Source organism: Leptolyngbya sp. GB1-A1, from assembly GCF_039962475.1.
Classification (GTDB): Bacteria; Cyanobacteriota; Cyanobacteriia; order Elainellales; family Elainellaceae; genus Leptolyngbya_A.
This window is the reverse complement of record NZ_JAMPLI010000010.1, coordinates 115,344-159,869: the sequence shown is the minus strand read 5'-3', so window position 1 is coordinate 159,869 and position 44,526 is coordinate 115,344. Positions and strand designations below refer to the sequence as shown.

42 protein-coding genes, 4 pseudogenes and 1 CRISPR repeat array (1 of these 47 cut by a window edge) are annotated in these 44,526 nt (G+C 51.6%); of the genes and pseudogenes, 21 read left to right on the top strand and 25 right to left on the bottom strand.

Going from position 1 to position 44,526, the window contains the following annotated elements:
* Positions 1-109: pseudogene (locus NDI45_RS13010) on the bottom strand (photosystem II q(b) protein); the annotation flags it as partial.
* Between the two features lie 146 nt (positions 110-255).
* Entirely contained in the window at positions 256-606 is a 351-nt protein-coding gene (locus tag NDI45_RS13005; protein WP_190791031.1) for a histidine triad nucleotide-binding protein, read from the bottom strand.
* A 953-nt stretch (positions 607-1,559) separates the two neighbouring features.
* Here NDI45_RS13005 and NDI45_RS13000 point away from each other — a divergent pair.
* From NDI45_RS13000 to NDI45_RS12990, 3 genes and pseudogenes are all read left to right on the top strand, one after another.
* Positions 1,560-1,895, top strand: a pseudogene (locus tag NDI45_RS13000) (magnesium chelatase domain-containing protein); the annotation flags it as partial.
* Positions 1,896-2,368: 473 nt separating this feature from the next.
* Positions 2,369-2,614 carry a hypothetical protein gene (locus tag NDI45_RS12995; RefSeq protein WP_348247589.1) on the top strand — a complete coding sequence of 82 codons (246 nt, stop codon included), beginning with the start codon at positions 2,369-2,371 and terminating at the stop codon, positions 2,612-2,614.
* An 81-nt stretch (positions 2,615-2,695) separates the two neighbouring features.
* Positions 2,696-2,986 (top strand): hypothetical protein, encoded by a 291-nt coding sequence (locus NDI45_RS12990; protein WP_348247588.1) that lies wholly within the window; start codon positions 2,696-2,698, stop codon positions 2,984-2,986.
* 490 nt (positions 2,987-3,476) lie between these two features.
* Here NDI45_RS12990 and NDI45_RS12985 read toward each other — a convergent pair whose 3' ends face one another.
* The 4 genes and pseudogenes from NDI45_RS12985 to NDI45_RS12970 form a co-directional block, all read right to left on the bottom strand.
* Positions 3,477-3,617: a hypothetical protein gene (locus tag NDI45_RS12985; protein WP_348247587.1), complete on the bottom strand. Its 141-nt coding sequence runs from the start codon at positions 3,615-3,617 to the stop codon at positions 3,477-3,479.
* 65 nt (positions 3,618-3,682) lie between these two features.
* On the bottom strand, positions 3,683-4,513 hold the full coding sequence (locus NDI45_RS12980) for a pentapeptide repeat-containing protein (protein ID WP_348247586.1): 831 nt from the start codon (positions 4,511-4,513) through the stop codon (positions 3,683-3,685).
* Positions 4,506-5,219 carry a hypothetical protein gene (locus NDI45_RS12975; protein WP_348247585.1) on the bottom strand — a complete coding sequence of 238 codons (714 nt, stop codon included), beginning with the start codon at positions 5,217-5,219 and terminating at the stop codon, positions 4,506-4,508. The genes NDI45_RS12980 and NDI45_RS12975 overlap by 8 nt, the downstream gene beginning before the upstream one ends.
* Positions 5,220-5,369: 150 nt before the next feature.
* Positions 5,370-5,471: pseudogene (locus tag NDI45_RS12970) on the bottom strand (integrase); the annotation flags it as partial.
* Between the two features lie 146 nt (positions 5,472-5,617).
* On the opposite strand from NDI45_RS12970, the gene NDI45_RS12965 reads away from it, so the two are divergent.
* Positions 5,618-6,310, top strand: a complete 693-nt coding sequence (locus NDI45_RS12965; RefSeq protein ID WP_348247584.1) for a thermonuclease family protein — start codon at positions 5,618-5,620, stop codon at positions 6,308-6,310.
* A gap of 770 nt (positions 6,311-7,080) precedes the next feature.
* On the opposite strand, the gene NDI45_RS12960 is transcribed toward NDI45_RS12965, so the two are convergent.
* Entirely contained in the window at positions 7,081-7,581 is a 501-nt protein-coding gene (locus tag NDI45_RS12960) for a hypothetical protein (protein ID WP_348247583.1), read from the bottom strand.
* Positions 7,578-8,114 (bottom strand): hypothetical protein, encoded by a 537-nt coding sequence (locus NDI45_RS12955; RefSeq protein ID WP_348247582.1) that lies wholly within the window; start codon positions 8,112-8,114, stop codon positions 7,578-7,580. The genes NDI45_RS12960 and NDI45_RS12955 overlap by 4 nt, the downstream gene beginning before the upstream one ends.
* A 168-nt stretch (positions 8,115-8,282) precedes the next feature.
* On the opposite strand from NDI45_RS12955, the gene NDI45_RS12950 reads away from it, so the two are divergent.
* On the top strand, positions 8,283-9,167 hold the full coding sequence (locus NDI45_RS12950; RefSeq protein WP_348247581.1) for a tyrosine-type recombinase/integrase: 885 nt from the start codon (positions 8,283-8,285) through the stop codon (positions 9,165-9,167).
* 289 nt (positions 9,168-9,456) lie between these two features.
* Here NDI45_RS12950 and NDI45_RS12945 read toward each other — a convergent pair whose 3' ends face one another.
* Genes NDI45_RS12945 through NDI45_RS12935 form a run of 3 tightly spaced genes read right to left on the bottom strand, consistent with a single transcriptional unit; the run spans position 9,457 to position 12,800 of the window.
* The gene (locus NDI45_RS12945) at positions 9,457-12,201 is read right to left on the bottom strand and encodes a tetratricopeptide repeat protein (RefSeq protein WP_348247580.1); all 2,745 of its coding nucleotides are present in this window, start codon (positions 12,199-12,201) and stop codon (positions 9,457-9,459) included.
* Between the two features lie 17 nt (positions 12,202-12,218).
* The gene (locus NDI45_RS12940; RefSeq protein ID WP_348247579.1) at positions 12,219-12,515 is read right to left on the bottom strand and encodes a trypco2 family protein; all 297 of its coding nucleotides are present in this window, start codon (positions 12,513-12,515) and stop codon (positions 12,219-12,221) included.
* Between the two features lie 39 nt (positions 12,516-12,554).
* Positions 12,555-12,800 (bottom strand): hypothetical protein, encoded by a 246-nt coding sequence (locus NDI45_RS12935; RefSeq protein WP_348247578.1) that lies wholly within the window; start codon positions 12,798-12,800, stop codon positions 12,555-12,557.
* Between the two features lie 432 nt (positions 12,801-13,232).
* Between NDI45_RS12935 and NDI45_RS12930 the strand changes: the two genes are divergently transcribed.
* The 9 genes from NDI45_RS12930 (at position 13,233) to cas2e (ending at position 22,876) form a co-directional block, all read left to right on the top strand.
* Positions 13,233-14,216 (top strand): transcriptional regulator, encoded by a 984-nt coding sequence (locus tag NDI45_RS12930; RefSeq protein ID WP_348247577.1) that lies wholly within the window; start codon positions 13,233-13,235, stop codon positions 14,214-14,216.
* Positions 14,217-17,036: a CRISPR-associated helicase Cas3' gene (gene cas3, locus NDI45_RS12925; protein ID WP_348247576.1), complete on the top strand. Its 2,820-nt coding sequence runs from the start codon at positions 14,217-14,219 to the stop codon at positions 17,034-17,036.
* Positions 17,037-17,068: 32 nt separating this feature from the next.
* Complete coding sequence (casA, locus tag NDI45_RS12920; protein ID WP_348247575.1) at positions 17,069-18,643, top strand: type I-E CRISPR-associated protein Cse1/CasA; 1,575 nt, start codon at positions 17,069-17,071, stop codon at positions 18,641-18,643.
* 11 nt (positions 18,644-18,654) lie between these two features.
* Positions 18,655-19,212 (top strand): type I-E CRISPR-associated protein Cse2/CasB, encoded by a 558-nt coding sequence (gene casB / locus NDI45_RS12915; RefSeq protein WP_348247574.1) that lies wholly within the window; start codon positions 18,655-18,657, stop codon positions 19,210-19,212.
* A 61-nt stretch (positions 19,213-19,273) separates the two neighbouring features.
* Positions 19,274-20,413, top strand: coding sequence for a type I-E CRISPR-associated protein Cas7/Cse4/CasC (gene cas7e, locus NDI45_RS12910; protein WP_348247573.1), 1,140 nt, complete (start codon positions 19,274-19,276; stop codon positions 20,411-20,413).
* 2 nt (positions 20,414-20,415) lie between these two features.
* A complete protein-coding gene (gene cas5e / locus NDI45_RS12905; protein WP_348247572.1) occupies positions 20,416-21,063 on the top strand; it encodes a type I-E CRISPR-associated protein Cas5/CasD in 648 nt (215 codons plus the stop codon).
* Positions 21,045-21,662: a type I-E CRISPR-associated protein Cas6/Cse3/CasE gene (gene cas6e / locus NDI45_RS12900; RefSeq protein WP_348247571.1), complete on the top strand. Its 618-nt coding sequence runs from the start codon at positions 21,045-21,047 to the stop codon at positions 21,660-21,662. Before cas5e ends, cas6e begins: the two co-directional genes overlap by 19 nt.
* Positions 21,663-21,694: 32 nt before the next feature.
* Complete coding sequence (cas1e, locus tag NDI45_RS12895; protein WP_348247570.1) at positions 21,695-22,606, top strand: type I-E CRISPR-associated endonuclease Cas1e; 912 nt, start codon at positions 21,695-21,697, stop codon at positions 22,604-22,606.
* Complete coding sequence (cas2e, locus tag NDI45_RS12890) at positions 22,607-22,876, top strand: type I-E CRISPR-associated endoribonuclease Cas2e (RefSeq protein ID WP_348247569.1); 270 nt, start codon at positions 22,607-22,609, stop codon at positions 22,874-22,876.
* A gap of 22 nt (positions 22,877-22,898) precedes the next feature.
* A CRISPR array of direct repeats spans positions 22,899-27,867; the repeat unit is 29 nt; unit sequence GTTGTCCCCACGCTTGTGGGGGTGAACCG.
* Between the two features lie 117 nt (positions 27,868-27,984).
* Here cas2e and NDI45_RS12885 read toward each other — a convergent pair.
* The gene (locus tag NDI45_RS12885) at positions 27,985-28,443 is read right to left on the bottom strand and encodes a hypothetical protein (RefSeq protein ID WP_348247568.1); all 459 of its coding nucleotides are present in this window, start codon (positions 28,441-28,443) and stop codon (positions 27,985-27,987) included.
* Between the two features lie 71 nt (positions 28,444-28,514).
* Positions 28,515-28,769 (bottom strand): hypothetical protein, encoded by a 255-nt coding sequence (locus tag NDI45_RS12880; protein WP_348247567.1) that lies wholly within the window; start codon positions 28,767-28,769, stop codon positions 28,515-28,517.
* A gap of 300 nt (positions 28,770-29,069) precedes the next feature.
* Between NDI45_RS12880 and NDI45_RS12875 the strand changes: the two genes are divergently transcribed.
* The gene (locus tag NDI45_RS12875) at positions 29,070-29,309 is read left to right on the top strand and encodes a hypothetical protein (RefSeq protein WP_348247566.1); all 240 of its coding nucleotides are present in this window, start codon (positions 29,070-29,072) and stop codon (positions 29,307-29,309) included.
* A gap of 216 nt (positions 29,310-29,525) precedes the next feature.
* Here NDI45_RS12875 and NDI45_RS12870 read toward each other — a convergent pair whose 3' ends face one another.
* The 10 genes from NDI45_RS12870 to NDI45_RS12825 are packed head-to-tail and all read right to left on the bottom strand — an operon-like array spanning position 29,526 to position 35,824.
* Positions 29,526-29,777 (bottom strand): hypothetical protein, encoded by a 252-nt coding sequence (locus tag NDI45_RS12870; protein WP_348247565.1) that lies wholly within the window; start codon positions 29,775-29,777, stop codon positions 29,526-29,528.
* Positions 29,774-31,756, bottom strand: a complete 1,983-nt coding sequence (locus NDI45_RS12865) for a trypsin-like peptidase domain-containing protein (RefSeq protein ID WP_348247564.1) — start codon at positions 31,754-31,756, stop codon at positions 29,774-29,776. Before NDI45_RS12865 ends, NDI45_RS12870 begins: the two co-directional genes overlap by 4 nt.
* The gene (locus tag NDI45_RS12860; RefSeq protein WP_348247563.1) at positions 31,753-31,941 is read right to left on the bottom strand and encodes a hypothetical protein; all 189 of its coding nucleotides are present in this window, start codon (positions 31,939-31,941) and stop codon (positions 31,753-31,755) included. The genes NDI45_RS12865 and NDI45_RS12860 overlap by 4 nt, the downstream gene beginning before the upstream one ends.
* Complete coding sequence (locus tag NDI45_RS12855) at positions 31,938-32,135, bottom strand: hypothetical protein (RefSeq protein WP_348247562.1); 198 nt, start codon at positions 32,133-32,135, stop codon at positions 31,938-31,940. The genes NDI45_RS12860 and NDI45_RS12855 overlap by 4 nt, the downstream gene beginning before the upstream one ends.
* A complete protein-coding gene (locus NDI45_RS12850; protein WP_348247561.1) occupies positions 32,132-33,466 on the bottom strand; it encodes a hypothetical protein in 1,335 nt (444 codons plus the stop codon). The genes NDI45_RS12855 and NDI45_RS12850 overlap by 4 nt, the downstream gene beginning before the upstream one ends.
* The gene (locus NDI45_RS12845) at positions 33,456-34,019 is read right to left on the bottom strand and encodes a hypothetical protein (protein ID WP_348247560.1); all 564 of its coding nucleotides are present in this window, start codon (positions 34,017-34,019) and stop codon (positions 33,456-33,458) included. The genes NDI45_RS12850 and NDI45_RS12845 overlap by 11 nt, the downstream gene beginning before the upstream one ends.
* Positions 34,016-34,336 (bottom strand): hypothetical protein, encoded by a 321-nt coding sequence (locus NDI45_RS12840; protein ID WP_348247559.1) that lies wholly within the window; start codon positions 34,334-34,336, stop codon positions 34,016-34,018. The genes NDI45_RS12845 and NDI45_RS12840 overlap by 4 nt, the downstream gene beginning before the upstream one ends.
* Position 34,337: 1 nt before the next feature.
* On the bottom strand, positions 34,338-34,610 hold the full coding sequence (locus NDI45_RS12835; protein WP_348247558.1) for a hypothetical protein: 273 nt from the start codon (positions 34,608-34,610) through the stop codon (positions 34,338-34,340).
* A gap of 3 nt (positions 34,611-34,613) precedes the next feature.
* Positions 34,614-34,838: a hypothetical protein gene (locus NDI45_RS12830; protein ID WP_348247557.1), complete on the bottom strand. Its 225-nt coding sequence runs from the start codon at positions 34,836-34,838 to the stop codon at positions 34,614-34,616.
* Positions 34,839-34,849: 11 nt separating this feature from the next.
* Entirely contained in the window at positions 34,850-35,824 is a 975-nt protein-coding gene (locus NDI45_RS12825) for a hypothetical protein (protein ID WP_348247556.1), read from the bottom strand.
* A gap of 227 nt (positions 35,825-36,051) precedes the next feature.
* On the opposite strand from NDI45_RS12825, the gene NDI45_RS12820 reads away from it, so the two are divergent.
* The 5 genes from NDI45_RS12820 to NDI45_RS12800 all read left to right on the top strand — a co-directional run bounded on the left by NDI45_RS12820 (position 36,052) and on the right by NDI45_RS12800 (position 41,432).
* Positions 36,052-36,228, top strand: coding sequence for a hypothetical protein (locus NDI45_RS12820; RefSeq protein ID WP_348247555.1), 177 nt, complete (start codon positions 36,052-36,054; stop codon positions 36,226-36,228).
* A 226-nt stretch (positions 36,229-36,454) separates the two neighbouring features.
* A complete protein-coding gene (locus NDI45_RS12815) occupies positions 36,455-36,772 on the top strand; it encodes a hypothetical protein (protein ID WP_348247554.1) in 318 nt (105 codons plus the stop codon).
* A gap of 260 nt (positions 36,773-37,032) precedes the next feature.
* The gene (locus tag NDI45_RS12810) at positions 37,033-37,812 is read left to right on the top strand and encodes a hypothetical protein (RefSeq protein WP_348247553.1); all 780 of its coding nucleotides are present in this window, start codon (positions 37,033-37,035) and stop codon (positions 37,810-37,812) included.
* Positions 37,813-38,382: 570 nt separating this feature from the next.
* On the top strand, positions 38,383-41,259 hold the full coding sequence (locus NDI45_RS12805) for a DUF5906 domain-containing protein (RefSeq protein WP_348247552.1): 2,877 nt from the start codon (positions 38,383-38,385) through the stop codon (positions 41,257-41,259).
* Positions 41,256-41,432, top strand: a complete 177-nt coding sequence (locus NDI45_RS12800; protein ID WP_348247551.1) for a hypothetical protein — start codon at positions 41,256-41,258, stop codon at positions 41,430-41,432. The genes NDI45_RS12805 and NDI45_RS12800 overlap by 4 nt, the downstream gene beginning before the upstream one ends.
* On the opposite strand, the gene xisF is transcribed toward NDI45_RS12800, so the two are convergent.
* Positions 41,383-42,882: a fdxN element excision recombinase XisF gene (gene xisF / locus NDI45_RS12795; protein ID WP_348247550.1), complete on the bottom strand. Its 1,500-nt coding sequence runs from the start codon at positions 42,880-42,882 to the stop codon at positions 41,383-41,385. The two genes, NDI45_RS12800 and xisF, sit on opposite strands and share 50 nt — an antisense overlap.
* A gap of 195 nt (positions 42,883-43,077) precedes the next feature.
* On the opposite strand from xisF, the pseudogene NDI45_RS12790 reads away from it, so the two are divergent.
* A pseudogene (locus tag NDI45_RS12790) lies at positions 43,078-44,280 on the top strand (YifB family Mg chelatase-like AAA ATPase); the annotation flags it as partial.
* A 17-nt stretch (positions 44,281-44,297) separates the two neighbouring features.
* Here the strand turns inward: NDI45_RS12790 and NDI45_RS12785 are convergent.
* Positions 44,298-44,526 carry the end of a hypothetical protein gene (locus NDI45_RS12785; protein WP_190791029.1) on the bottom strand. The gene runs 272 nt beyond the window's last position, so the window shows 229 of its 501 coding nt (coding positions 273-501); its start codon lies beyond the right edge, outside the window; the stop codon is at positions 44,298-44,300.

Genomic DNA, 44,526 nt, shown 5'->3' with positions numbered 1-44,526 from the left:
TGAGGACGCCGAACCAGCCGATGTAGAGGCGGTTGTCGGTGGAGGTGATCCAGGTGCAGAACTGCTCCCACAGGTTCGCGGAGTCGCGACGCTGTAAGGTAGTCGTCATATTTTCGATGAGTGCTATTGTTTATTCGCAATGAAGCAAGTTGAATTGCCTCTAATCAAATATTAAGGAAAATATTTCAATTTGTAAAGCGAGCGGTGAATTTTTCTCATCCCACTCCTAAAACCGACCTAGAGTATGACGCTGGCTCAACCGGGGGGCCAACCCAATGGACGACCCCCAAGCAGGTGCAGATGCAGATGGTAAACGGTTTGTCCGCCATCCTCTCCTGTATTAATCACCACGCGATAGCCGTTCGTTAACCCCATCTGGTCAGCGACTCGCTTTACCGTCAGCAGCAAATGACCCATTAGTGCGTGGTTTTGAGATTCTGCATCCGATAGTTTTGCGATCGGCTCCTTAGGAATTACCAGAACATGAACGGGGGCTTGAGGATTAACGTCTTTGAAAGCAAGGCAAAGATTATCTTCATAGACAATCTCCGCAGGGATTTCGCGACGAATAATCTTGCTAAAAATCGTGTCAGAAGTTTCCGTCATAGAGCTTTACAAAATTAAATCTCACATCATGGGATTTGCTGTCATTCTAAGGGGTAAGAGCAGTTTGCGGCATTGCTTTGACGCGATTACTTGAAGGGAAAGTGCTTTGCAACGGCTACTGCTCTTAAATCGTCTAAATGTTCGATGAGTGCTTGAAGCTTCCTGACTGTAAGGTTTGGGAGCTTTTTTATCAGGTTTAAACCGTTTAGTTTTAAAGGCGATCGCTCAAGGATGCTGTTAACAGCAATGGACTTTGAGAGGAAAGGCAAGCAAGCTGTATGGCGGCAGGCACAATAGCCATAGCGACAGCATTACTGAGGGCTCAGGGACTTGTATCCAGTCGTTCAGGCACTCGCCGTCCTTTGTGCAGGGCAACGCTCATCTCAACAAGTTACTCGAAGCTTGACGATCGCATTTCAATCCTCTTTGAGCCTATCCCGAGCCTATCCATAGTGAAATGGGCTTGCTGTTCTTCTATGATTAGGAGTTGAACGGATCAGGAGTTGAACGGTTTTTTGACACGTTGTGATAGTGCTTTTACAACTTTGTTAAACCGATCGATGTTCAAGTCATCGAATGCTCCTCCATAAACACAAGCTTGCATCGTTTGCCGTCACGAGTAACGTGCGTAGATCATCTGCTCAGATTAATTGTCAAGCAGTCTTTTACTATTTTCTCGAAGCCAGGTATTGATGTTTTGTAGCACGGGGGAAATTGCAAGCTCAAAATCTCCCTCAAGCATTTCCTTCCCTCAAACATTTCCTTAAGGTCAAGGATGAGAAGAACATCTGTGACCCGGCTCATCAGTCATTGCTCTTGCTGCACTGGTGCAATCTTTCGGATTTTGGGCATTCTACCTGAAATATTTTATTTCTCTAGGGTGGGAAACGGTTTTGCGTCTCCTGAGAAGTTGCGCTTGACAACCGCCACCGGAGCAGTCGCGGAAAAACATTATGCTGGCTAGAGTCTGGAGTGCATCGCTGGTTGGGATCGACGCAGTGAAGGTGGGCGTTGAGGTGGATGTGGCAGGGGGGCTGCCCGGAATCGTGGTGGTGGGACTGCCGGATACTGCCGTTCAGGAAAGCCGGGAACGGGTCAAAGCTGCTTTGAAAAATGCGGGCTATACCGTTCCCATGCGAAAGATTGTAATCAACCTGACTCCTGCCGATTTGCGAAAGGAAGGTCCGAGTTTCGACTTGCCGATCAGTGTGGGCATTTTAGCGGCTTCAGAGCAGGTGAGCCCGGCAGTTTTGTCTGACCATCTGTTTCTGGGGGAAGTGTCACTTGATACATATACATTACATGGACACAGCAAAAAAAAATAGCTATATTCCTACTTTTTTTTTTATTTCAATTTTTGATTAAAACTGCCTTACCTGCCTTACCTCATACTTGAAAGCCTTGTGTAGCAATGCCCTGAGCTGGTAAGGCACTTTTGAAACTGCCTTACAACTGCCTTACTTTGCCTTACCAGTTGCCTTACCTTTGCAAAACCAAGCTTGTTTGGTGGAGTTGTTTTCGCCTGTTCATGTAGCGAGGGTGGAGAGAGCAGTAGGGGTGAGTGGGCAAATACAGCCCCGTCGCCCACGCTACCCAGCAAGTGAGACAGCATACAATAGTCTCAGGAAAAGTCTTTTCTGTTCCAATATGAGAATAAGCATCTGAACAACGGCAATCTGAGTGCCAGGCTGCCGTTGATGGAACGTTGAGCAGTTCAGCAGTTAAGCGTCAGGTAGCCTCGATGAAAGCATGGAGTTGCAGAATGAGAAGTAAAACCTTCAAAAAAGCTGTCCGCACGATCATGGGTAGTACACTACAACTAAAAAGATTTAGGCAGGTAATTGATGCTGAAGCCGATCGCAGACCTAACCGTAATGGAGGCAGCGACAGCATGAACGAGCCAGAGTCCCTCAGGTTAGAGTGCATCAGTTTAATTAATCGAATTAGCCAGAAGCGTTACAACATCAAGCTTCTACTGTGCGGCGAGAGCAGATGCGCGATCGGCTGAACCCCTAGCGTTTTTCGCTTTATTTTCGTAGGGCGAAGAACAGGCGAAAAAACTCCCTTAAACGTTATCTCTCAAACTTCGATGCCACGCTGGACAACAGAAGCCCGTCAGAAGCAATCCGAACTGATTCAGCAGGTTAGACCCTGGAAACGATCGACGGGTCCGAGAACTCGACAAGGGAAGCGGCGATCGAGCCAGAATTCACTGAAAACTGGCGAGCATACTCAGTTAGCAAAACTGGAACGCAGTCTTGCCCGTTCGCTAGGCATCAGCCTGCATGGCTTGCGAGTGCCAGAGATAGACTACGCAACGATCGATTCGGAATGGGCAGATTTTTTCCGCACTGCCGATTTTGAGGAAGAAACGAACTAGATGAAAGTACCACACAAGTACCTTAATGATTGCTGGAACGGCCACCCTACGAGCCTTTGCGTTTTTCGCTTGGTGGTCTAAGGGTCGTTATACTTTGCAGATGTAACACTTTACAGATGCAACATAAAAAAGGTGTAAAGTGTTACATCGCAAAACGAACTGAACAAAAGGTAATCATTTGGTATCAGCCAGATCGCCAGAATCCCGACTCTACAAAGCTTTGCGTTTTGCACCTTTGGCATATTGCGATCGTTCAACAATGCAGAAAAAAGTGCAAGAAAGCAGAAAAAAGCGCAGATTCAAGGGGGCGTTAGGTGGAGCATTTCTGGAGTATGCTTGGGCGATTGTTAACTGCCGCCGCAGATGCTTGCTAAGAAGGCGATCGCAGCTTGAAGCTCAACGTGCTAAGTATTTATTCCTGCGGGACTGTACCCAAAAAAATGGGGAGCTTTCCGACTAGCCCTACAACCCAGAAGGCAGGATGATTAGTTCATACGAAAAACGCCAGCCGCACGATATTTAGGCTGGCATATAGAAAAAAGCCCTGACCGATTTGGTTGGGGCTAATTGTTTTATAGGACGATCGCCTGGTAGTTGCTGGCTGGAGTGCCCCAAACTGCTTGAACCACAAGGATCGGTGCGCCTCTGTTCGTCGAGCGGCATGCGTGGCTAAGCCGCAGCTAATCTAAAAAAGGCTCATCTAGGAATTGGTTCGTGAACCTCTGATCGATCGCCCTCCCGGCGATCGAAAATAGCCCCTCTCCTCTTTAAATCAGCAATTTCGGAGTCCGATAAACCTGTACAGCCAATCATAACTGCTCCCTCAACATTGGCTCCGTTAAGCATTACTCCAGAGAGATTTGCTTTGTAGAAGTTTGCTCCACCTCCGATAGTACGGATGAGGTCATAGACATGGGTGCGGGCGAAGGCACGGTCGCGGGCGAAGGCGATGTCGAAGGCGAGGTCGAAGGCGCGGTCGCGGGCGAAGGCGATGTCGAAGGCGAGGGTGAAGGCGCGGTCGAAGGCGCGGTCGCGGGCGAAGGCGATGTCGAGGTCGCGGTCAAGGTCGCGGGCGATGTCAAAGGCGATGTCGCGGGCAAGGGTGAAGGCGCTGGCGCTGGCGCTGGCGCTGGCGCTGGCAAGGTCGCGGGTGGTGGCGATGTCACGGGCGAGGGTGAAGGCGAGATCGCGGGCGCGGGTGGTGGCGATCTCGCTGGTAATTAGGTGATTGAGTTCTTTAGTACGTGCTAGATAGCTGGAGGGTAAAATACCTAAATCAGCATTCGTAAGGTTTGCTTCTTTCAAATTGGCATAAGCAAAGTTAGCACCACACAGGTTGGTCTCAACAAAACTGGCACCCGCCAAATCGCCCCTAAGGAAATCAGCTCCAGACAGATCGGCTCCAGCAAAATCTTGCTTAGGGTCTAGCCCCAACATCTCAGCCAACTCGAAAAAGTCAGTTGTTTTAGCATCAAGAACACTACCGATAGCCTGCTCAAGTTCTTCAAAGGAAGCAGGTTCAGCCATGTCTCCACCTCCCTTGACAGATAGGAGTAGATTCAACCATTGATTTAATACATCGAAGAGCGATCGCTCGTTCAATCACAGCAAGCTTATTGCGATGAATATCATTAACTAGTCCCAGTTTCCCCCAAGTGATACGAATGTCCTCACCGCGTACTGTAAAGGTAGCGGTCATCTCGCAGGGGTGCTCTGCTATATGGAGAACGCCTAGTAACCTTTCTTGAAGTGTTCCTTCTAAGATGTTATCGCTGTAGGTTTCAAAGACCCAGGCAGGTGTACCATCATCACCTTTTTTCTTAATTTGGAAGACTCTTGTAGTAGTCTTCTCAGATAATCCCTCACTCGCCTTAGCTCCAATTTTTCGGCTGTCTAAACCTGCTTCTGCTTGAATTTCATTCCCTTTAGTCTTTTGCCGTTCTACATCGATCGATTCTGGCAATGGATTTTGGGAGGGAGTCTTCTCGATTGGCAATTTGCAATTGTTGAGAATAAGCCGAAGCTGCCCCTTCCTTACTCCAAATGCGACCTGCCCTCCTAGCCTTTTTAGTCCTGAGGGCTCTATTTCTTGCTCGCCAAAAGTGATCGTGAGGCTAAGATTCATTTCTTTTAAGGAAGCCTTTGCCTGTGTCTTTCCCAATATCCTTCCCAACATGCTCAGTAGAGATGGTGCTTGAGAAGCCTCCGCTCCTGCATTCAGATGAAGCTTCATTACTACACAATCAGGGAAGTTGTTCTCTACACGGGGCTGGGAAATTAGATCCATCAGGGTAGGTTTCGAGGCTGTGAGGCTAATTAATCCTCAATTGTCATCATTTCATCTGGATTTGTCGAGATGTTTGAACGCTATTCAATTGATGAACTATCCCAAATATCTACCAGATCCATCGCCAGGACGCGCATGGAGGTAACGTCCGGTAGTTGCTGGATTGCTGTGCCCTAGTGAAGCCTGAACCACATGGAGTCGTAGTGCGACTGAATCGCAATTGCTCTTTGCCTGGTGCTGCTTCAGGTTTCTCGCATAGATTATTTTCGCTCTGGTTACCCTGATGATCGTCCGGTTTTGCTGTTGGGTATTTTGAAGTAAGCTGCATACTCTGTTTCAATCTAATGCTTCGATCGCCCTTTCCTGCTCTCCTTTCTGTCACTGCCCTCACCCTTAACCTGGTTGCGCCTGGTGCGATCGCTCAACCTGTTTCCGGCACGATCGTCTCAACCGGGGACGGAGACACTCTGCGCGTCAATCAGAACGGGCAAACTATAACTATCCGTCTCGCCTGCATTGACTCACCTGAAGCCTCCCAGCCTGGAGGGGAAGCGGCAGCCAATCGCTTGCGCCAGCTCCTACCACAAGGGCAAGCTGTCCAAGTGATTCCGGTTGATGCTGATCGTTACGGTCGCACGGTCGGCGTGGTATTCGCGAATGGGCGATCGGTGAATTTGCAGCTGGTGCAGGAGGGGTATGCCGTGGTGTATCAGCAATTCCTGAGCAACTGCCCCAACTCCCGCAACGAGCTGATAGCAGCAGAGAATCAGGCGAAGGCTGCACGTCGAAATTTTTGGGCGCAAGCGAATCCTGTAATGCCCTGGGACTGGCGACAAGGGCAGCGACCGGCTCCCTCAAGTTCTGGGCGATCGGCTCCGGCGCAACCGGCTGCAAACTTCCCTCCCTGCGTTAATTTGGACTGCGATTGTGGTGATTTTGCATCGCAAGCAGAGGCACAGCGGGTTTTCAATTTTTTCCCTGGAGATCCCTTCCGGCTCGATCGGGACGGAGATGGGCGCGTGTGTGAGGGACGGTAGCCTTGGGGTATTGGCACAAGTTTTGTAAGTGCACCCGGCTTAGAGATTCGACTTTTGCTAGATGCTGCTCCTGGCATTGCGCGAGACCCTTAAACAACGTTCACGACAGCCCCCTTCCCCTTGCTACAAGGGTCAGCGTCTATGTTGAATAAAGCGTTTTTCCCTAATTTCCCTCAGTCCTCGTTCTTCGCCTCGTCTGCTCCATCGCTATCAAAATCCTTACGAGCTAGCGATAATTCATTCGGTACTGCCAAGTTTCTAGGCAGAATAAGAGCCAATGCTTCTTCAGCTAGAGTTGGCTTTAGGGGCACACTCGATCGTAACGATCAAGTAGATTTTTTCAGAGTCGATGTTGCGCCAGGTGCCTTATTCTCGACTGCAAGTGCCAGTGGTACAGTCAAAGGGGGCAGGATCAGAATTAATTCCTTCTATTCGCTCCCTAGGCAGTCCCCCACGAAATATCTATCGGTTGTCTTTCGTCCTGGTTCCTACTCCCAGGAAGCAAGCGTTCCCTTGTTCAATAATTTTGGCTCCACAATTCGAGTTTATGCTGAGGTTCGGAGTTTGAGTAGGGATAAAACTATCAGGTACAGTGCTCAGTCACTCTTTAGGTAAGTACCGGAATTTATTGTCAGAAGCTGGCAATCGCCCTCCGACTGCTGCCTGAGCGGGTCGTGCTGATTGAACATCCCTATTGAACAGCAGGGCAGCGAAGAATCGAGGCTGAGAGCGGTGTTCAGCCCATCTTCTCTGCTTGCATTGAGCATTAATCAGCTTTGCTCAGTGCGCGGTTGATACCGTTCACGTAGTTTCTGGGCGAACGCCTGCGGATCAAAGCCTGGAATTGCAAGAATCACATCGATCGCCTCATCGATCGTCATGGGGTGATAGCGGCGATACAACTCCAGCAATTTCGCCAATGCCGTTGCTGCGCTTTCCCTCGATTTGCTGGGCAGCTCAGTTACGTCCTGCGCGAGGGCGTCGATCGAAGCAATCAGCAAATCGTCAAACCGTAGCAGGGCTCCATTTAATACAACCTCGCTTAGAGTCGGGCGAGCGGCTGTTGCCTGCTCCACTGCTGCTTTGACAACAGATCCCTTTCCCTCTCGAATTGCGTCCCAGTTGCCCGACGCGGCATACCTGCGGATTGTGGAAATGCTGATATCAAATTCGGCAGCAAGACGCTGGACGATCACCTTTTGCGTCGTTTCGGGTGCTGCCAGGTACGCTCTTTCAAGCCGCTGGCGGGTTATGTCATCTAGCTTTCTCATTTCGTCTGCTTATCCAGGTAAATCAGGGAGACTGGTTGGTCGGGTCTGTCTGCGTGGGGCTGCAATTTTGCCTGTAGAACTGGGAGCCACTTCTCCTGAAGGTCGTAATCCTTGTTCGTCGGAACTCGCAATACTTCCCGGCGATCGTGACTCTCAAGCGGAAAGTCATCAAAAAGCCTGCTGTTGAGCCGGATCCGGCACATTTTTGGCATATCGATCATGCTATCGAGGCGATCGATCAGCTCATCCAGCAGTGCCAAGCCTGCGGGTGTTGCCTGGTGTACCTCAATGCGATCGAGAATGGCTTGCTCCATCTGCCATAACCGCTCCATAACGGCGGCTAATCCGGGGTCTGGTGCGGCACTGCTGCGGCTGTCCAGTTCGGCGTGTGGGGTACCAACAGGTTCGGCGGGTACGTCCTGGGTAAGACGATCGATTAGATCTTGGAGGGCACCAGCGATCGGCTTGCCTTCCCTTGCCAGTCGGTTTAGCTGCGGAACCAGTTCAATAATTTCATTGCTGACCCTGATCATTTTGGATGACTGACTAATTTTCGACATTTCCCCCCGTTGGTCAATATAAACGTACTACTATCAATTCTCCTTATCAGTTGGGCGATTCGGCTAGTTTTTTGGTGTTTTTGGAATGGCTGATTGATATCAGCTGCTTATCAAGCATTGGAGTTGATATCAACCTGAAGCTTGACAACGGCAGAATGGGCATTTCAGCGATTTCAGAGGATAATAGTAGAGCCCTACTATTACATTCAATCCGTGAATACGCTGCAAGACTGGGGCGATCGATTCCTCGACAATTACACCGGCAAAACGGCTCTGTCCTACTCGAACACGCTGCATCAATTTTTTGAGGCGATCGACGATCGGGAACTGGGGGCGATCGGGTTGCGTGATATCAGGTCATGGTTGGATGAGCTTGACTGCGCTCATACCACGCGAGTAAAACATCTGAATATCTTGAAGGCGTTTCTTGGCTGGGTGACAGAACAAGATGATTCCCCCATCCGTCGATCGCCCATCGGCAAGCGGTTCACGTTAGCGGCTCCGCCGGATACTTTGCAGGAAAGGATTTTGAGTGAGGAACAGGTGGTGGCGTTGCTCGATGCGGCTGCACCTGGGCGCGATCGATTGATGCTGAGGCTGATGTATGAGGCAGGGCTGCGCGTGAGTGAATTGTGCGGGCTGCGCTGGAAGCATTTGAAGGCGGGTGAAATTTCGGTCTATGGCAAGGGTGGAAAGTCGCGCCGGGTTGGGGCGTCGCCTGCGCTCTGGGATCTGCTCAATGCCGATCGGGGGGCTGCGGGTGAGCCGGTGTTTGCTTCGCGTACTGGGAAAGCTTTGAGTCCTGTAGACGTTCACCGGGTTATTAAAGCGGCTACCGTTGCGGCGGGTCTGCCCGATGAGGTGAGCTGCCATTGGCTGAGGCATTCGATCGCCAGTCATGCCCTGAACAATGGCGCGGCTCCGCAATTGGTGCAGCAGTCTTTGGGGCATAGCTCGCTTGCTACGACAACGAAATACGCTCATATCCTGCCAGGGCAACGGTTGGGGGATTTTGTGAAGGTGTAGGAGCCGATCGCCAGTTGCTCTTTCTCCCGATCGCAGATGAATGCCTCGTCCTCGTGACCGTCCTCTACGTTTATCGGTTTGTTGCTGGGGAACTAATGTTGTTGGTCTACCTCTACACGATAATCACTTCGGCACCGACTTTACAGCCGTCCTGCTAATGCGAAACTTGCTGAAGTTTGACCGCATGATTGACCGAGAATGAACAGATTGATCGCTTGCAGACGGGATCTAATATAACGCTACAAACAGGGGACTTCCTCGGTTTCCCTTTCTCCTGAAGAATATCAACTTATGACTGGGATTCTCCCAGTGATTGAATCGTTGCCTGAGTCATCGGATGGCTCGATAGTTCCTCGACTCGTCCCTCATCTATCACCCACCTTACAAAAGTCAGGAAATTCTCTCTTACTTGCTGGGTATTAGGATGGGATTCTCCTAAAGCTTCTACTAAAATTGCGATCGCTCTAATGTAAAACAGCTCTGCTTCCCCGTACCGTCCCATCGAATAGTACAACCCTGCCAGATTGTTTAGAGCCGAAGCAGTGTCAGGATGACTGGGCCCTAACTCCCGCTCCCGAATGGCCAAGGACCGCTCATACAAAGGCTCTGCTTCCCCGTACCGTCCCATCGCCTTGTACAACCCTGCCAGATTGTTTAGAGCCGAAGCAGTGTCAGGATGACTGGGCCCTAACTTCCGCTCCCGAATGGCCAAGGACCGCTCATACAAAGGCTCTGCTTCCCCGTACCGTCCCATCGCCTTGTACAACCCTGCCAGGTTGTTTAGAGCCGAAGCAGTGTGTGGATAACTGGGCCCTAACTCCCGCTCATAAATGGCCAAGGACCGCTCATACAAAGGCTCTGCTTCCTCGTACCGTCCCATCGCCTCGTACAACAATGCCAGATTGTTTAGAGCTGTGGCAGTGTCGGGATGACTGGGCCCTAACTCCCGCTCCCGAATGGCCAAGGACCGCTCATACAAAGGCTCTGCTTCCTCGTACCGTCCCATCGACTTGTACAACAATGCCAGATTGTTTAGAGCTGTGGCAGTGTCGGGATGACTTGCCCCAAATTGCTGCTCACTTACCGCCACACACTCTTTGTACCACCGCTCTGCTTCCTGCCAGCGGTTTTGTCCCGCCGCGACTCGTCCTAATGCAATAAATGACCACAGCACGTCTATCCCTTCTAGCAAGGCAGTTAGCCCTGTTGCCACCACCTGCCAATGGGGAATCGCACTCTGCACCCTTGCTAACGCTGCTAACGTCACCGTCGGCTCTACTGTCTTTGCCTCTTCCACCAGTGCGAATGCCATGCCACGTTGGAGTCCCTCGGCTTCTACTGCCAATTCGTCCTTTAGCTTCTGAGCCAAAAATTCCCGAATCAGCGTGTGGAGCAAATACTGTCCTTCTTCTACAGAGACCAGTGACCATCGCAGCAGTACCTCTGCCGCTGATTCTATGTTCTCGTCGTCCCATTCAGGCAAACTTGCCACCGTCCACGCTGGCTTGATGGGTGCAAGGGCAAAGACACTCAACAAGCAGCCGAATTGCTGAGTCTGCTTATCTAATAATTTCCAGCTCAACTTGAACGCGGCCTCCAGGTTGTCACGGTACGGCATTTCTTCAGCCACTTGACACACTGCCTTTGCCTGTAATCGCTGCGTTTCGAGTCGGCTGAGTAAGTTCGAGAGGCTTAGAGTGGGGCAACCGGCTAGATGTCGCCCTACCAATTCAATTCCTAAGGGCAAATATCCGAGCCACTCACATAAGGACTGAGCCGCTTCTTGTTCTGCCGCAAGCCGATCGTCATCCCCGACTAATCGCCGCAGCAGTTCAAGGGCGGCTTCAGGCTGCAAAACCCCTAGCTCTAGCCGCTGTACAGGGGAACCGAGCTTTGCCCGTGTTGTGAGTAAGACCCGAGACTGCCCATCCTGCGGCAGGAGCGATCGCACTTGCCTATAGTCACTGACATCATCCCAAACGAGCAGGCGTTTACCCTGCGGAACCGCTTCTAGCCAGCGATCGTAGTACCACTGCACCCGTGCGGCATCCGTCTCCAAATGATCTGGCGCTGGGGGCAATTGCATCCGTGTCCCGTAGGTCAGCACCTCTCCCACCAGTGTGGCAGCAGACATCCACCAAATACCAGCAGGATAGTGCGACTGATATTGGTGGACATATTGCCAGGCCAACTGGGTTTTCCCAATCCCGCCCATGCCGGTTGCTGCGACAATCCCAACTTGTGAAGTCGTCTCCAATCGTTCATGTAATTCCTCTAGCTCCGCTTCCCGCCCCACAAAGGTACTGGAACCCAGATCACGGGGATAAAAGTAAGGAGCAGGAATTTTTGGGGAAAGGCGATTGTCAAGTTGGACAAGCTGTAGTTCTGGCCGGATACCATGCTGTTGCAGCACTTTACGCCATTGCTCGTCGTCCTCGACTCGGACTAAGGAAGCGGCTTCTAAGGAAGCAGGTCGCTGGGGATTCTGGTGTTGACTCTGGACTGCAACAACGCACCCCGCACATACAACCGCTCCACCCGATGCCCCTGACCAATCAGAACTGGAACTCGATACGCCTTCTGGAGGCAACCGTTGGGCTTCTAAGACGAGCAAGCCATCGGGGGAGGTGTCCGCCAAATAAATCACGCCTTCAATCTGCCGTCCCCCTGCCGCTGTTTTATCCCCCTCTCGCTGTGTCCTTGCCCATCTGGGATAGCCGTACATCTGAAAGCCGATCGTCTCTCCCGCACTCGATTGAGGCAATCGCCCCAATACAACCGCTTCACAAGGGTCAATGTCCTCCGGCAACTCAATCAGAGCAATATCCCATCCCTGGGCTTTCCAGGCAACTTTGGCTTGGACTTCACTAAAGGACTGCAAGGGCTGCTTCGATCGCACCCGACAAGCAGCCCCCACCTCTGCAACCAGGTGAGCTGCCGTCAGCACTAATCGTCCCCCAATCCGATATCCACTTCCGTAGGCAGGAGACATGATCTCGATCGACCGCCCTGGCTCAAACTGCTGAATTGCCATGAGAAATAAGGGGTGCTTTATTCTGGGGTATCGTCACTGCCCGTTAAAACAGGTTTGCCATCTGCGCGCACCGGCTTGAGCGGCACGGTTACTTTATGAATCGCCTTATCTTTACTCGCTGCGCCTGCACCCATCTCGACCACCCAGAACCGGATGCCGCCTTTGCCATCCACGCTTTGTTCCACTTCAACCTGGAACTCCATCGTCACTTCACCCACCTCAAAGCGCAACTTCTCTCCCTGCGCGGCCATAATCGACTCAATCAACTCTGCTCGCAGTGCCGCGATCGAATCTTTCAACGCAATCCGCTCCATTCCTCCACTCCTCACTTGACTTTTTCGACTACCCCTATCTTAAGAGCGACGCTTTTCGATGTCTTGCAAGGCAGCAGCTAGGATGACATACGCTCGCGCCTGGAAAAAAGCCTTCTCCATCGCCTTGCGATAAGTCTCCGTTCCCCGCTTTGCCGTACCCTTACCGGATGTATCGCTACCCTGCTTTACCTCAATCCGGATATGACCTTCTTTGTAGAAGTCGGCAAACTTTGTAGTAACGTCGCGATCGCTATGAAAAAACTGGATGATAGTTGGCTCGCTCATTTCCCTGCGAGCCTTTCCATGGAGCGAGAAAATGTTGAATCGTATCAAGGGTACATTCCCCGCCCCTTGGGGCGTAAGTCACCCGTAAGGCTTGATGTCCGGATACCCCGCTGCTTGCGGCGGGGAGCGTCATTAAATACTCTAACGAGTCCGACCATGTTTATAGACTTTGGCATAGTCGTAGAAGGGACAGCGCATAGCGGGCACACCATCATGGCATCGCTCTTATTCCACTTGCCCACACTTGTTCAGCACATAACCCGATCGTGAACCGTAGTTTAGTCGATAGTAGCCGAGGCATTAGTATACCTTTGATAGGGTTTACGTAAGTTCTGCCCCTATTTCTACAAAGATTTTCTAATGACTGGAACCCGGAAGCGTTTTTTCCGGGGTGGGTGTTTAAGCTGTGTTCTAGTGTGATGGGTCTACAGCGTGACAACTTCAGGACGGCACCTAGAGCGGCTACTGCAAATAGATACATTTCTGCGCTCAAGACAACGCCATACAGCAACCACTATGGCAGAAGTCTTAGGAGTAACAGAACGAACTGTTCGCAAAGACATTGATTTTATGCGAGATCGCTTCAACGCACCGATCTCCAGCACTAAGGTCAAAGGTTACTACTACACGGAGCCAGATTGGCGATTGCCGACTATTCCCTTAAGCCAAGGGGAATTGTTTGCGCTAGCGTTGGGTGCACGGATGCTGAGTGCTTATGCCGGGTCAGCCTACCAAGTACAGTTGGAGGGAGCGATCGCTCGATTAGCACAACGATTGCCAGAGCAAACCTGGGTAGATCTCCAAGAATTAGCTCAACAGAGTGTGTTAGTGCGGGTGGGAGCAGAGTTAGATCTAAACCCTGAAATTTGGCAGCAGTTGGAGCAGGCTTGCAAGGATCGGCAACAGGTGAAAATTCAATACTTCACTGCTGGACGAAACACAGAATCAGAGCGAGTTCTAGATCCATATTTGCTGCACTTTACTCGCAATAATCCTTGTGTAACGGGGTTTTGTCATATTCGACAAACGGTTAGAGATTTTCGGGTAGATCGCATTCGTAAACTGGTTATTCTACCATCGCAGTTTGAAACAGACCCGGAGTTCGATCCTAAAGCTTATTTTGCTGGAGCCTTCCAGCATGAGTTAAGCGGCAATTTGCAAGACATAGGCATCTGGTTCGATGCACCTACTGCACCCTATATCTGCGAACGCCGTTGGCATCCTAGCCAAACAATTGACAAGCATCCTGACGGTTCGATCACCCTGAGATTTGTTGCTAGAGGGTTAAACGAAGTTAAGCGGTGGGTTCTCTACTACGGGAAAAACGCCAAGGTGGTGAGTCCGCCCCAACTGATAGCAATGGTGCAGGAAGAAATTGAGGGGATGCAGCAACAGTACTCCAAGGAAGTGAATTAGATGAATGAGAGGTTTTGGGCAAAAACAGGCAGGGGAGAGTTCACAGCCAATGGACAGCCTGAGTATCATCCAGTGATTTGCCATCTCGCTGATACGGCTGCTGTGGCAAGGCAGATTGTGCAGGAGTATTTGAGCCCGGCGGCGATCGCTACCCTGGAACGCGGACTGGGGTTGGCGGGTGAGCCCTTGGTGAAGTGCTGTAGCTTTTTGGCAGGGTGCCATGACTTAGGCAAAGTTAGTCCTGCATTTCAGTTTCAGGTGAGCGAGGTGGGAAAAGCCCTGCTAGGAGAGCATTTTTATGATTTATGGACACGGCTTCCGGATACTAAAACGCCCCATGGACTGGTTACAGCAAAGACAATGCCACAGTTTTTGTGTGATATCGGGTTGGGGAACCACCTGACTCAGCGAAAGGCACATCAACTCGCTAGGCGATTAGCAATGATTGTGGGAGGACATCATGGTTTTTTCCCATCTCAAGCTGACATTGATGCTTTGGATGACGGGTTGTGTGGCACCAATCCAGGGAGTGATTGGCAGCATCGTCGATTTAGCCAAACGATTTTTGAGCAGTTGCAAGGGTTTGTCGATTTAACCGCAGCAGACTTACCCTGCCACTGTGACAATGCCGCTGCAATGATTTTGGCAGGGCTAACGACAGTTTCAGATTGGGTTGCGTCAAACCCAGATAAAAAAAGCGGCTTTCCCTATGCAAATGACACATCTTTTGAGGACTATACAAAGGAATTAAATGTTAAAGCTGAAAACGCATTGCGGGCGATCGGCTGGACGAAAATAACAAAGGACAAACCGCTGGATTTCACAGAGTTATTCCCTAAGATCAGTACGCCACGACCGTTGCAGAATGAGGCGATTGCCCTTGCCCCTAGGCTGATTCCTCCATGTCTAATTTTGGTGGAAGCATTGATGGGAGAGGGAAAAACTGAGACGGCATTGTATTTAGCGGATTATCTACAGCATCAGACTTCGGCCGGTGGGTTTTATATTGGGCTGCCGACACAGGCAACGAGTAATGCTATGTGGCAGCGGGTAAAAAGCTTCTTAAGCCAGCGTTATTCCGAAGAAACTGTAAATCTGACCTTGAGCCATGCGGCGGCAGCATTGAAGGAGGAGTATCAGCAGACGGTTTGTCGATTAGATCAGGTCTACGACGAAGACAGCCAAAACTCAGCGGGTCGAGTGGGTGCAGGAGAATGGCATACGGCGCGAAAGCGATCGTTGCTTAGTCCTTATGGTGTTGGAACTGTAGATCAGGGATTGATGGGGGTGGTGCGATCGAAACATCAGTTTGTCCGCTTGTTTGGTTTGGCGGGTCGCACAGTGATTTTGGATGAGATCCATGCCTATGACCTGTATACCAGTACCCTACTAGAGCGACTTCTGGAATGGTTGGCAGTATTGGGTTCGCCAGTGATTGCACTATCAGCAACGTTGCCCACGAGTACGCGTCATCTATTAATAAACGCTTATGCCAGGGGCTGTGGTCAGACTGATGTAGAACTACCTCAAGCGGACTATCCACGTATTACTACCTTTTCCGGTGGAAAAGTTGAGGTCAGATCATTTGCGGCCTCCAAAGATGTGACGCGATCGCTGAATTTGCGCTGGGTTAGTGATGGGGAATGGGTGACAGTTCTGGGAGACAAACTGTCAGAGGGCGGCTGTGCAGCGGTGATTTGCTCAACAGTAGGACGGGCACAGGAAATCTTCGAGCGATTGCAGGTGGAGTTTGCTGAGGATGAACTGGGGTTATTTCATGGGCGATTTCTGTTCACTAATCGCGAACGGATTGAGAATAGTTGCCTCAAGATGTTTGGGAAGAAAAGTGTTCAGTTTTTCGATTTTGTGAAGTACCTAATTACATCACAAACTTTTCCTAGATCACGGGCTTTCATCACTCATCTATTAGACATTTGCGCTAGAACTCGTCCATATCGCTATGTGTTGGTAGCAACGCAGGTAATTGAGCAGAGTTTGGATGTGGATTTTGATTTGATGATTAGCGACTTGGCTCCGATCGATCTGCTCTTACAGCGATCAGGTCGGCTCCATCGACACATCAGAGACAACCGCCCTGTGAAGCTGGAAGTGCCTACGATGTGGGTGGTTGAGCCAACTATCAACAAAGAAGGTAAGGCGCAGTTTGCTGACGCAGGAATCATTTACAACCGCCACATTCTGCTGCGCTCGTGGCTGACTCTGCGAAACAAAAACACGGTGCACTTGCCTGCAGAAACTGATGACTTAATCGAGTCGGTATATTACCTGGATGCGCCCATTCCCCACGGTTTAGAACTTAGCCATCAACAAGACTGGGAAAGTTCTTTGGCTGACTACCAAGCCGGTGAAACCAGTAAGAAAATTGCCCAGGCGAATGCAGTCAAGCTACCACCAGCCTTAATAGAGAACCACCCGGCTGACTTTACACGCCAAGGGGAAGAGGACGATGACAATACAATCGCTAAAGTCACCCGGCTAGGCGAACCTACTGTGACGACAATCTTTTTACAACAAACCGCTAATGGGTTGCTACTACCTGGGACGAACCAGGCGGTTGATCTGGAACAATCGCCTAATTTAGCCACAATCCGAGGATTACTAGAGCATAGTACTCGGATTGGTAAACGGGGATTAGTGCAGGCATTGATGGCACAGTCCAATCCCACAACCTGGACTTCGGCACTGCTGCGCTACTGCCGTTATGTGGTGCTGAATACAGAAGGTAAAACTCAAGTGGGTAAGTGGGAATTGGAGTTAGATCCACTGCGGGGAGTGGTGATCGAAAAAGTGGGTAGATGAGCGATCAAAGAATTTAAGAGGAAATTCGAGCCATGATGACATTTAATTTGGTCGATCAACCCTGGTTGCTTGTGGTGAGTCAAGACTGGCAGCGGCGAGATGTGTCGCTAATAGAGTTATTCACCACATGGGAAACGTTAAAAGAAATTCAAGCAGATAATCCCCCCACAACGTTGGCAATCTATCGCTTTTTGTTGGCGGTTTTGCATCGAGCCTATCAGGGACCGAAGGACGTCGATCATTGGGAAGAGATTCAGCAAGATAACGGCAAGAAGGCAATCGCCTATCTCAATCAATGGCGCGATCGGTTTGACTTATTTCATCCTGACTATCCGTTTATGCAGGACACAGCATTAACCAAAGATAAAGCTGTACCAATCTACGCGATTCATACGATGAGTACCTCTAAAGTGTTCTCGCATGAGCATGAGTGGAGCGGCTATCGTGTTTCACCGCCAGAGGCAGCCCGTCTGATGGTGAGACTACAATCGGTTGATATTACCAGCCTAAGAGCGTTCTATCCACCGCAAAGTTCAGGGAACCGTTCGGCTGTCAATACACCTACCATCAACAATTCAAATGTTCTTGTTGTCGGGACGACCCTTAAAGGTACGTTATTGCTGAACTTGATGCAATATTACCCTGAAGGAGAAATCCCTAGCGTTGTGTCGGGTGAAGACTTACCAACATGGGAAATGAGCTACGCAGGGAAACCAGCAAAGACAGTTCCCAATGGTTATATCCACTATCTAACCTACCCCTGGCGACGATTGAATCTAGTGCCTGATAGCGATGGCATGAGTCAATTGGCAATCACGATGGGTAACTCCTTTCCAGATGAAATTTCTCCACAGCAGTGGGAGTGTGGCATTGCTTTTCATGAAGATAAGCCTGTGCGGTTTTCTCCAACACGCCAGTTGTGGAGAAATGCTCATAGTTTTTTGCAATCTGCGGAAAAGAATCATCGTCCTCGAATTATCGATTGGCTAGCTACACTGCATGCAGAAGGTTTGGTAGAAGATGTAGTGCATCTCCAGGTTTTTGGTATGTGTGCTGATAAAGCTAAGCCATTAGCTTGTAGTGTTGAGAGGTTTTCAGCTCCCGCTATCTACATTACAGATAAGCAATTAGGAGCGTCGCTCAAGACTATGATCGCCATTACTGAAGACAATCAGCATATTTTTCGCTTCTTCCAAAGCAGCCCCTATTACGAATTAGCTAAAGGGTTGAATCCACCCACCACCAACAGCAAGGCAATTGGTGAGCAGGCTCGCCAACTGGCAGAAATCTTGGATGGCGAATCTCGCTATTGGGCTACCCTCGATCGCGCATTTCAAACGCTTTTAAGAGAATTACCTGCCGACAAAACCGTAGACGGCAACGGCATCACCTACGGCAATACGAAGCTACCAGAGTGGACAAAGACGGTGCAAAGCGCTGCAAGGGATGCCTTCACGGCGTCAATTTCTCCCATTCGTAACTATGAAGCCAGAGCCAAAGCCCTACGTGCTCTGGAATGGAAGCTCTCAGATTTGCGGGCTACCCCAGAGGAGAAGGAGGCGAAGAAAGCCAAGGCAGCGAAGAAGAAAGACAAAGTTTCCCAATAAGAGAACCATCAATGACAACAACTCAAAGTACACCCCGCAATCGATTAGAGTACGAAAGCCGATTTCTCAAATCGGTTAGCGACCGAATCAAAAACGATAACGGCGCAAAGGCAGATTTCAAACGCGCTCTATCTTGTGAGCCAGAACATATTCGCAAGGTTTACCCCGTTGTGTTGCCCTATGTCGGTAATACATCGGAGTGGGAACAGACGAAGATTTGGATTCCCGTTGCGTGCCTTTCAGTCTACTATCCATCCACTCAACAGAAGGGGAATTTCGGGCATAGCTGCCGTGGCTTAGCAACCGCAACAAATTCCGAAGGAGCCGATCGCCGCTTTCGAACCTTGCTAGATCTGACATTAACCGATATCCAATCGCCTCTAACCGCATTGGTGCGGCAAATGAAAAGTAAGGGAATTGCCATCAACTACCCCCAACTCTTGGCCGATCTGCGCCAGTGGGAGCACCCTAATCAATATATTCAAGACCGCTGGGCAAGAGCATTTTGGGGTGCGCCACCTAGTTCATTAGACGAATCGGAACCAGCCGCCGATGACATCGCCGAATAACGGCAACTCACTTTCAACCAATTCAAACCAATTCAAACCAATTCAAACGGAGTCATAAACCATGCAACTCGAAATTCATGTTCTACAAAGCTTTCCACCCGCCAATTTGAACCGTGATGAGAATGGAATGCCAAAGTCTACTGTGTTTGGTGGCTATCCTCGGGCGCGAATTTCTAGCCAATGCCAGAAACGGGCTGTGCGCTTGTTTTATCAAGCACATTCTGAGATAGAAGCAGAACAATTTGCTCAGCGATCGCGCTCCTGGATGCCAGAACTCAAAGCATTGTTGGTAAAAGCAGGAATCCCTGAAGCACAAGCGGAGACAGCAACCAAATTAGCACTAGAAGTGTTAGGAGCAAAATTTGAAGCCGACAAGATTGAATCAAAAACAATTCTGTTCTTAGGACGGACAGAGATCGCCGCGGTCGCCGACATTCTAATCAAGAACTGGGCAAAAATTGAGCCTGAACTGAAGGGCAAAGAACCAAAACTACCTGCCAAAGATCCCAACATGCCCAAGCTGATTGAGAAGGTATTGGTAGACAGCGGCAAGCCTGGTGACGTGGCATTGTTTGGGCGCATGATGGCATCTCTGCCGACGGTGAATGTGGATGCTGCAGTACAAATGGCGCACGCCATTAGCGTCAACAAGCTCCAGCAAGAATTCGACTTCTTCACCGCTGTGGATGACCTGGGCAGCAGTGACGATGCTGGGGCAGACCACATGGGCGAAACGGGCTACAACAGTTCCACCTACTATCGCTTCACTACTTTGGATACGGTACAACTCCAAACTAATTTAGGCAGCGATGTCCAGGCAGATACTATTGCCCAAGCCTTTGCTGAAGCCTTTATCAAAGCGATTCCTACTGGACATCAAAATGGCTTTGCTGCCCATAGCCTCCCAGCAGCAGTCATGGTGGTCGTTCGTAAAGGTCAGCCAATTTCACTGGTAGATGCATTTGAAAATCCTATGGCTCCTAAAAGTAGCAAAAGCCTGCTGGAGAATGCTATCTCCAAGCTGGATAGCCACTGGGCAGATTTGAGCAAGATGTATGGTGAAAAATCCGTAGTGTTCAAAGGCATCGTCACCCGCGAACAGCTTGCCCAACAGTTGGTAAACCTGAAGGACTGTGAAAAGCCAGCTGTAGATGAGTTGATTAAAGATGCGATTGCCGCTGCCTTTCCCGGAGGCAACTAATCATGCCTACACTTTTATTGAGAATGCGTGCCCCCATGATGAGTTGGGGCGACCATAGCCGATTCACGATTCGAGATAGCCGTCGGGAGCCTACCAAATCGGCTGTAATTGGTTTGCTCTGTGCAGCGTTGGGTCGTCCTCGCTGGGAACCGGTTGATGATCTAGCTACCCTCAAGATGGGGGTTCGGATCAACCAGGAAGGTGTGGTGCAGTGTGACTATCACACCATTATGGACAGCATCAAATCCAGCGGCAGCAAGGGCGATACCGTCATTAGCCAACGCTATTACGTGGCAGATGCCGACTATTTGGTAGGGCTAGAGGGCGATCGCCCAATTTTAGAAACCCTGGATGCTGCGCTCCAGTCTCCCTGCTGGCAGCTTTACTTTGGGCGCAAGAGCTTCGTACCGAGTTGTCCGATTCATGTGGGAATTGTTGATGAACCCCTGCTGAAAGCTCTGGAACACCGTATATATCTCAAAAGCACTTCTATTCGCACTTTACCGAGTCAGTTGCGCGGTCTTGTCGAAGTGCCCGACAGTCTGGATGTCCGGCAAGATGTGCCGATTGATTGGCAAAAACGGCTGTTTGGTAGTCGTTGTGTTCACCCTCATTCTTTTGAAAAGAACCTATGTATCTTTCCCAATTAGTTCTAAACGGGGGCGATAGCACAGCCCAACGAGATTTTAGTAATGCTCATGATCTACATCGACGTATCATGCAAGCGTTTCCGGACGAACAGCGCGATCAGCCTCGTGCTGACTGGAACGTGCTGTTTCGTCATGAGCCGGATAGCGATGTAATCCTTGTCCAATCTGCTATCGAGCCTGACTGGAGCCGACTGCACCAGGGATACTTGGCAAAAGCCCCCATCACTAAACCGTTTGACCTAGATGATAGCCAACTTCGTGCAGGGCGAGTCGTTCAATTTCGATTGAAGGCGAATCCTAGCAAGCGCAGCAAGGAAACTGGTAAGACGCTCGGGCTGTTTCACCAGCCTGAGCACCTGGCTTGGCTAGAGCGACGAGCAGCCCAGCATGGCTTCACGCTTCTGAACGTTGATACCGTTCCAACCCCAAATGTCTTTGGAATGAAAGGGAAGGGAACTTCTCCGATTCGGATTATCAGCGTACTGTATCAAGGCGTGATTCGGATTGATGATCCAGCCTTATTTAGCACTGCTATTCGACAGGGAATTGGACGGGGGCGTTCCTACGGCTGTGGCTTACTCTCGATCGCTCGATTGTAATCCTAAATTTTCTAAGTTTGAGGTGAGTACTCATGTCCAGGTTACGGACATTGCCGAAGGCGCGCGATCGCATCAGTTTCTTGTACTTTGAACACTGCCGCATTGAACAAGATGACCGAGCGATCGCGGTTTTTAAGGAGAAGAGTAAGTTCTTTGTGCCCTGTGCGGCAATTGCAACGCTGTTGCTTGGTCCTGGAACTTCGATTACCCACGCTGCCATAAAAACGCTGGCAGATAATGCGTGTGAAGTGCAGTGGGTAGGAGAGGATCTCATGCGATTTTATGCCAGTGGGCGCAGTGGTGCAGGCAATTCTAAGCGGCTGCTTCACCAAGCAACGCTGTGGGCAGATGCAATTCAAAGACTGGCAGTGGTGCGGCGGATGTATATCTTTCGATTTGAGGATACGCCCAGCGAAGATTTGACGCTTCAACAAATTCGAGGGTTGGAGGGAGTGCGGGTACGGACGATGTATCAGCAGTGGAGTAAAAAAACTGGGGTGGAGTGGACGGGTCGAAATTATAAGCAGGAAGACTGGGATCAAGCCAATCCAATTAATCAGGCACTATCGATCGCAAACACTTGTTTGTATGCTGTGTGTCAAGCAGCGTTGAATTCTGTTGGTTATTCGACCGCGCTGGGGTTTATTCACACGGGTAAACCATTGTCATTTGTCTATGACATTGCAGATTTATATAAAGCGGAAACAACAGTTCCGGCTGCATTTGAAGCAGTGTCAGAAACGTATTTCGATTTGGATACGTTGGTACGACGCAAGTGCCGGCAGAAGTTTAATGACTATCGTTTGATGCATCGCCTAGTACAGGATGTTGATAAGGTGCTGGGCTTTGGAGATGAGGATGAGACAGAGCCAATTTGTTTCCTGTGGGACGACGTGCTGGAGACAGTTGAGGGAGGAAAGGACTGGTCGGAGAAGGAAGGTTAAATGGTCGTGTTTATTTTGGAGAAAGCCAAGCCAGTGCTGCGGGGAGAGTTAAGCCGTTGGTTGTTTGAGATCAAGCCAGGGGTTTTTACGGGACGGGTTTCAGCACTAGTGAGGGACGAGTTATGGACTTTGATTGAGCAGAAACACGGAAGCGGATCTGCCGTGATGATTTATCCACAACGCAATGAACAGGGGTTTGATGCCCGAATCCTCGGAACTCCATCGCGGTCTCTAATAGACATAGAGGGGGTGTTACTAGTAAAGATCTAATCAGATCAAGTACTGTGGAAGAGTTGTCCCCACGCTTGTGGGGGTGAACCGCCATCAATCGCGAATCCGCAGGCGATCGGCTCAGTTGTCCCCACGCTTGTGGGGGTGAACCGAACTACAGGAAAACAAAGATCGCGCACTCGCAACCGTTGTCCCCACGCTTGTGGGGGTGAACCGTCCTCGCCGCGCCAGATGCCGACCCGCCCCGGAAGTTGTCCCCACGCTTGTGGGGGTGAACCGGTTTCAGCAGGTTTATCCAAGGAGAAGGCAAAAAGTTGTCCCCACGCTTGTGGGGGTGAACCGCCATTTGATTGCGTAGGGTCCGAACTCGAACATTCGTTGTCCCCACGCTTGTGGGGGTGAACCGTTGCGCTTTCTGTTTCTAGGCTTGATCGTGTTGCGTTGTCCCCACGCTTGTGGGGGTGAACCGCTTTCCCTTGCCTTGTCTTCGTGCGGTTCCCACGTTGTCCCCACGCTTGTGGGGGTGAACCAGTGCTGGGAGGCTGGATTAATCAGATTCCCGACAGTTGTCCCCACGCTTGTGGGGGTGAACCTTAGTTGATCAACGCGGCGAATGGACTGTTCTAAGTTGTCCCCACGCTTGTGGGGGTGAACCGCGACTCTTCACACAGAATCCGCCCACACCATACGTTGTCCCCACGCTTGTGGGGGTGAACCGCCATCACACCGGAAGCAGTGCGAGATGCGATTCCGTTGTCCCCACGCTTGTGGGGGTGAACCGATGGTTCGCTCATGGCTAGTCGGGCGTGTCTGCGTTGTCCCCACGCTTGTGGGGGTGAACCGCTTGATTAAGCAACAAAAGCCATTGATTGCTACGTTGTCCCCACGCTTGTGGGGGTGAACCGTAACGGAGTCGGGGTCGATCACGCTGCCGGCCAGTTGTCCCCACGCTTGTGGGGGTGAACCGTAAAAAAACTTTGCACTTTGCTCGCCTGCTCTCTGTTGTCCCCACGCTTGTGGGGGTGAACCGGCAAGTATTTTGAGGCCGAACCCATGCAGGCGCAGTTGTCCCCACGCTTGTGGGGGTGAACCGTTAAAGAAGATTCTGCTCAGGTTGATATTTCAGCGTTGTCCCCACGCTTGTGGGGGTGAACCGTGATTCGCACGCTCAAAGGCAAGCCGGAGCGACGTTGTCCCCACGCTTGTGGGGGTGAACCGAAATAGGTTGTCCAGGTTGGGCAGGTTGTCCAGGTTGTCCCCACGCTTGTGGGGGTGAACCGCGGTAATTCGTAAAGTTTTGGAAATACAAAATAAGTTGTCCCCACGCTTGTGGGGGTGAACCGTACAAGCAAGAGCTTGGATTTGTAAACTCTGCCGTTGTCCCCACGCTTGTGGGGGTGAACCGTTGAAATTGTTCCTGTCGGCAATGAAGAAACTGGGTTGTCCCCACGCTTGTGGGGGTGAACCGTCCGTGAGCAGTCGGTGAGTGCTGAACACGCCAGTTGTCCCCACGCTTGTGGGGGTGAACCGGATCGTCGTTACCAGTCGGGTTAAAAAGTAGTTGTTGTCCCCACGCTTGTGGGGGTGAACCGAACTAAGAAGGTAAGAGCGAATCGTAAAAAAGGGTTGTCCCCACGCTTGTGGGGGTGAACCGTGGCTTCTCCCCGGTGCAAATCCGGCATTTGCCGTTGTCCCCACGCTTGTGGGGGTGAACCGCATTTTTCCCCCGAATATCGGCAGTACATCCGAGTTGTCCCCACGCTTGTGGGGGTGAACCGCTGTCAAGTTCCTGGAATCGTGGCCTTCGAGGGAGTTGTCCCCACGCTTGTGGGGGTGAACCGGCGTGAGTAACTATACAGCGGCAGGCAATCAGCAGTTGTCCCCACGCTTGTGGGGGTGAACCGCAGTGTAGTTGCAGCAGCGAGGACAGTGATCGATCGTTGTCCCCACGCTTGTGGGGGTGAACCGCTGTTTATGTTGCTGGTTAGCGCGATCGTTCCAGTTGTCCCCACGCTTGTGGGGGTGAACCGTACTTCCGGCTTAAACTGCGATTTTAGGGAAAGTTGTCCCCACGCTTGTGGGGGTGAACCGTCCATCTCTGCCAACGCCTCAAGCTCAAGCTTCAGTTGTCCCCACGCTTGTGGGGGTGAACCGCACAAAAGCACGACCAAGCCTGCCAACAAACCCGGTTGTCCCCACGCTTGTGAGGGTGAACCGTAGGTTCACGATCGGGTGTAGCTGCGGGTCTTGGTTGTCCCCACGCTTGTGGGGGTGAACCGTGCTGCAAGAGCAGAAGATATCGATCGAGCAGCGTTGTCCCCACGCTTGTGGGGGTGAACCGTTAAAGAAAAAGCTCAGGAAAAACTGAGAGAAGGTTGTCCCCACGCTTGTGGGGGTGAACCGCGTTTAGCTTCAAAAATTTTATTTTCTGCTACTGGTTGTCCCCACGCTTGTGGGGGTGAACCGAGTATCGTGTCGTAGGAGATAAGCAAGAATATATGTTGTCCCCACGCTTGTGGGGGTGAACCGCGGGATGTCATCAACTTGATCAGCAATGGTTTGTTGTCCCCACGCTTGTGGGGGTGAACCGAAATTAAAAACACCTAGTCGGTCTATCTGGCAGTTGTCCCCACGCTTGTGGGGGTGAACCGTGACTTGTCTGTGGTGATCACTCGATCGACTGACGTTGTCCCCACGCTTGTGGGGGTGAACCGCGGTTCAGTGGTTTCAGTCTTCAACTGGAAACGCGTTGTCCCCACGCTTGTGGGGGTGAACCGACTTGTACGAGGGCGATCGGCAGTTTCAGCACGTAGTTGTCCCCACGCTTGTGGGGGTGAACCGTCGGCAATATAGGCGGTCATATCCACAGTCGATCGTTGTCCCCACGCTTGTGGGGGTGAACCGTGACTTGTCTGTGGTGATCACTCGATCGACTGACGTTGTCCCCACGCTTGTGGGGGTGAACCGCTGTGCGGGATTGACCCTGATTGGGTGTCTCTGCGTTGTCCCCACGCTTGTGGGGGTGAACCGATACAGTCCCCATTAACAGTCGTCGCGTCAGTTAGTTGTCCCCACGCTTGTGGGGGTGAACCGCAAGCTGAAATAATTGCTTGCAAGCTATATTCAGTTGTCCCCACGCTTGTGGGGGTGAACCGATATCAGCCGCGACCCTCACGCCTTCGCAATCCGTTGTCCCCACGCTTGTGGGGGTGAACCGGGGTCGATAACTGTCCTGGGTGTCAAGAATTTGCGTTGTCCCCACGCTTGTGGGGGTGAACCGGATCAACCGTCCGCCTGACTTGGGATTGCTCCGGTTGTCCCCACGCTTGTGGGGGTGAACCGAAGATCCTCCAGTAATGTCAATTGCGACAATCTAAGTTGTCCCCACGCTTGTGGGGGTGAACCGTGTTAAAACTCTTAAGATCGTAAGTATCAACCGGTTGTCCCCACGCTTGTGGGGGTGAACCGTTACTAGACACCAGTGCAGAAGTAAAAGGTTGGCGTTGTCCCCACGCTTGTGGGGGTGAACCGGGCGATCGTCTTTTACAACAGTCACATTAAACTGTTGTCCCCACGCTTGTGGGGGTGAACCGTTTTCGATTGGGATTACTGGCGGCACAAGTTCAGTTGTCCCCACGCTTGTGGGGGTGAACCGCCGACCCGATCGGCTTTATACAAGAGGTCCTGGGCGTTGTCCCCACGCTTGTGGGGGTGAACCGTGTGATCTTGAACGAGAATACCAATCGGAGCTTCGTTGTCCCCACGCTTGTGGGGGTGAACCGGTCATCCATTACAGCCCGCCGCAGTTCTCCGATCGTTGTCCCCACGCTTGTGGGGGTGAACCGCTTTATTTGTGGGTCACGAGGGCAATCGTTTTAGTTGTCCCCACGCTTGTGGGGGTGAACCGCAGAAGCCGCCGACTAACGTGCCATAGAACCGGGTTGTCCCCACGCTTGTGGGGGTGAACCGCTTGTTTCAAGTGTTCCTGAGACTAAGCACTATGTTGTCCCCACGCTTGTGGGGGTGAACCGTAATAAAAGGGCTTTGAAACATTTCGATGCTGGTTGTCCCCACGCTTGTGGGGGTGAACCGCAAGTGCATCCCCCCAGTCAGGACTAAGAACCCGTTGTCCCCACGCTTGTGGGGTGAACCGCGACTCTGCAAGCAAAACTCATGCCGTATAGCCAGTTGTCCCCACGCTTGTGGGGGTGAACCGTATGCCGCGACTGCTCATTCCTAAACCCTGACAGTTGTCCCCACGCTTGTGGGGGTGAACCGTCCAATTGAAACTTAGAACACGGACGCTTAAGTTAGTTGTCCCCACGCTTGTGGGGGTGAACCGGGCGATCGCACATAGCCCAGTGCAGCACCTAGCGTTGTCCCCACGCTTGTGGGGGTGAACCGTATGGACTGGTTCTCCCGCTTCTCTGGACTGAACGTTGTCCCCACGCTTGTGGGGGTGAACCGATTAATCCGGTTCAGCTCGTCCGCTAGCTTCCTCGTTGTCCCCACGCTTGTGGGGGTGAACCCGGTTCGGTAGACGCGTCAGGCGCGGCAGGCTCGGTTGTCCCCACGCTTGTGGGGGTGAACCGCGCAACCCCAAGCGCATAGGCGGCTTGCGTAGTGTTGTCCCCACGCTTGTGGGGGTGAACCGGAATTACGGAAGGTTGATCGCAAGCTCAACAACGGTTGTCCCCACGCTTGTGGGGGTGAACCGCTTTCAGGCTTGGAAAATTGTTCTTCCTCAATGAGTTGTCCCCACGCTTGTGGGGGTGAACCGGAGCAATGGGCGATCGGTCTTACAACCCCTAATCGTTGTCCCCACGCTTGTGGGGGTGAACCGGCTTCCTCGTGGTTTTTCAGGGGGTCATCAATAGTTGTCCCCACGCTTGTGGGGGTGAACCGGGCTGTGTCTTGGGCAAGCCGCCACGATATTCTGTTGTCCCCACGCTTGTGGGGGTGAACCGCAGAATGATGGCCGCCCTGGCGTTGGAAGGATTCGTTGTCCCCACGCTTGTGTGGGTGAACCGCTCCACGATCGCGGAATCAAAATAACATTATTTGCCTCTACTTGCTGCCTGCGTGAAAAGTCAAAAAATTGGTAATCCGCCAAGTAGGTAGGGGCAGCAATGCCCCTGTGCCGTGATCTAGAGGTTAAATTTCCGTTGCGCGGTAATGAACAGAGAGGCAGTTGAGGTGCGAATCGTTTCTTCCTCCACATCACCCAGCTTTTGCTGCGCCACGTTCCGGCAGTAGGCAAGCAGATCGCCCATCTGGGAAACGTAAGCGGCAACGTCCCGCTTCTGGTCGTCGCCCATGCGGTACGGGTCTGTCTGGTGCGCTGGCGCGATCGGCGGAGTCGTCGCCTGAGCCTGTGGTGTGGACTGCCCTGGGGCAACGAGTTTGATTTCATCGCCCACCTTCACCAGTTGGTAGGTCTGCCCCTTACGAAGCTGCGCTAATTCCGGGGCATCCGGTTTGTAAGACTTCCAGATCTCTGAACCATCAGCCAGCTTGAACAACACAGGCTTGTATGGTCCGTACTGCCCGTTTTTCTCACGTCCGATAACTTCGATCGTTCCTTCAATCAATGTTGCGGTTGCCATGATTCAATTCCTCGCGTGAAGTGATTGCGGAAAAAGAAAGGAGGGATCTAAGTCCCTCCCGTATGCGGTGATTAGAATTCGTCGTTCAGCAGTTCATCGCCCCAACCACGCTCTAGCCACTGTTCCTCGGTTTTCACTCCGAAACGGACTCGGCGCGTCATGCCCTCGTTGTATCCAGCCATGTAGGAGACGGACTCAAAAAGCGATCTGCGAAGCATCGATCGCATACCGTCCTGCAAACCTTGCTGGTACTTGGCTTCCTCAGCATCGAGGTGTTCTTCCAGCCGGGCTGCATCATTCCGGGCTTCTTGAATTTGTGCAATCATTATGAGCATCCTTTTAATTTTTCAAGCCACCTTGCCGGGTGGTTTTTTTTGTTTGCCGTGTGAGGCAGGGGATCTAGGGGTGGCAGCTATGCCCTTCCTTTCTCTGCCCCCTCTCTTTCGCCTTTGGGGTGGTTGGCTATTTGGTTTGCCCTCACAATTAATAATATAACCCAGTATACTGGGAAATATAATAGGGCAGGCGATTAGATTTATCCCGATATACTGGGAAATGCTATAAGCGATCGTGATGCGTTATTTCCCGGTATACTGTTTATCCTTGAAATAGAGTGAGGTAAAACTATGGTCAAGAAAAAAGGGGATAAAGGTGGCAATCCTGCACCCGTGCAAACGCCTGAATTCAGGTCAAAGCAGTTTCCTCCTGCGGTTGATCTTCCGGCGGGTGTGGAGTTGGCAAAGAAACCCTTTTGCGTAAAGCTACCTGTCGAAATTGATGCGGCAATTCGTGAACATCCTCAATCCGCCGCGTGGGTGCGCCAGGTGCTAATTGCTGCCGTGGAAAAGGATTTGATTCAGCAGTAGTCCGAGCGCCCTGCATCTGCTGACCTAACTATTGGGGGAATTCCCCTAATCCGATCGTCAGAGTACCTCCGGCATTTTTCCCATCGGTAGCAGGATGGAAATGTAAAGCAGACTTGCAATACTAATCACATAACAAACAAGAGAGGATTTAATAAATCGCCCCAGCTTATTAGGGGCATTTTTTTTGAGTCGTTCTCCAGGAAAAGCAGCCCTTGATCAATGCGATCGGGGGCTTTGCTGTTCAAACAGTGATAACTGCGTCATTCTGGCTTTGCCTACCCGCTGCTGCGCTGGCTCCGGCTCGTCTAGGTAATCCAGTTCATAAGTCGATCGCACTTCACACCGATCGCTGAATTCGACCCAATAAGCACAAGTGCCGCGATGCACGATGATTCCTTCCTCTCCGGTTCGTTGCAGAATGACTCGCTGACCGTTTCGATCGATTAAGGGGAATTTGTGGTTTTTCATGGCATCTTGAACTGCTGGTGGAAGATTTCGATCGGAATGCTCACCCCCTCACCCGTGCTTTCCTGAATCGCTCGATTGATGCCAATCACCTCACCCCGATCGTTCAGGAGCGGACCTCCAGAATTACCGGGATAAAGGAAACCGGATGGCGTTCTGATACAGTTGCCGTCTAAAGCTTGCAGCCCGCAATCGCTGTTTACAACAATCACTGAGGCTTCAGTCTGCTTCCAGTGGCTTCCCATCGGATGCCCGATCGCTCTTACCGTGTCCCCTGCTTTGACATTGGCTGACTGTGCCAGCGGTGCGGTGGGCAGGTTAGCGGCTCCATCCAGTTGAACGAGTGCCAGGTCTAAGCTGCTGTCGCTCGCGATCGTGCGTCCGCTGAACTGCTTGCCGTCTTTCGTTTTGACGTGCAGCAGTCCATTAGCAATGACATGATGATTGGTCAGAATTAGCCCGTCCGATCGAATGATGATGCCGCTGGCTGGGGCTATGCCGCTGTCGGTGTTGATCCACACTTCGACGGTGAAGCGATCAGGGTCTGCTACTTTAGGGGATTGCTGCAAGAACTGCTCTGCCCGCTCGCGTTCTTCCTTGGCTGATGGCGGTTGAACTGGCGGCGGCACATCTGCACCAGCTGCGCCATCAATTTTGCTCATCACAGAATCAACGTAGTCGCCTACGGACGGTTCACCAGGGAAAGGCAGCGCAGAGTAATCATTCTCTCTGGCTGGATTGCCGCTATACCAAAGGGCTGCAACTCGGCGTAAGGCAGTGCGATCGTCCCCGTTGGCTTCCTTGAGCTGCTGCGCCACATTGGTTGCCATCCGATAAAGGCTGATGGACTTTTGCAGGTCGGGACTGGCTAAAAACTCATCCACAGAGACAGCGTTGCCCAGTGCTTCCTTGCTCCAGCTTGGGATGTTATCGGGCATGATTTGAGTCAATCCGGTTGCTGCGGTGCGAGTGTTTTGAGCAGTATGTTCTCCTCCTGATTCTTGATGAACTGTTGCTTGGTAATACTTAGCGGTTAGCTCTCGAACCTTCATGTAGTCCACGCCCACAATCACACCCAATGCCACATCGATTGTTGGTTGAACCGGCTTTCCACCCTTAAGCAGTTCTAGATGCAGGTGTGGCTCTGTACTGGCTCCCGTGTTACCCGATGTGGCAATTTGCTTTCCCGGCTGCGCGGGTCCTGCAAAACACTCGCTCAAATGCCCCAACAGAATACTGTCACCATTCGGCAAACCCATTTCTGCATAGGTTCCGTACCCTGGTGGGTCTTCTTTGCATTCCACAATTCCAGCAGCAGGGGCATGGAGGGCCGTTCCGCTATCCATTCCCAGGTCCGCGCCCTCGTGCATCTTCTCCACTCCGGTAATGGGGTGAACTCTCATGCCGAAATTGCTGGTCACTGGAATTCCTGCAACCTCGCCGCCGTCATAAATGCCAGGGAAGTCCATGTTCACCACTTGAGCCGAAGTGGAGTTGCTCTCCCCGCTAAACGGGTTTATGCCACCGATCGCGTCAGTGATGGCGTTCTTCAGCACGATTGCCGTGCAGACAATGACGAACAATCCCGCGCTAGTAAGGGCAATTGCCAAAACTGCGACCTCTCCGATCTCACGAACATCGCTACCAATGCGTTTAACGGTGCGAATTTCTTTGGCGAGTGCCTGGGTGGTTTGAACAGAGCGATAAATGTTTGCTGCGGTGCGCTTCTGTTCGGCTGAATTCCTTTCAATCTGCTGAATGGCTTCCAGCATCAATTTCTGCATCTGAGCCGCGTTTGCGTCGGTCAGCTCTGTCTCTGTTTCTGGTGCGTCCTGCTCTGTCCCTGCTGCATTTGAAGTGGCTGGCTTCTTGCGTTTCCGATTCTTGACCGTTTGCAGCAGGGCTTGCTTGACCTCCGGATTCTCCTGAATCAGTTTGATGAGTTCTTGCGGGTCAATCTGTTGCCCTGCTGTCTGCGTCATCGTTCCTCCTCAAAACCTTGCTGGAAGGACTCTTTCACCTTTTCCCAGGTGGGTAATTTTTGACCACTCCAGGATGCGATCGGGGGGGTGACTTCGGTATCAACGAACTGGTTGAACTCAGGATTGAGCAGGTACACAATCCCGGTGATACTGGCAATCGTGGCGATGGCACAAACAAAGTTCATTGCTGCTCTCCTTCGTTGCGGTCAGGGAAGGGAGGATTATCACTGGAAGCTCGATCCACTGCCGAAAAAATGATCGCTGTGAATCGTCCAGTAGCAACGATCGCTTTATCGATGCTGACTGCTCCAGAAGCAATCAGCAGCACGATTAGTGCGAGAAAGTAGGGGGCTGCGAGTAGGTTGAAAAAGAATTTCATGGGTTCACCTCGACAGGTTCAGCGTGTCCGTTAGTTTGTGCGTTCTTCTGGGCTTCCAGGTAGCGATCGAGGATGGCGCGATGCTCGGTTCTATCGCCGCGATAGGGAATGTCCCAAATCAGGCGAAACAGATATTTCTTCGGCTCCTCCTTCTCGCTGGGGTCTTTCAGCAATCCAGACAGGTACAGTTCGATCGCTTCCTGTACTTCGGGCAGTTCAAGCCTCTGGGCGAATTCGATCTCAAGTTGGGTCTGTCCGTCCTCTGTCACCCAATCCCTTAGCAGTTCGTCTAAGCCTTCGAGCGGTGGCACTGGGAGATAGCCATTCTCGATTGGAATGGAGGTTACAAAGCCTGCTGGGTTGCCGCCTCTGAGTCGATACTGCTGCTGCCCAAAGCTGATCGCGCCTGGCGGAATGGTACGGGGCAGGTTGCTGAGCTGCGATTTGTCCTGTGCTGCTTCCACACCCATGACGGCGGCACAATGCCGGATGGTCTGACGAGGCAAGCCCATTTCTTCTTTCGTCGTGGTGTGCAGAATGCCCCAAAAGAAAATGCCGTACTTGGGAGCCTGCCCTGCTAACGCCTGAATCATTTGAGCGATCGGCTCAATCTCCTTCTCGCTCAATTCGTTCAGTTTGTTTGAGAGTTCATCGACCACCATGGCAACGGGGGGATAATTAACCTCCTCTCGTTCCCGTCCCTGAAACAGCAAGTAGGCAGGTTCTAGGAAATCTCTCAGCTGTTTGGCTGATCCTTTGAACACACCCGTTTGCACATCTTTCGGGCAAGTGGTGAGGCGGGGAATGCCTAACCAGTTCGATCGGAATCGGGGGCTGTCATTCACGCCCAAAGCAGGGTCAAAGACATACAGAATCAGATCTGGATCTTCATCAACCCACGCGCTAAGAGCATAATGCGCGGCAACGCTCTTTCCCTCTCTGGGGTTGCCCACAAAGATGAGGGATTGGCGGGCAAGTTTGGCATATTTGGCGATCGGGTTGCTGGGTGCTTTCAGCAGTTCCCGGTAGCCGTCCAGACAGATCTTCTGAATGCGATTTTTCGGCTTGCCCTCCAGTTCCGGGAAGTGTCCCTTTAGCCAATTTGCAAACCCGTTTAGCTCGCTGCTGACGGCGTTTCCTGCGACCGCTACAGCCGTTTGATAGTCTCTCACTAACAGTTCTTGCTTTTGCGCGTGTCGCTGAGCGGCAAGGGTGAGAGTTCCGACGATCGCCATCTTCAAGACGGGTCGCATTGGCGCGACGATCAGTACCAGAGCAGCCGTTACCAGGGCGAGGTTAACCTGCGCGTGTAAGGTGCGCTCAATTTTCATCGGGATACCTCTTCTCAACCACTTGGGAGTCATAGATGCTGCGGAGATTATTCGTCTCTCTGACCAGCGGGAACAGGTCTGTCGAGTTTTGAATCTCTGACTCTTTTCCCTGAGCCACGGCATTCATCAACAGTCCAATCGCCTCACTTCTCAACTTCAGAGTGTGGAGATATTCCAACTCTTTCTCAGAGCGAATCAGGCGCGTGTTGTACTGCTGAGAGATGTCAAAGCTGATATCGTTGGCTTTTTTGCGAATCCAGAGAATCGGCTTATCGGTTGCGTTTGCTTGCTGGAGATATTGCCAAGCCAGACCTGCAACAATCTGTTTATCTAGCTTGCTACTGCTGGCGTTGAGCGTGTCGAGTCCCTTTTGCATCAGGGGGACGGGATATTTCCTCTGTTCTGCTTGCTGCTGTTGCCGTTGCTGAGTCGCCATCTCCTGCCCTTTACGAACTCCGGCAACAATGCCAGAACCGATCGCAACGATGAACCCAGCGGTCAGGACGATGGCGATTGGTTTCACGGGCTGATTGGGGCGAAAGACTGCTTTCATGCGTCATCCTCCGGCAGGGTAGCGGCGATCGTTGTCCAAGCAGTCACTTCGTCGGAAGTGAGGCTAGGATTTTCGAGTTTGCGGGCTGCCAATCTGCGGAGCTGGGCTGATTCGCTCTGCTTTCTGACCAGCTTTTCTGCAACAAACAGCCCCGCCATAGAGCCAATTAGCGAGATGGGCAGAATTTGGGTCATGTAGATCCCATACAGTCGCTCATAATGCTCTCGCCTGGGGTACTCATTCTTGAGTGACCCAAACCCCAGCGTGACGGTCAGCAGAAAGTTGAAAATCGTCACTGAAACAATGCGAATAATCACGTCATGTTTCCTCCAATTCGTGATAGTTCAAAACTGATTTGTAGGAAGGGCTAATCAAAAACTGGCGATCGGCTGAAAATGCCCTCAAAGTCCTGCTACATCTAGCGGGACAGGGATTAGTGTCCCGATCGGCTTTTTCGGTGTCCCGGTGTCCCTGAAAAATGGCTGAAAGGCTTGATTCTGCGTTCTGTCCCTGCGGGACACCGGGACGCGGGACAGGAGATAGGCGAAAAGGGGTTAATGTTAGAAATTCGGCTTGGAGTTGCTGCACCAAACGCTATAGGGACGAGAGGACGCTACTTAGTGCATCTTGTGCTGATGCTGGCTGCGCTGCTAAGGGAACTGCGGGAGAGTCGATCGACTGCATTCCTTGCAGGTAATGACGGGCATAAACTCTGACCACTGCCTCGATCGCTTGCCGTTCATTCTTCAGTCCTTTGGCTTCAGCGATCTGCCGTCCCAGTTCCCAGACATCGCTACTTATGCGGGTTTGTGACATCATTTCGCGTTCCCTCAAACTGCTGTTAGATGGCGAGCGGCCTGAACAGGCGAAACATGGTGGAACATACCCTGAACATTGCTGAACGCAGGATTCGGCATAACCACAAACTGCTGAACGCCTCGCAGTTTGGTTTCGACCAGGTGAGCTGCACCACCGGCAACGATAAAGCGGCGAGTCGAGGGCAGGTGAGCAGTGCAGGCAGTCTGGACTGTGCCCAAAATCTGCTTGAACCACGGGTCAAGATATTCGGGAAGCCAATCTGCCCAGGTGATTCCGGTTTCCTGGTAGCAGTGCCCACGGGTGAAGCCATCAAGAATAGCTCCGACATCCGGCGAGGTGATGCCATAGCGACGCAGCGGCGTTTTCAGGCGGCTATCGGCTGCGATCTGCATTGCCAGGTGGTAGGAACCGAAGCGATCGCCCACATCCCCAGCGATGATGTCCCCGTCCTGGTCCACAACGCGGTACAGCCAGGAAGAACCACCCAGATCAAGAACAATGCTGTAGCCAGAGTCGGGGTTTAACCCTGCTGCTTGAGCTGCCCAGTATGCGCCGATGCCTTCTGGCACGACTTCGACACTGACCACGTTGACCTGGTGCTGAATACCATTGCGCTTGAAGCTGTGCTTTCCAGCAAGCGTAGTTTTCAGAATATGGGTGTAAACCTCTGGCGAGTGGTGCGACACAATCAGCCGAATATCGCCTTCTGTCGTCTCGATCGCGCTGTAGAAGTGCAGACGGGCGAGCTGGGCTTTGTCAGTGGTGACAGTCTGCTGCTGACTGGCATATTTGAACGCTTGTTGTCCAATGTGGTAGCGCGTGCCGTCCTCCAGGTCAACGATGGGGCTGTTCTTGAGAGATTTCAGGGCATTCACGCCTTTAGGCAAGCGGTATTGAACCGAGCGAATCGATCGCGGCTGCTCATTGCCGTCGCAGACCTTGATCTGGAAATTGCCAGGGTCGAGGGCGATTGTCGTCAAACTCATACAGGTAGCTCCTTTGGGGGCAAATGAATTTGTGCCCAGATCAGCAGCGAAATCGGCTCTAAACCCTATAGCGATTCAGGTTTAGGGGCGATCAGGCGATCGGGCTAAGTTGGTACGTTTGATCTTTTTTGAAACTTATGGTTTAGACTGTAGCATAAGTTTATGCTGTTAACAGCTTATGGCATCAGCATAAATAAAGCTCTAAGTTCTGCGGAGGTCTATCATTTATGCAAAACAGTGCTAATGACATGACTAAGAGAATGACCATATCCGTCGATGACGACGTGTATGAAATCCTTGAGAAATGGGCTGAAGAGGAGGTGCGAACGGTTGCTAACCTCGCAGCAGCACTCGTCACCCTGGCTGCTAGGGATAAGCAAGGAAAGGCAGAAAAGAGCAAGTGAGGCACGATCGAGTTAGATGCTGCAAGACCCGGAAAATTTTGAGGAGTGGGAGCAGGAAGTTTGGGCAGAGAGTTCTGCAACGGCTCAGGCTAAATGCGAATCCATCGCCTATTCGAGCAGGGACTAGCGGAGGTGATCAACGTTAGCCAAGCATCCAAAAAGCCCAGCAGAAACGGCACTTACCGCTTTGTCTGCTGGTTCAGATCAGAGGCAAAGGAGAACGACGATGACAACAGCGACGATTGACATCCAGGGCATCAGAACATTACCTGCTATCCCAAAACAGGGACAGCGGTATCTCTCCGTCAATCTGGTGATCGTGCCACTGACGGATGCGCTAGAGGTTGCGAAAGACTTAGGGTTTACTCCTCAGTTAGTTTTGGTGAACTATCGCAGCGGCATCAGCGAAATTCACGCGCTGTTCTGGGAGGGAGCCATCGAGGAAACTCCGGCAAACTGGGATGAAACGATTGACCAGTTAGCCGATCGGGTCAATCCTGACGGCGTTCGGCACTGCTGGGGACGGCATATCACAGCAGCATAGGCTCAATGCTGCCATCCTCGGAAATTCCGAGGATAGACGATCGAATTTGCTCCAAGAACGCCTTTAGAGGCGTTTTCAACAGAATGGGGGAAAGAGTTGCGCTCGATCGCGCAATTATTGACCCTCAAATTCTCAGATCTACTATAGAATCTCAGCGACAGGCTGATTGAGTTGTCGTGCCACCTCTAGAACGGATTCGCGCGAGTTTTTTGACAAATACCCAGAAGTTGATGCTGGGAAGGACAAGTGAGGCGATGGCAATGGTTGAATCATTAGCGGCAATTCGATCGCAGCACAAGCGAATGGTGGCAGTCGTCTCCAAGTTGCCTGATGTTGAGAAGCGACTGCGCCACAAAAAACAACGCGATCTGATCGAATTGAAGAGGGCTGAATGGCGTTTCATTGGCGAACGCTTGGATCACCTCCAGGGGTACACCGGAGACGATCCACTGCACTCTTATGCGCTCAGTCCTCTGTACAAAGATCTCCTTGAAGCGAAGACGGAATACTACTTTGCAATCCTCAATGTATTGCGGCGGAGCTTTGGCATCGTCCGATCGAAGGCAAGACAAGAGGGCAGGGCATTTTCTTTTCGGAATGCTTGTGAGCTGTTCACCGAAATTTGTAGGGAGAACGCAAATTCAATCTATACACTATTTGAGGAAAAGCCCAGCCAGGGCATCCCCTTAGACGGCATCCGGGATCTATTCACAGCAGAATCAAAACTTTACCGAGATGCCGTATCTGAGGCAGAACAACAGGAACAACTTCTGCAATTACGTTATGGAGGCTGGGCTGATTTTTGGAAGTTTGCCGTCTGGGAACTGCGGCATACGCAATTGAAATCAGAGTGGGCGGAATTCCTGAAGCGACACAAAAAGCTGAACGCCATTCTGAAGCGGACCAGATTTGAGGATATGCGGCTAGCTGCTGTGCAATCGTCTTTTGGAGTTCCCAGCCTAAGCAACGGTCATGAGCTGCCTGAAATTGGAGGTTATATTCCTGCTGGTAACGCACTGGCAGTTGTTAACAAAACTTAACCACAAAGTCAGATTTTCACAAGCCGAAACGACCATGCTTGAATATCCCTATAGCAAAAAATCTGGCTCACCTGCCCCGACGCCAATCAGAAAGCAGAGTGAGCCTTGTAATCGATATCCGTCCCAGCTAAGAACTGGGGGCGGAACAAGTTTGTCATGTCTTATTCTGACTTAATTTCGCATAAAAATGCAATACTCCCCCGAACGGAGCAGCAGTTAAGATACCGCTCTCGATGGCTAAATCAGGCTTCCCAGCTGCTTCAGAAGCAATCTAAGGGCAAATATCTTGATCGATGGGAGCGGCAAATCACTCAGCGATATATTCGCTGGAAGGCGGCTAAGGAAGAAGCCAGCAAAGAAATAAGGAGGTAGCGGCATGACTAGCTTCCCCCAATCAAATTCTTTCCGTAATTGTAATACAAATAGATCACAAAACGTAATACATTTTCCCGCTCATCTCGATCGCGCGATCGATTTACTTTGGAGTAAGGAGAAATCGACTGCGATCAATAAGTGGCTCTACTATTGCCAGCTTGAGGGCATTGCTATTTCTTGGAGTGGGTGTGTGTGATGAACAACCTTACCTGCCGTTATTCCGAATCTCTGCCAATTGAGCGCATTCAAGCTCAGGAGCTGCTTTATGCGCTGGGCTACAACATAGGCGATACGGTTTATCTGCGCTCCTTTCCTCCGAAAGGCGGGAGCGGCAAACCAAAAAACAGCAGCTTCACCATGCCAAACGTACCACACCTCCAAGAGCCAGACGGAGGGCTCTACTTTGTCGTAAACGGAGGTGGGCAAAGGGATGCTGATGTTGAAATCGGACGTGCCCTGTTTTGTGAGTGGGACGATCGCCCGATCGAAGATCAACTACGGGCATGGCAGGAAAAGGGCTTAGAACCCAACCTGCAAGTCGTTACCCGAAAATCGGTACACAACTACTTTGTTATTAAGAGCGGCTGTCCGATCGAGCAATGGCGCAAACTGCAGGAGGATTTTTTGGAGTGGATGGACGCAGACCGCACTCTGAAGAATCCTAGTCGTGTGATGCGGTTGCCGGGAGCGTGGCACATTAAAGCTGGAGAAGATCCGGTTCAATGCAAAATCGCTCACCGCTGCGATAAAACGTACAGCTACGACAAATTACGATCGCTCATCCCTCGTCACGTTAAAACCAAGGCAACTCCTGATATCAAGGCAAATAGCGCGATCGGCTCATTCGATTCTGGCAGCCTATCTGATTTCCTGTCGCAGCAGCTTTATTCACGCCTCAGCCCAATACAGATCTACAACTGGACTGGGCACGATTGGCAAACCAATCGCAGTGGCGGCAAGATGCGCGGCTGCTGCCCGTGGCATGACTCGCAGAGTGGAACTGCGTTTCATGTCGAGCCAAACGGCAAAAATAGCGAGTGGCTTTGGCACTGCCCACAGTGCGACATTGGTGGATCTCCAATCCAGTACCGCCACCGGATGAAAGGAGGGGACGGAGATCCGAGAGGCAGACAATTTGTGGAACTGGTGAAGGAATTAGCAGCAGAGGCAGGCGTGGAGATGCCCGCATTTGAAAAGCCAGCAGTGACCGCTGAAGGCAAAGAGCGCAAAACCAAAAAGAGCAAAGAGCAAGCTGATTCGGGGGATGAACCTGAAAGCGACATCATCCAGTACACACCTGGAATGTATCTCCTGGAGAATCTGCATCAGGTGTTCTGCAATTCACTAGAAGACTGGATTTCAGTTGATGGGAAGCTGTATCGATGGACGGACGATTGCTTTTTTGAACAGCAGGACGATTCTCTGCTGCTGAAATCGATTCACAGATATCTGTCCCGGTACAGCTACTACAACAAGTCCAGAGGCGTGACCGTCTACCCATTCGCCAAGACGGGCACAATCAAGGAGGCTTTGGAATACTTGAAGCAATCAACCGCTGTTCCTGCTGACGAATGCAATCCCCCAGGCGTGAACTGCACAAACGGAGTGCTGCTTTTTAATTGGGACAATCCACAGAATGACCCAGTATTAGTTCTGCACTGTCGGGAGTACAAATTCTTGTACCGCCCAAACGCAACCTATGACCCTAATGCACCTACAGAGGATTGCGATCGGATGCTGGCAGCGTTGGAGCCGGATTTTTTAGAGGTGATACTACGGACGATGGCAAGTGTGTTTAACCTGCCGTTGGTGCGTAAAAAGTACGGACGATCAGCAACACGGGCAATTCTTGCCTGTGGCGTTGGGTCCAACGGGAAGGACACCTTTCGGGAAAGTTTATCACTGCTGCTGGGTGGGTCAGGAATGACGAGCGTAACGCTGACTGACTACCAGATCTACGACACAGGTAAAAAATTTCCGCTTGTCCCTTTGCGGCTTAGCCTAGTTAACTGGGCGAGCGAAAATGACCACAAGGTTCAGATTGATAGCCTGCAAAGCCTGAAAATGGCGATTACTGGGGAAAGGTTAGGGTTTGAGCGTAAAGGTGTAGATGTGGAGGAGTTCACCCCAAAGTGCCTGCATTTCTACAATCTGAACGGTATCCCCTCGCTGAAGGGAGCGCAAACCGCAATCAAATCAAGGATTGCGCCTATTCTGTTCAACAAAATTTTTGTTGAAAATGCAGACCCGGCAAAGGGTGAATTGCCTGTAGATCCCCGATTTAAGCATGATGAAGACTTTATCCGGTCGAACGTGCTGCCCGCATTTCTGAATCGACTGGTACAGGCATTCAAGGATCTATTGCGGGAGGGGATTGATTACTCCTGCTGTGATGCGGCGATGAACTCAATCCAAATCCACAATAGCCATGTCCTAGAGTGGGCAGAAAGCGTCGGGCTGGAGTTCGATCGCAATGCCGAGCCAATCCTCATCAAAGACTTGTGGAGAAGCCTGGAAAGCTTCTACGGCGAGACGGAGGTATTCACCGATGTCCATGATATGCGGGGCGAGTCAAAGCGGGTATGGTCGGAGGATGTGCGACCGGGCGATCCATACGTCAAGGGAATGAACCAGGTCGGAAGACGGCTTCTTGCTTTGTTTCCTCAATGTGAAGTCCTGACTGTCAAATCTGGCGAGTACAAGAACCAAAAGATGATTAAGGGGCTGAAGTTTGCCAGAAAGCCGATCGAGGTGTCGCTAGAACCACAGCAGGCCGAAGCAGCTCCTGATGCGGTGGAGCCAGCCACAGAGGCCGATCATCCGACAATCTCGACCGTTCCCGTGACAAACGATGCGCCTCCGCAGTCTCGATCGAGCAGTCCTACTTCAACATGGGCAATAGGTGATCGGGTGGCACCTCGAAATGAATACAAGAAACTTGGAGTCGGAACCATCACCAAAATATCGTCAGAAGGGAAGCTAACCTTTTACCGGATTGATTTTGCAGGCGGGCTATTCCGATGTGTCTCGAATCCTGACGATCTGATGCCAGCGGAGGCGGTGTCAGTATGACGATCGACCTCATCAAAGCCACTGCAAAGCGATTCAACCAGGCAAAGCAACAGGCAGCGGCTAAATGTACTCACACACCCGATCGCCCCTGCGATGCCTGCTTAACTGCCAGTCTGGAAGCGATCAAAGCTTCAGAGTCACCTGAATATCCCACTGGAGAGGACGCAGCTTAGTAGCAGGCGGTTGATCAGGAAATGGCTGAATCGTTACCCGATCAACCAACTGCCGATAAATCGACTTTTTTTCGTCCGGCTCCAACGTCTCCCAATAGCGGGCATCTCCTACAGCAGACAGCAATTCTACAAGTTCAGATTGGTACTCGGATTCTGCGCTCGACTGCCGTTGCAGGGCTTCAATTTGGATTCTGATGTCCTGCTTTGCCGCTTCCAGTGCCGGATTGAAGCCTAGCCGCTCCAGCCCTGCAAGCTGCTCCTGAAGTTGGAGTAGTTCAGGGCTGATGCTGCTTTGCTGTCCGGTGGGGACATCTGCCATCTCTGCGATCGCGGCTGCTTTAGCAAGTAGGGCGGCAATCACTTCTGATTCGATCGCATCGACGCGGCAGTAGTTTGTCTGCGAACACGCGCCCGCGCTGGCAGCGCGGCAATAGTAATAAAGGTAAGTTTGGGCGTGCTGGGCATCCGGCGCGCTCTTGTTGGCGTAACATGATGCTCCACACCTCCCACATCTGATCAGTCCTGATAGCGGGTAGATAGGTGATCGGGTTCCGAATCCTCTCTGCTCCCGGTTCATTTCAAGGATTCGCTCTACCTGGGTGAACTCATCATCACTTATCAGCCGATGGTCAGGGTGGGTATTATAGTGAACCTCGCGCCGATCGGGGTCATCCGCGAAATAGATCAGATGCCCTCGCAGTACCGGATTGAGAAGCCACTTGCGTAAGCCACTGGGCGATCGTTGAAATAAACCCTGCGTCTCAAACCCTGCTGCGATCGTGCGGGTATGGCTGAACTGCTGGATTCCGTACCGCTCATTGAATAGTCGAATTGCCTGGCGCAGGCTTTTAGCGGTCAGGAAGGACTCTATAAGCCTTCTGGCTACATCTGCCCTTGATAGTCCATCGACGATAACTTCTGCGTCTGGCTTCATCTCCAGCAGGCACAGAAGCGGCTCTCTGTCTAATTCATGCCGATCGTTCACCTTACGGTATCCAAAGGGGGGATTCATTGCGACTTTGCGCTGACGCAGGTATCGCCAACCATGCCGCGACCGCTCAGACACCATGTCCGACTCCATCTCTGCCAGAACGCCCATGATATTCGCCAGCGTCTTGCCTCCGAGCGTGTTGATGTCGAATCCACCGTCGAGGATTTGCAAGGCGACTCCTGATTCTCTGAAGTCATCCAAAGACGCACTCAAGGAAGGCAGTGATCGACCCAGTCGATCAATTCGGGTGACAATGACTTTTCCGACCCGCTTCGCCCGCACTAATTCCATGACTTTTGCGAACTGGGCGCGATCGTCATTCCTGCCACTTTCGACATCGGTAAAGATTTCTTCTGCCCCTGCTTGAGTCAATCTGTTCTGCTGCTGCTCTAGAGCGTGGCTATCCTCGCTCTGCTCTCGTTTGCTCACACGGGCATAGCCGATCGTCGTGTGTTTCATGGCAGTTTCCAAGGCATCAGGTAAGGCACGTTGGGCAAAAAGTAAGGCAGTTGTAAGGCAGTTTCAAAAGTGCCTTACCTGCAAAATCCTTGTACAGTAAGGCTTCTGAAAACTAGGTAAGGCAGGTAAGGCAATCTTGTTTTTCATTAATTTTATATATATACACTATATATTTTTTTTACATGTATTGTACTTGTATCACTGGATGGGGCACTGCGCCCGATCGCAGGAGTCTTGGCGATCGCAGCAACCGCTCAGCAGGTAGGTATGAAAGGGCTAATTGTTCCGGCAGACAATGCTCGCGAAGCAGCGGTGGTGCAAGGCATCTCAGTTTATGGATTGCAGCACATTTCGGAAGTTGCGGATTTTCTGAATCAACCCGATCGCTATCAGCCGCTCAAACTCGATGGTCAGGCAGAGCTCGTTCGATCGCGTTCTCAGAGTCTCGACCTGAAAGATGTCAAAGGGCAAACCCAGGCGCGCCGGGCACTAGAAATCGCTGCTGCAGGAGGGCACAACCTGATTTTCGTAGGTCCACCCGGAAGTGGAAAGACGATGCTGGCGCGAAGATTGCCGGGAATTTTGCCACCCCTTACTTTTGGTGAGGCATTAGAGGTCACACAAATTCACTCAGTCGCTGGACTCCTGAAGGACAGAGGCAGTCTGATGGGCGAGCGTCCGTTTCGCAGCCCGCATCACTCGGCATCGGGTCCATCGCTGGTCGGCGGCGGCAGCTATCCGCGTCCGGGGGAAATTTCGCTGGCGCATCGAGGAATTCTATTCCTGGACGAGCTGACAGAGTTTAAGCGGGATGTGCTGGAATTTTTGCGACAGCCGCTCGAAGACGGTCATGTCACGATTTCGCGGACGCGGCAGTCGGTTTCGTTTCCTGCAAAATTTACGCTGGTTGCCAGCACAAATCCCTGTCCCTGCGGTTACTTTGGCGATACGATCCAGCCCTGCACCTGTAGCCCACGTCATCGGGAGCAGTATTGGGCAAAGCTGTCGGGTCCGCTAATGGATCGAATTGATTTGCAGGTGATGGTCAGCCGCCTTAAGCCAGAGGAGATTACCCAGCAGACGATCGGCGAAGATTCAGTCACGGTACAGGCACGAGTTCAGGCAGCCCGCGATCGAACCCTGCATCGCTTTAAGGAAGAAACATTGCGATCGAATGCAGAAATGCAGAGCCGTCATTTGCGGCAGTGGTGCCAACTAGACGACACAACACGCAATTTACTAGAGAGTGCAATTCGCAAACTAGGACTATCTGCCAGAGCCACCGATCGCATTTTGAAAGTGTCTCGCACGATCGCTGACCTTGCCAATGAAGAGAGTTTGCAGACACATCATGTCGCAGAGGCGATTCAGTATCGGACGATCGATCGAATGCAATAGCCAATCTGCGGAATGAGCTACGATTCGGTTACAGATTGATAGCACCAGCTCAGCAGCATTGCCCCGATCGCGAGTTTGCAAACTTCCAGCAGCCAGTAAACGCCCTGCATCTGCACCATTGCGCCAGAGAAAGCCGGAGTCGATTCAAACCAGTTGAGCTGAAGTCCCAGAGCACTCATTTCTGGGGTAAGCCCGTAGGTGTAGCAGCAGACGATCGCCAGCAGAGCTAGAGCTGCCGGAATTGCC

Bases quoted from the DNA above. Each gene is read 5' to 3' on its own strand.
- NDI45_RS13005 (WP_190791031.1), bottom strand. From the start codon at position 606: ATGACGGAAACTTCTGACACGATTTTTAGCAAGATTATTCGTCGCGAA.
- NDI45_RS12995 (WP_348247589.1), top strand. From the start codon at position 2,369: ATGAGAAGTAAAACCTTCAAAAAAGCTGTCCGCACGATCATGGGTAGT.
- NDI45_RS12990 (WP_348247588.1), top strand. From the start codon at position 2,696: ATGCCACGCTGGACAACAGAAGCCCGTCAGAAGCAATCCGAACTGATT.
- NDI45_RS12980 (WP_348247586.1), bottom strand. From the start codon at position 4,513: ATGGCTGAACCTGCTTCCTTTGAAGAACTTGAGCAGGCTATCGGTAGT.
- NDI45_RS12975 (WP_348247585.1), bottom strand. From the start codon at position 5,219: ATGAAGCTTCATCTGAATGCAGGAGCGGAGGCTTCTCAAGCACCATCT.
- NDI45_RS12965 (WP_348247584.1), top strand. From the start codon at position 5,618: ATGCTTCGATCGCCCTTTCCTGCTCTCCTTTCTGTCACTGCCCTCACC.
- NDI45_RS12960 (WP_348247583.1), bottom strand. From the start codon at position 7,581: ATGAGAAAGCTAGATGACATAACCCGCCAGCGGCTTGAAAGAGCGTAC.
- NDI45_RS12955 (WP_348247582.1), bottom strand. From the start codon at position 8,114: ATGATCAGGGTCAGCAATGAAATTATTGAACTGGTTCCGCAGCTAAAC.
- NDI45_RS12945 (WP_348247580.1), bottom strand. From the start codon at position 12,201: ATGGCAATTCAGCAGTTTGAGCCAGGGCGGTCGATCGAGATCATGTCT.
- NDI45_RS12940 (WP_348247579.1), bottom strand. From the start codon at position 12,515: ATGGAGCGGATTGCGTTGAAAGATTCGATCGCGGCACTGCGAGCAGAG.
- NDI45_RS12935 (WP_348247578.1), bottom strand. From the start codon at position 12,800: ATGAGCGAGCCAACTATCATCCAGTTTTTTCATAGCGATCGCGACGTT.
- cas3 (WP_348247576.1), top strand. From the start codon at position 14,217: ATGAATGAGAGGTTTTGGGCAAAAACAGGCAGGGGAGAGTTCACAGCC.
- casA (WP_348247575.1), top strand. From the start codon at position 17,069: ATGATGACATTTAATTTGGTCGATCAACCCTGGTTGCTTGTGGTGAGT.
- casB (WP_348247574.1), top strand. From the start codon at position 18,655: ATGACAACAACTCAAAGTACACCCCGCAATCGATTAGAGTACGAAAGC.
- cas7e (WP_348247573.1), top strand. From the start codon at position 19,274: ATGCAACTCGAAATTCATGTTCTACAAAGCTTTCCACCCGCCAATTTG.
- cas5e (WP_348247572.1), top strand. From the start codon at position 20,416: ATGCCTACACTTTTATTGAGAATGCGTGCCCCCATGATGAGTTGGGGC.
- cas6e (WP_348247571.1), top strand. From the start codon at position 21,045: ATGTATCTTTCCCAATTAGTTCTAAACGGGGGCGATAGCACAGCCCAA.
- cas1e (WP_348247570.1), top strand. From the start codon at position 21,695: ATGTCCAGGTTACGGACATTGCCGAAGGCGCGCGATCGCATCAGTTTC.
- cas2e (WP_348247569.1), top strand. From the start codon at position 22,607: ATGGTCGTGTTTATTTTGGAGAAAGCCAAGCCAGTGCTGCGGGGAGAG.
- NDI45_RS12885 (WP_348247568.1), bottom strand. From the start codon at position 28,443: ATGGCAACCGCAACATTGATTGAAGGAACGATCGAAGTTATCGGACGT.
- NDI45_RS12880 (WP_348247567.1), bottom strand. From the start codon at position 28,769: ATGATTGCACAAATTCAAGAAGCCCGGAATGATGCAGCCCGGCTGGAA.
- NDI45_RS12875 (WP_348247566.1), top strand. From the start codon at position 29,070: ATGGTCAAGAAAAAAGGGGATAAAGGTGGCAATCCTGCACCCGTGCAA.
- NDI45_RS12870 (WP_348247565.1), bottom strand. From the start codon at position 29,777: ATGAAAAACCACAAATTCCCCTTAATCGATCGAAACGGTCAGCGAGTC.
- NDI45_RS12865 (WP_348247564.1), bottom strand. From the start codon at position 31,756: ATGACGCAGACAGCAGGGCAACAGATTGACCCGCAAGAACTCATCAAA.
- NDI45_RS12860 (WP_348247563.1), bottom strand. From the start codon at position 31,941: ATGAACTTTGTTTGTGCCATCGCCACGATTGCCAGTATCACCGGGATT.
- NDI45_RS12855 (WP_348247562.1), bottom strand. From the start codon at position 32,135: ATGAAATTCTTTTTCAACCTACTCGCAGCCCCCTACTTTCTCGCACTA.
- NDI45_RS12850 (WP_348247561.1), bottom strand. From the start codon at position 33,466: ATGAAAATTGAGCGCACCTTACACGCGCAGGTTAACCTCGCCCTGGTA.
- NDI45_RS12845 (WP_348247560.1), bottom strand. From the start codon at position 34,019: ATGAAAGCAGTCTTTCGCCCCAATCAGCCCGTGAAACCAATCGCCATC.
- NDI45_RS12830 (WP_348247557.1), bottom strand. From the start codon at position 34,838: ATGATGTCACAAACCCGCATAAGTAGCGATGTCTGGGAACTGGGACGG.
- NDI45_RS12825 (WP_348247556.1), bottom strand. From the start codon at position 35,824: ATGAGTTTGACGACAATCGCCCTCGACCCTGGCAATTTCCAGATCAAG.
- NDI45_RS12820 (WP_348247555.1), top strand. From the start codon at position 36,052: ATGCAAAACAGTGCTAATGACATGACTAAGAGAATGACCATATCCGTC.
- NDI45_RS12815 (WP_348247554.1), top strand. From the start codon at position 36,455: ATGACAACAGCGACGATTGACATCCAGGGCATCAGAACATTACCTGCT.
- NDI45_RS12810 (WP_348247553.1), top strand. From the start codon at position 37,033: ATGGTTGAATCATTAGCGGCAATTCGATCGCAGCACAAGCGAATGGTG.
- NDI45_RS12805 (WP_348247552.1), top strand. From the start codon at position 38,383: ATGAACAACCTTACCTGCCGTTATTCCGAATCTCTGCCAATTGAGCGC.
- NDI45_RS12800 (WP_348247551.1), top strand. From the start codon at position 41,256: ATGACGATCGACCTCATCAAAGCCACTGCAAAGCGATTCAACCAGGCA.
- xisF (WP_348247550.1), bottom strand. From the start codon at position 42,882: ATGAAACACACGACGATCGGCTATGCCCGTGTGAGCAAACGAGAGCAG.